The following is a 56,535-nucleotide window of genomic DNA, read 5'->3' on the forward strand; positions in this document are numbered from 1 at the left end:
TGAGCACCGGGACGGTCGGCGGCTGGCTGTCCAGCTTGGAGAACAGCACCTTCTCGTTGGTGATCGTCCGGGAGGTCAGCCGGGCGATCTTGTGCCGCGCGAGGTGGTCCCGGCGCCCGTTCTGGTCGAGCTGCGTGAGCAGGCACTTGCCGACCGCGCTGGCGTGCGCGGCGGAGCGGAAGTCCACCCACTCGTTGACCTTCGGGGTGCGCGGGCCGTCGGCGAACTGGGTGATCTTCACCTCGCCGTCGATGTACCGGCTGATGTAGACGGCCGCGCCGACGGAGTCGCGCAGCTCGGTCAGGGTCTCCTGGAGCTTGCGCTCCAGGGCCTCGCGGCGGGTCGAGCCGGAGCCCAGGAGGACCAGGGAATCGCCGATCACGTAGGCGCCGTCGGAGACCTGCTCCACGTAACCCTCGCGCCGGAGCATCAGGAGCATGGACGACAGATGGGCGACGGGCAGGCCGGTCTCCCGCGCGATCTGCGCGTCCGTCACCCCGCCGCCGTGCCGTGAGACCGTCTCAAGCACGCGCAGGGCGTATTGCACCGAGTGGAACGGTGCGGTGGGCTCGGGCTTCAGCGCCACGGTTTCCCCCTACCAGGTTGTGACCGCAAGCTTCCGTACCACGATAGCCGCCAAGGCCCCGCTGCGGGGCGGCTGTTGGCGAGAATGATGCGGTGCCCCACGGCCGTACGCTGGGCCGCGCCACTCTGGCATATGCCATGGTCACAGCCGTTCGGCAGACCGGGAGGTCAGGGGCGTGCGCCGGGGCGTACGGACAGGCGTTCGGAGCCGTTCCGGACGTGAAGATTTTTTCGGGGAATAAGCGGAGACACCCTCCTGTTACTGGTTTCCGTACCTACGGACGGCACTGCGCAGGAAGGCCATACGGTGAGCGACGCGATTCGAGGAGAGGCGCACGGGACCGCGCCCGTAGCCCTGTCCGTACTGGACCTGGTGACCGTCGGCAGCGGGCGCACCGCGAGCCAGGCGCTCGCCACCAGCGTGGAGATCAGCCGGCTCGCCGAGCGCCGCGGCTACCACCGCCACTGGGTGGCCGAGCACCACTCCATGCCGGGCGTGGCCTCCTCCTCGCCCGCCGTGATCCTCGCCCACCTCGCCGCCCACACCCGCCGCATCCGGCTCGGCTCCGGCGGGGTGATGCTGCCCAACCACGCGCCGCTGGTGATCGCCGAGCAGTTCGGCACCCTGGAGGCCCTCGCCCCGGGCCGGATCGACCTCGGCCTCGGCCGCGCGCCGGGCACCGACGGGGCGACGGCCGCCGCCCTGCGGCGCACGGACACGCTGAACGAGGGCGCCGACGACTTCCCCGAGCAGCTCGCCGAGCTGACCCGCTTCCTCGACGACGACTTCCCCGACGGCCATCGCTACGCCCGGATCCACGCCGTGCCCGGCCCGGTGCAGGGCCCCCCGGGGCGGCCGCCGGTCTGGCTGCTCGGCTCCTCCGGCTTCAGCGCCCGCCTGGCCGGCCTGCTCGGTCTGCCCTTCGCCTTCGCCCACCACTTCTCCGCGCGCAACACCATCCCCGCCCTGGACCTCTACCGGGACTCCTTCCGGCCCTCGGCGGTGCTCGACGCGCCGTACGCGCTGATCGGCGTCGGCGCGCTCGCCGCCGACGAGGCGGCGGAGGCTCACCGTCAGGTGCTGACCGGCGCCCTGTCGATGCTGCGGCTGCGCACCGGCCGCCCCGGACTGATCCCGACGCCCGAGGAGGCGGAGGCGTACGGATTCTCCGCGGCGGAGCGGGAGTTCGTCGACGGCTGGCTGGCGAACGTCGTGTACGGCACGGCGGACGAGGTGCGTGAGGGGCTCGACGCGCTCCAGAAGCGCACCGGCGCGGACGAGCTGATGATCACGGCCAATGTGCACGGCGGGGAGGCCCGGCTGCGCAGCTACGAGCTGATCGCCGACGCGTACGGACTGCCGGAGCTCTGAGAAACCCGGGGCCCTGGTTCCTCGCCGAGCGGGCCGTCCCCCGGTCCCCGGCCGATCCCTAAGTGAACCTTAAACCGCTCGTCACCTGTGGTGGCGGGCGGTTCTCTTGTGTGCCGCGACCGCTCCGGACGGCTCTGACAAGGGCTTTCTTGCGGGAATTGGTCTAGTCCTCAATCTGGTTCAGACCATTGACGTGCTGTTCATACGGCGGATATCACTGCTCCAACTTCCGTACCGCCACCCCCTCCCGGAGGCCGCACGTGCACCCCCGCAGACCACTGATCGCCGCACTCCTCAGCTCGGCCCTGGCCGCCGGCGCGCTCGCCGCGACCGCCGGCCTCGGCTCCGCGCAGGCCGCGGACACCACCACCGCGACCACCGCCGCCTCCGCCGGCGGCGTGCGGATCGCGTACTACGACCAGTGGAGCGTGTACGGCAACGCCTTCTACCCCAAGCACCTCGACACCCGGGGCATCGCGAGCAACCTGGACGTCATCAACTACTCGTTCGGGAACATCCACCCCACCAACCTCACCTGCTTCATGGCCAACAAGGCCGCGGGCGACGACAACAACCCGAACGCGGGTGACGGCGCCGGCGACTCCTACGCCGACTACCAGAAGTCCTTCAGCGCGGCCGACAGCGTGGACGGCGTGGCCGACAAGTGGGACCAGCCGATCGTGGGCGTCTTCAACCAGTTCAAGGAGCTGAAGGCGAAGTACCCGCACCTGAAGATCAACATCTCGCTCGGCGGCTGGACCTACTCCAAGTACTTCCACGACGCGGCCAAGACCGACGAGAGCCGCAGGAAGCTCGTCTCCTCCTGCATCGACCAGTACCTCAAGGGCAACCTGCCGGTCGAGGGCGGCTTCGGCGGCCCCGGCTCGGCGGCCGGCATCTTCGACGGCATCGACATCGACTGGGAGTACCCGGGCTCGTCCGGCGGTCACCTCGGCAACCACTACGGCCCCGAGGACAAGCAGAACTTCACCCTGCTCCTCGCCGAGTTCCGCAAGCAGCTCGACGCGTACGGCACGGCCAACGGCGGCAAGAAGTACCTGCTGACCGCGGCGCTCCCGGCCGGCCAGGACAAGATCAAGTACATCGAGACCGACAAGATCGGCCGGTACCTGGACTACGCCAACATCATGACGTACGACATGCACGGCGCCTGGGACGGCGACGGGCCGACGTACCACCAGTCCCCGCTGTACCCCTCCCCGGACGACCCGACCGACCCCATCGCGCCGGGCACCGAGAAGTACAGCATCGACAACGCCATCGACTCCTGGATCGACGGCAACCCCGCCTACGGCATCGCGGGCGGCTTCCCGGCGAACAAGCTGACGCTCGGCTACGAGTTCTACTACCGCGGCTGGAAGGGCGTGCCGGCCGGCACCACCCACGGCCTCGCGCAGACCGCGACCGGCGGCTCCAGCGCCCGCCCGCTCAGCCAGCAGGCCGGCATCGCCCACTACAAGGAGCTCGGCGGCATCGTCGACAACGCGGCGACCACCTTCTGGGACGACCGCTCCAAGTCCTCGTACTTCTACAAGGACGGCGAGTTCTTCACCGGTCTCGACCGGAAGTCCATCCAGGCGCGGGTGGACTACGGCAAGCAGCGCGGCCTGGCCGGCGCGATGATGTACTCGCTGCTCGGCCTGGACGACGACATCACGCTCCTGAAGCAGATCAACAGCGCCCTCGGCGGCACCACGGTCCCGCCGACCACCCCGCCGACCACGCCTCCCACCACCACGCCTCCGACGACCACGCCGCCCACCACCCCGCCGCCGACCGGCACCTGCACCGCCCCGGCGTACGTGGCCGGCAGCGTCTACACCGGCGGCTCGCTGGTCTCCCACAAGGGCCGCACCTGGAAGGCCCAGTGGTGGACCCAGAACGAGGAGCCGGGCACGACCGGCGAGTGGGGCGTGTGGAAGGACCAGGGCGCCTGCTGAGGCCCTGACCCGCCCCGACACCGCCCCCCGTACCACCCCGCATGACCGCTGCCCCCGGCCGGAATGTCCCTTCGGCCGGGGGCGGTTCCACGTTCCGGGCCCGATGAGGTCCCGAGGGGATCAGACGGTCAGCGGCTCCGTGCCGATCAGCTCGGCGATACGGTCCGGGGACACCGCCCGCGAATACAGCCAGCCCTGCCCGGTGTCGCAGCCGATGCGGCGCAGCCGGGTGGCCTGGCCTGCGGTCTCCACGCACTCGGCGGTGACCGTCAGCCCCAGCCGGTGGGCGAGCTGCACGAGCGCCTCGACGATCAGTTCGTCCGCCGGGTTGGCGTGCTCCTCGTCCTGGAAGCCGCGCACGAACGATCCGTCCAGCTTCAGCACGGACACCGGCAGCCGGCTCAGATAGGCGAGGTTCGAGTAGCCGGTGCCGAAGTCGTCGATCGCGATCCGCACCCCCATGTCGCTCAGCGCCTGGAGCGCCTGGAGCGGACGGCCCGCCGAGCCCATCACCGCGGACTCGGTCAGCTCCAGTTGGAGCAGATGCGGCGCGAGGCCCGTCTCGGCGAGGATGCCGGCCACGTCGGCCACCAGGTCGGAGTCCCAGACCTGACGCACCGCCACGTTGACGCTGACGAAGATCGGCCGGTCGCCCGGGTGGTCCTTCTGCCACTGCCGGGCCTGGCGGCAGGCGGTCCGCAGCACCCAGCGCCCGAGCTCGACGATCGAGCCGTCCTCCTCGGCGATTCCGACGAACCGATTCGGCGCCAGGGTGCCGAACTGCGGGTGGTTCCAGCGCACCAGCGCCTCCACCCCGCGCACCGCCCCGTCCGCGAGGTCCACCAGCGGCTGGTACTCGAGGGCGAACTCCCCCCGTTCCACGGCGGGTCGCAGGGTGGAGCTGAGCGCTTGCCTTGTCATCCGGTGGGCGTTGCGCTCGGGGTCGAAGAGCGTCCAGCGGGCCTTGCCGTCGGCCTTGGCCCAGTACAGCGTGGTGTCCGCCGCCTGCATCAGGCAGGTCGCGGAGGAGCCGTGCGCCCGCCGCTCGACGACACCGATGGAGGCGGAGACCGAGAGCCGCTGCCCGGACAGGTCGAAGGGCTCCTGGAGCGCGGTGAGGACGGACTGGGCCAGGTCGGCCAGTTGTTCGGTGCCGGTGGAGTCCTCGACCAGGATCGCGAACTCGTCCCCGCCGAGCCGGGCCACGAGGTGTCCGCCGTCGCGCGTGTAGCCGTAGCCGTCGGCGCAGGCGGTGAGCCGGCCGGCGACGGCGGCGAGCAGCCGGTCGCCGACCCGGTGGCCGAGCGTGTCGTTGACCGCCTTGAAGCCGTCGAGGTCGAGATAGCAGATGCCGATCCGCCCTGTTCTGCCATGCCCGTACGACTGGTACGACTCGTACGACCGGTCCCGGGGGTCCTCGTCGGGGCCCTCGGCGGCGGCGCTCTCCAGGGCGGCGGTGAGGCGCTCGAAGAACAGGGTGCGGTTGGGCAGCCGGGTGACCGGGTCGTGCATCTGGAGGTGGCGCAGCCGGGCCTGGAGCTCGCGCCGGTCGCTGATGTCGGCGACCGACAGCAGGACGCGGGGGCGGTCGGGCACGGGGGAGACGGTCACCTCGGCCCACAGGGTGCGGCCGTCGGGGTGCTTGAGCCGGCGGGTGCAGCGGAAGCGGGAGCGGCGGCCGCGCAGCACCTCGCGGTAGGCGTGCCAGGTGCGGCCGTCGGAGCCGAGGTCGACGAGGTCGGCGGCGGCCTGGTCGCGCAGGGCGGCGGGTTCGGTGCCGAGCAGGGCGGCGAGGGCCTCGTTGGCGGCGACGACGACGCCGTCCCGGTCGACCACGGCCATGGCGAGCCGCGCGGCCCGGAACGCGGCCCGGTAGTCGCGGAGTGCCGTGTCGGCCTCGGGATCAGGTGCGGATGAGTGACGCTCTGTGAGCACCGGCTCCGCCGACGGGTGCACCGGTACTTCGGGGGTTCCGCTCACCGCTCGCTCCCGTATGCGTTCGGGCCGTACAGATGTGGTCGGAATGGTCGGCCAGGGAAAGTGTGCCGATCATAGAGGCTGGCCCGGGGGCCGTTCCAGCTCCGAGGCCCGCCCGGCGGCCCCGGCGGAATGTGAGGCTCCCCACCCGTGCCACCGCCCGATCGTTTCTGCGCGGGTCTGACACGGGTCGGTGACGACCTGACCGAATGTGACTTTCCGTGAACTGAAGCGCGTCCGTGTCGCGTCGACCCGGCGCGTCCCGCTCACCCGACCGGGGCAGCGGAAAGGTGCGAAACCGGATAAACCACCACAAGGTGGGTGGGGTGTCACGCTTTCCGGAGCCGGAGGTCCACGTGAGGGGTCAGCAGCCACCCGGGGGAGTGCAACGCTCGCGCCTGCGTGCCGGTGCGGCCGCCTTCACCTCGCTCGCGGCGCTCGCCGCGACCGGCCTCGTCGCCGGTCCCGCCGTCGCCGCGCCCTCCGCGGGCCCCTGTGCCCTGCCCCGTACCACCGCCCATCACTCGCTCGGGCTCGACACCTGGAACGGGTCCTATCCGCAGCCGACCCGCGCGCTCGACGCGGTCATGATCTTCCTGTCCTTCCCGGACTCCGAGCCGCTGACCACCCCCGCCGAGCTGGCCGCCGACCACTTCCCGGGCACCTCCGACTTCTTCGCGCGCGCCTCCTACGGCCGGTTCAGCCTGCGCGCCCACCCGCAGGCCGACTGGACCCGGATGCCGCAGGACTCGGTCGCGTACGCGATACGGCGCGACTGGAGCCCCGAGCACCGGGCGGCCTACCTGCGCGACGCGATCCGGGCGGCCGACGACTCCGTCGACTTCTCCCGCTACGACATCGTCTATCTGGTGGCCGACCCCGACGCGCCGGGCGTGGACTCCGACGCGACCAAGGTGGTCAATCTGGAGCGCCCGCTGGAGGCGGACGGCAAGGAGATCAAGCGGGTGGTCACGGTCTTCGAGCGCCATCCGCCGGACCGCAACGTGCTCGCGCACGAGACTGGTCATGTCTTCGACCTGCCCGACCTCTACCACCGGCCGGCCGACGGCAAGGGCGACTGGGACACCCATGTGGGGGACTGGGACGTCATGGGCAGCCAGTTCGGGCTCGCCCCGGACCTCTTCGCCTGGCACAAGTGGAAGCTGGGCTGGCTCGACCGCTCCCAGGTCACCTGCGTCCGCGAGCCCGGTACGCACGTGATCGGCCTGGAGCCGGTCGCCGCGGCCCCCGTCGCCGGCGGCACCGTCGGCACCCGCCTGGCGGTGGTCCGCACCGGCGAGGGCAGCGCCCTGGCGATCGAGGCCCGCGCCGCCACCGGCAACGACCGGGACACCTGCACCGAGGGCGTGCTCCTCTACCGGGTCCGCAACGAGGCGGCGTCCGGCGAGGGCCCGGTGCAGGTCGTGGACACCCATCCGCGGACCGAGGCGTGCTGGGAGCGCTCGGTCTACCCGCCGCTCGCGGACGCGCCGCTGGAGGAGGGCGAGTCCTTCACCGTGCCGGGCGAGGGCGTCCGGGTGGAGGTCGCCGAGCGGAGCAAGGCGGGCGTGTGGACCGTTCGCGTCACGGGCCCGCGGGTGGAACCGGTGGAGTGAGGAGGCGGGGGACGGCGGGCCGGCGCGGCGGTGGGGCGGTGGTGCGCCGGACCGGCCCCGGACACGAAGAAGCCCCTCGCTCTCGCGAGGGGCTTCCTCCGTCTGTGCGCCGCCAGGGACTCGAACCCCGGACCCGCTGATTAAGAGTCAGCTGCTCTAACCAACTGAGCTAGCGGCGCCTGCTGACGTCGTAGACATTAGCATCCGGATCCTCCGAAGCAAAAATCGATACCCGCACCTCGGCGCCCGAAACCATCCGGGCGGCCCGGACACAGGCCCACAGCAGCACCTCCGGGCCGGGCAGCCAGGGCGAGCGGGTGTCGGGGGCGACCAGCCAGCGGGGGCCCGAGGCGTCGGACGGGGTGAGCGGGGGCACGGTCACGGCGTCCCCGATGCCGTGGCAGAGCGGCCGGGGCACGGCGTTCCCCCACTCCTCCCAGTCGAGGAGGGACGGTAACCGCTGGGCCGTGCCGGGCGCGGCGAAGAGCAGCATCCGGCCCCGGTGCACGGCCGCGGGCCCGGAGCCGGGGCCCTCCGCCCAGAGCCGGTCCAGCATCCGGCGCCCGAACGTCGGCTCCACGTTCACCACGTCGAAGACGCGGCCGCAGGGCAGCACGGCGGGGGAGGCGGGCCGCTCCTCCCAGCGGGTGAGCGCGGCGCCCGGGCGGGCGGCGGCGGAGGCGAGCCAGGCGGCGCCGTCCTCGGTGACGCGCGCGGCGTGGTGCCGCTGCTCCTCGTCCGGGTCCCGCAGGAAGCGGAAGATGTCGTACGGGGTCGTCTCGTCGCTCAGCCAGGTCGTCATGCGACAAGATCTACCGGCTGTGACCGTTCCGCTTCAGCGGGTTGCCGGAAACCCGGACAGGGCGGGGTCCGGGGGAGTATCGTGCGCCCCGGCATATGCCAGGGCGCTGGGCTGCCCGGGTAGTCCGGCGGCTCACTCCTCGGGGTCGCGGCCGCCCGTACGGATCAGATCCTGCCCGAACTCGATCATTTTCCGCGCGTAGTCCTCGGTCCACTCGGCCCGCTCGGCCACGTCGGCGGGCGTCAGCCGGTCGAAGCGGCGCGGATCCGCGAGCTGGGCCGCCGCGATCGCCTGGAACTCCACCGCCCGGTCCGTCGCCGCCCGGAACGCCGTCGTCAGCTCGGTCGCCCGGGCCAGCAGCTCCCGCGGGTCCTCGATCGACTCCAGGTCGAAGAAGTGCTCCGGGTCGGCGGTCGCCTCGGCGGGCTCGAAGACCAACGGCGCCGGCCTGACCCGCCGCTGCCCACTCCGCTCAGCCGGTTCCGCCATGGTCCTTCTCCTCCTCGCACACACGCGGCCCGGACACCCGGGCCACACCCCATTCTCGCGCCCCTGGCAACCCCACCCCAGGGCCACGGCTCCCGCCCCGCCAGGAGGGCCCGCCTCACCCACCGTTCGGCCAGGAGGGCCGCCCCCGCCCCCGGCCCCGTCACGGTGTCCAGCTCACCCGGTGTTCCGCCAGGTGGGACAGGACCGCGTGGTTGGCCTCCCAGCCGTCGGGGGCTGTATCCGATGGCCGCCTCCGGCGGCGTGCCGGACTCCGTCCGGCCGGGCGCCGGGCCGCCGCGTGCGCCTCCGGGCAGGCGGCGCGGCGTGAGCGGCCGGTACCCGCGGGCGGGTCGCCGTGCCGGTCGGCGCCGCGGACGGCCGGCGGCCGGCGGCGAAGGTGGTCCGCCCCCGTCCCCGCCCCCCGTCACGGCGTCCAGCTCACCCGGTGTTCCGCCAGGTGGGACAGGACCGCGTGGTTGGCCTCCCAGCCGTCCGGGAACTTCACCGTGACGCCCAGTTGGACCGGCTCCGTCGAGGGGTGTTCGTCGAGGAGGTCGGCGACGCCGGCGCGGCAGACGACGACGCAGGCGTGGCGGTGGCGGGAGGCCAGGACGCAGAGGCGGCCGGTCTCCAGGTGGAAGGCGGTGGCGTCGGGGCGGCCGGAGAGGGGGTGCAGGACGACGGTCACGTCGTACTCGCGGCCCTGGAGGCGGTTCGCCGTGTCCACGGTGACGCCCGAGACGCCCAGCTCGGTGAGCGCCGCCCGGATCGACGCCGCCTGGTCGCGGTGGGCCGTGCCGACCGCGATCCGGTCGGCGGTGAGCGGCGCCGGGTCCGGGGAGCGCTCGCTCACCGTCACCCCGCCGCGGTCCAGGAGACGGCGCACGACCAGGGCCACCGCCCGGACCGCCTCGGGGTCGGTGCGCGGGGTGTGCCGGGCGGGCAGTTCGAGCAGGCCCCAGCCCGACTCCGCCGCCTCGTCCAGGACCCGGTCCGGGCCCGAGCCGTCCGAGCGGACACCGAAGGACAGCCGCCGGTCACCGTGATCGGTGCCGCTGCGGAACGGCGTGTACGGGTAGAAGGCGTCGGACACCAGGGGCGCGGCCGACGCCGGGAGCCGCCAGGACACCGGCAGGCGGTGCTGGGGGAGCTCCGGGTTGTGGGCGAGCAGGGTGCTGACGGCGGAGGCGGACGGGTCGTACGAAAGGCCCGCCCACTGCTCCGCGCCCACCACCGAGAACGGATCGAGCTGCCCCGGGTCGCCGACGAACAACGCCCGCTCGAACAGTCCCGCCACCGCCAGCAGCGCGTCCGACCGCATCTGGTACGCCTCGTCCACGATCGCGTGCGCCCACGGCTCCACGTTCTTGACGTGCGCCCACTTCGCGGCCGTCGACACGACCACGGGCAGCCCGGTCAGCTCCGCCGCCTTCGCGGACTTCCGCACCTGCTCCAGGTCGTCGAGCGCCTTGTCGTACGGATCGGAGTCGTTCGAGTGGAGCCGCCCCACCTGAAGCCCGGGCCGCTTCTCCGCGATCCGCAGCACCAGGTCGTCCACCTGCGCGTTCGTCTGCGCGACGACCATCAGGGGGCGTCCGGCGTCCGCCAGTTCCAGCGCGGCCCGCACCACGAGCGTCGACTTGCCCGCACCGGGCGGGGAGTCGACGACCACCCCGCGGGCGTCCCCGTGCAGGGTGCTCTCCAGGATGGCGGCCGTCGCCCGCGCGGCCGCGGCGGACGGATCGAAGGCGGTCACGGCTTCGGGGCTCACAGCACGTCCTCGGGGGTCACGGCATCGGGCAGCTCGACGGCGTCAGGGCGCGGGGGACCGCCGTGCGTCCACGGCGTCTCCTCCGGGTCCGGCAGCTTCGCACCCACCCGTTGGTCGTGCTCGAACAGCGTCCACACGATCCGCTCGCCCTTCTCCGGCACGGAGCCCTCCGCCGGCTCCTTCGCACGGCCCATCTTGTCCGTCAGCCGCAGCACCAGCGCCCCGTCCGGCTCCTCCGCCACGAACTCGGCCGTCTGCGGCCTGCCGTCCAGCGAGCGGTACACCTTCACACCGCCGCCCAGATGCGGCCGGTCGTCCGTGCGGACCGTGAGCAGCGGACGGGGCCGGCCCTTCTCCGTGTACGCCATGGTGACGTCGAGGACCTCCGCCACGAACGCCTCGCCCGCCAGCCGCCGCCCCGCCATCACCAGCGGGTCGTCAAGCGCCTCCTGCGCCTCGAGCTGGGCCTGCGCCTGCTCGCGCGCCGCCAGCTTCTGCGCGGCGGTCACCGCGTCGTCCCGGCGCGGCTGCGGCGGCTCGCCCGCCGCGATCCGGTCCCGATGCCCGGTGAACGACCAGCGGTCACGCGTCCAGCGGTCCGCGACCCGCGCGCCCTCCGGCAGCTCCCGCAGCAGGCCGAGCGCCCGCCACACCGCGTCCCAGGTCGGCTCCAGTTGGGAGAGGACCAGCCGGCGGATCTCCCGCTCGGCCCGGTGCAGCGCGGCGAGCCCCTCCTCGGCCGTCCCGCCGTCCTCGGCCGCGCCGAGCGCCTGCCGGGCCCGGTCGTAGGTCTCGATGGCGGGCGCGAGCAGCTTGTTGTCGAATGCCGGGTCGGTCGTGGGGCCGGCCGGCGGGCACAGCAACTGCCCCCGGGCGTCCCGCCCGAGCTCGGCGCGCAGCGCCGCCTCGGCACCGGACTCCCCGTCCGGCGGGTCGATCCACGCGAGCAGCGCGCCCAGGTGCTGGTCCTCCAGGGACGACTGGCCGGTGGCCCAGTGCCGGTTCAGCAGGTCCGTCGCCGCCACGAGCAGCGAGGAGCCCGGCACCCGGGCCCGCTCGCCGAAGTGCGTCAGCCAGCGGCCGAGCAGCGGCACCCGCGGCGGCGCCGGAAAGGGCGTCTCCGGGTCCTGCTCCGCCGTCCGCCGGAACCGGGTCGACCGCCCGAGCAGCCGTACGTACGCGATGCCGGCCCGGCTCGGCACGACCACCTGCGGCGCGTCCGCGCACAGCTCGACCTCGACCTTGACCTTCTTCCCGGTCTCCGGGTCGGTCTCCGAGCGCTCCGCCGCCTCCACGGCCCGGGCGAAGGAGTCCACGTACGGCAGGATCTCGTCGGCCAGCTCGGCGAGGAACGCGAACCGCAGATCGCGGTCGCGCGGCTGTGGTACGACGAGCAGCCGGGGCTCCGCCGGGTCCGTGCCCACCAGGGCCCCGAGCGGCGCGCCCGCCTCGCCCGCCGTCGTGAGCGGCACGAGGACCAGGGGCCGGCCGGACAGGTGCCGGTGGCGCACGGTCGCCAGCGGCTGGGCCCGGCCCGCTTCGACGGCCTCCATCCGGGCCAGGGTGGAGATCAGCGACATGCGAGGCCCTCCTCGGCGGTGGCGCGCGGCAGACCGGTCCGCGGACCGGTGGGACGGCGGGTCAGGAGGCGCACGCGACGACCTCCCCCGGCACCCGGGCCGCCGCCGCGTCCAGCGCCTCGGCCCGCAGCGCCCGCGCCCGGCGCAGCGCCCCCACCGCCGGGTCGTCGGGGTCGCCCCACTCGCCCCGGGCCGCCGCCAGGACCGCGCCGATCGTCGTCAGGCCGCCCAGCTCGCCCCGGACCGACCGGCCGAGCGCCGCCACCACGTCCGCGGCCCGCGCCCGCTCCCGGCAGTGGAAGGCCAGCTCGCAGGCGGACAGGCACTCCGGCGCGTACGCGTGCGGCACGCACTCCACGGCCGCCGCCAACTGCTCCGCCGAGCACTCCGCCACGTCGAACGTCACGCCCTCCGGCAGCGCGTCCGCGATCTCCTCGATCCGGGTGAGCCGGGTGAGCTGGCGCCGGGTCACCGCCAGTTGCTTGCGGACGTCCACCGGCGAGCCCGTCGGCAGGTTGGAGAAGTCCTTGGGGCAGACGAGCAGCACCGTGTGCGCCACCCGCGCGCCCTCCGTGACGGCCGCGACCCGCTCCAGGGCGAGGACGTACACCGCGGCCTGCCGGGCCGCCGCGCCGACCTTCGACGCGTCGGCGGAACCGTCGATCATCGGGAAGGACTTGATCTCCACGACCGTCCACCGCCCGTCGGGGTGGACCACGACCGCGTCGGGCTCCAGATAGACGGGGGAGCCGGCGACCTCCAGGGCCAGCATCGGATGGTCCAGGAGGGCCCAGCGGCCGGCCGCCGTCGCCTCTCGCAGCGCGAGCGCCGTCCGGGCCGCGCGGCCCTCGGGCCCGGCCGCCGCGAGCTCCGGCAGGTCCACCGCCGACGGCTCCTCGATCCCGAGCAGCCGCAGCAGCTCGCGGCCCCCGTCCGCCTTCACCTTCGCCTCGAACGCGTTGCCCCGGGCGATCGCGAACTGCGACTGGCCGAAGCCGGAGGGGGCGCCCAGCTTCGCGGCCAGCGCGGTCTTGTCGACGCCCGCGCCGTCGAGGATGGCCCGTCGCCGGCAGCCCGGGTTCGCGGCCAGCGCGGCCAGGGCCCGCGCGTCCAGCGGACGCGGCACGGCGGCCGGTCCGCGCAGCTCGGCGAGCCGGTGCCGGAGTGTCGTCTGCGGCGGCCGGTGCGGGCCGCCGCCCAGGGATGCGCTCACCCGCGGAAGTCTCCCATCCGCCACTGACAAGCGGGGCGATTCGCCGGGATCCGCCCGCCGTCACCCGGTCCGCGCGGCGCCTCGCGCCCGGGCGGCGGCAGGCCGGGTCACCCGGGGGTCACCGCGCATTCAGGTGGGCGATGATGGAGGTGCACCTTGTTCCGTGGACCCCTGGAGAGCCTTCATGGCACCGCGCATCCTGCTCGCCCGGCACGGCCAGACCGAGTGGTCGCTGCTCGGCCGTCACACCGGCAGGACCGACATCCCTCTGCTCGACGAGGGCCGGCGCGGCGCCAAGCTGCTCGGCGAGCGCCTCGGGCGCCGGCCGTGGGCCGGGCTGGAGGGTGTCGAGGTGCGCACGAGTCCGCTGGTGCGGGCCCGGGAGACCTGCGAGCTGGCCGGTTTCGGTGAGCGGGCGGAGAACTGGGACGCGCTGATGGAGTGGGACTACGGCGCCTACGAGGGGCTGACCCCGGCGCAGATCCAGGAGCTCCGCCCGGGCTGGCTCATCTGGCGCGACGGCGTGCCGGAGGGGGAGACGCGCGCCGAGGTCGCGGCCCGCGCCGACGAGGTGGTGGAGTGGGCCCGCTCGGCCGACCGGGACGTCCTGGTCTTCGCCCACGGCCACATCCTGCGCACCATAGGCGCCCGCTGGCTCGGCGAGGACATCTCCTTCGGCGCCCGCATCCGGCTCGACCCGACCAGCCTGTCGGTCCTGGGCTGGGCGTACGGCGCCCCGGCCGTCGAGCGCTGGAACGACACCGGGCACCTGGAGTAGCCGACGCCTCCCGGTCACCGGACCGGTGCGCGGAACTCCCGTACGCGGCGAGGGCGCGGCGGTCCGTACGAGGACGCGGCGGTCCCGTACGCGGCGAGGACGCGGCGGTCAGTAGGCGGCGAGGACCCGGCGGGTCTCGGCCAGCATCCGCCGGATGCGGGTCGACTCGACGCCGTCGAGGGAGTCCTCCACGCGCTGGATCTCCGCCGCGGCCTCCTCGGGCCGGCCCGCGTGGGCCAGGTCGCCGGCGAGCTGGGCCCGGTAGAGGGCGAGGTTGCGGGCGAAGTGGGGGTTCTGCAGCACCGTGGCGCGGTGGGCGTGGCGGGCCGCGCGGGACCAGTCGCCGAGTAGCGACCAGCACTGGGCCTCCAGGGCCTCCAGCTCCGGCTCGCCGAAGAAGGTCATCCACTCGGGGTCGCGGTCGCCGGGGCCCCGCTCGAAGAAGGCGTGGGCGCGGCCGAGGGCCTGCGCGCAGGCCGAGCGGTCGCCGAGACCGGCCCATGCCCCGGCCTCCCGCAGGGTGAGCAGGGCGAGCAGCCGCGCCGAGCCGAGCGGCTCGGCGGCCCGCAGGCCCGCCTGCGCGGCCCGTACCGCTTCCCGGTACCGCCCCGAGTCCCTGGCCAGGAACGACGTGTTGCAGAAGGCGTGCGCCTCGAGGGCCGCGTCCCCGGCCACCCGGGCGGTGGCCAGCGCCTCGGCGTAGTGGGAGCGGGCGTCGTCGAGGCGGCCCGAGTCATGGGCGAGCCAGCCGACGGAGATGGCCAGCTCGCCCGCGCCGTGGTGCAGCCGGTCGGCGGTGGAGCGGCGGGCGGTGACGCCCGCGTCGAGCAGGGCGTAGGCGGTACGCAGCGGCTGGGTGGCCCGCCGGTACAGGCCGTCGGCGCCGTGCCGGTCGTCGAGCAGCCGGATCTGCCGGACCGCGTCCTCGACGGCGCGGACCTCGGCGGCGCCGACACGGTGGACGCCCCGGGGGGCGGGGACGGCGGCGGCGGGGCCGCCGAGTCCCAGCGAGGCGGCCGCCACGGTGACGGTGCCGCCGGTCATGAACGCGCGACGCAGCACGTCGCTCTCCTCATCGTTCCGGGTGGTGATGGCGAGGGGCGGTGACCCGCCGGCCGCCACGGCGGCCGGCCGCCGGCCGCGCACGGCCTCCCGCGCCGAGAACCCCAGGTCCGCAAGGCCGAGCCCGGGGAACATGTGCAGGAAGACCCGCTCGTACGCGTAGTTCGGGCAGCGGATCTCGCCCGCCTCCACGCGCCCGATGTAGCGGGCGTCGCATGCGACCTGCTCGCCGATCTCCCGCGCCGCCCGGCGGACGAGCGCGGCGAACTCCGCCGGTGAGCGCTGTCCGCGGAGCCTGCGGAAGGCGAGATTGGGAACTGTCCGTGACAACGCCATGGCCGAGCCCTCTCCTGGTGCCGCCGGTGTTCCGGCGGGGCAAGAACGTACCTGCTGTGACCGGCCGACCACACAGGGTTTGCCAACAAAACGGATATCTCGCCCGCGATCTGCCATGAACTGCCATCCTTTGCGGCGGCGCGCCGCCGTAGCCGTTGACGCGTACGGGCGTTGAACCATGCGGAGAGACGGAACGTGTCTCCTCAGGAGCGAGGAGGGGTCCCATGGTGGAGACCGGAGCGATCGGGGTGACCGGATCGCAGTCGACCGAGCGGCACGCGCCCACGCAGGACGCCAGCGCGTCCCCCGCGACCACCGCGTCCCGTGCCGTCGTCGGCGAGCCCTGCGACCTGGTGACCGTGCCGGCCCGGCAGGGCCTGGAGGCCGTGGACATCCTGCGCCGCTGCGGCGCCCCTGCGGTCGGCCCGGTGCTGCACGACGGCGACTGCGACACCCTCGGCTTCCTGGTGCCGCCCGGCACGGCGGCGGCCTGGGACATGCCGGGCAGCGCCTGTACGAGGACGGACGGCCGGGGCCTGCGGCTGCCCGAACTCCCCGAGCTCCCCGGCCCGGACGGTGCCACCCCCCGCCCGGCCGACTGGCTGCTGCCGCCCGGGGACGCCGGCCAGGTCACCGACCCGACGATGCTCCGCGAGGCCCTGGGCCAGGCGGCCCGGCTGATCGAGGCGGCGGACGGTTGCCGCTAGCCGCGCCCCCGCCTGGTCCGGCCGCGGTCCGGTCCGGCCGCGGGTCCGGTGCGGGCCTCGCCGGGCGGGTGATTTCCCGATGCGCCGATAATGGGCTCGTGGCCAGGAACAAGCAGCGGGAACGGGCGGCGGGAGCCGTCGCGGTCGTCGAGACCGTCGACGGGGGGCTCGCCGAACTCATACCCGACCGGGAACGTCCCCGCGGGTGGACGCTGCTGATCGACGGCGCCCCGCAGTCGCACGTCGACCTCGACGACCCCGCCCACCTCTCCTTCGAGTACCAGCGGCGCCTCGGCCACATCGCCGATCTCGCCGCCCCGCCGAACAAGCCGATCCAGGTCGTGCACCTCGGCGGCGGCGCCTTCACCCTCGCCCGCTACGTCGCGGCCACCCGCCCGCGCTCCACCCAGCAGATCGTCGAACTCGACGAGCCCTTGGTGCGGCTGGTCCGCCGCGAGCTGCCGCTCGACTCCGCCGCCCGCATCCGCGTCCGCTCCACCGACGCCCGCGCCGGGCTCGGCAAGGTGCAGGACGGCTGGGCGGACCTGATCATCGCCGACGTCTTCAGCGGGGCCCGCACGCCCGCGCATCTGACCAGTACGGAGTTCCTGGCCGAGGTACGGCGGGTGCTGCGGCCCGGCGGCTTCTACGCGGCCAACCTCGCCGACGGCCCGCCGCTGGCCCATCTGCGCGGCCAGATCGCCACCGCCGCCACCGTCTTCCCCGAACTGGCGCTCGCCGCCGACCCGACCGTGCTCCGCGGGCGCCGCTTCGGCAACGCCGTCCTGCTCGCCTCGGACCGGGAGCTGCCGGTGGCCGAGCTGACCCGGCGGGTGGCGACCGACCCCCACCCGGGGCGGGTCGAGCACGGGCGGGCGCTCGCCGACTTCACGGGCGGCGCGACGCCGGTCACCGACGCGAGCGCCAAGCCCTCTCCCGTACCGCCCGCCGCCGTCTTCCGCTGAGCCCCGCCCGGCCCGGCGGCCGGTCCGTCAGCGCTCCTCGATCTCCACGCGGGGCGCCGTGTCGTGCCACACGCAGAAGACGGAGATCTCCCGGCCGTCCTTGGTGAAGGTCACCCGGATCCACGTCGGCTGCTTCCACACCTGCATCTGCCAGCCCGAGCCGGGCGTGGCCGAGACCAGCTCGGCGGACGAGGGCCCGAGGTCGAACACGACCCGGCCGCCGTCCGTGCCGTAACTCTTGACGTTCCCGTTTCCGCCGGTGTCCGGGCTGCTGGTCGCCGGCTTCGGGCTGGTGGCGCGCGGGGACGGGCCGGCGGGCGGCGGCGTCGACGGCCGGGCGGTGCTCGGCGAGGCCGACGGGGAGGCGGAGGAGGGCCGGGCGCCCGGCGTCGAGGAGGCCGGCGGGGCGGTGACCGTGCCGCCGGACCCCGCGGCGGCGGTGGTCCCGGACGGGATGGGCAGGGCCCGCGGCGGGTCGTAGACCGTGCCGGCCAGCACCGTGTGCACGCCCCACCAGGAGAGCGTGACCGCCGCGCCCGTGGCGAGCGACCACGCCAGCGCGTGAACCAGTCCTCTTCGCATCCGGCTCATCCTGCCATCCCCCGCATGGCGTACGGTGCCGCCCATGGCAAGTGTGCTCGTGGTCGAGGACGACCAGTTCGTGCGCTCCGCCCTCATCCGGCACCTGACCGATGCCTCGCACACCGTGAGGAGCGTCGGCACGGCCCTGGAGGCGCTGCGCGAGGTCGCCCATCTCCGTTTCGACGTGGTCATCCTGGACCTCGGACTGCCCGATCTGGACGGTGCCGAGGCCCTGAAGATGCTGCGCGGCGTCACCGACGTCCCCGTGATCATCGCGACCGCGCGGGACGACGAGGCGGAGATCGTCCGGCTGCTCAACGACGGCGCGGACGACTACCTGACCAAGCCGTTCTCGGTGGAGCACCTGTCCGCCCGGATGGCGGCCGTGCTGCGCCGCGCGCGGTCGGGCGCCGGGGAGGCGCCGCCCTCCCGGGAGATCCGGGTCGGGGGCCTCGCCATCGACCCGCTGCGGCGTCAGGCGGCGCTCGACGGCAACGCGCTGGACCTGACCCGCCGGGAGTTCGACCTGCTGGCCTTCCTCGCCGGCCGGCCGGGAGTGGTCGTCTCGCGCAGGGAACTGCTCGCCGAGGTGTGGCAGCAGTCGTACGGCGACGACCAGACCATCGACGTCCATCTGTCGTGGCTGCGGAGGAAGCTGGGCGAGACGGCCGCCCGGCCGCGCTATCTGCACACCCTGCGCGGCGTGGGCGTGAAGCTGGAGCCGCCCCGGGAGCAGCACCTGGAGGCCCGGCCGTGAGATGGGCGCTCGTCAAGGTGTCGCTCGCGGTGACCGTCATGGTCGTGGTCGCCTTCGCCGTGCCGCTCGGCCTGGTGGTCAAGGAGATGGCCCGTGACCGGGCCTTCTCCAACGCCGAACGGCGCGCCGCCGGTCTCGCGCCGGTCCTCGCCATCACCACCGACCGCGCCCAGCTCGAGCGGGCCGTCGCCACCACCGACGACGGCGCCGAAGGCCGGCTCGCCGTCCACCTCCCGCCCCCCGGCGAACCGGGCGGCCGGAGCGTGCGGATCGGCACCCGGCGGGTCAGCGACGAGGACCTGGCCACCACCCGGGCGCTGGGCCGGGCGACCATCGCCGAGGTGCCGGGCGGCTCCGCGCTGCTCCAGCCCACGGCCGTCAGCTCGGGGCAGGTCGCCGTCGTCGAACTCTTCGTGCCCGAGGGCGAGGTCAGCAACGGCGTCGCCACCGCCTGGCTGGTCCTCGCCGCCGTCGGCATCGCCCTGATCGTCGGCTCCGTGGCCGTCGCCGACCGGCTCGGCCTGCGGATGGTCCAGCCCGCCCAGCGGCTCGCCCGCGCCGCCCACGAGCTGGGCGAGGGCAGACTGGGCGCCCGGGTCCGCGAGGAGGGGCCGCCGGAGCTCAAGTCGGCCGCCGTCGCCTTCAACTCGATGGCCGACCAGGTCGTCCAGCTCCTCGCCAACGAGCGCGAGCTGGCCGCCGACCTCTCCCACCGGCTGCGCACCCCGCTGACCGTGCTGCGGCTCAACGCGGCCTCGCTGGGCTCGGGCCCCGCGGCCGACCAGACCCGCGCCGCGGTGGAGCAGTTGGAGCGCGAGGTCGACACCATCATCCGCACCGCCCGGGAGGCGAAGCCCCAGACCCAGCCCACGGTCGCCGTCGCCGGCTGCGACGCCTCCGAGGTGGTGCGCGAGCGGATGGACTTCTGGTCGGCCCTCGCCGAGGACGAGGGTCGGAAGGTACGGGTCGCGGGGCTGGAACGTCCGGTGCGCATCCCGGTCGCCCGGGCCGAACTCGTGGCGGCCCTCGACGCCTTGCTCGGCAACGTCTTCCGGCACACCCCGGAGGGCACCGCCTTCTCGGTCGACCTCCACAACGGCGAGGACGCCGTGATCATCCTGGTCTCGGACGCGGGACCCGGCATCGCCGACCCCGCCGCCGCCCTGGCCCGCGGCGCGGGCAGCGGCCGGGACGGCTCGACCGGGCTCGGCCTGGACATCGTGCGGCGCATGGCGGAGTCGACCGGCGGCGACGTGCGGATCGGGCACTCGGTGCTCGGCGGCACCGAGGTCCGCATCTGGATCGGCCTGGACGGCCGCCGTACGGGCGAGGGCGGCAGCCGTCGCGGACGCCGCGCGGAATCCGGCCCGGCGCGCCGCGCCCGCCGCCAGAAGGTCTGACCGCCCCGAGCCACCCCCGCGGACCCGGCACCGTCCCCGCCCCCGGTCCGGCCCGTCCCCGTGCCCGTCCCCGCACACGACTCCATCGGGCCCGGCGGGCGGGCCAACCTTTAATCGTCCCGATGCCTTCCTTAAGCGGAGCCTAAGAATCCTCAACCTCGGCCTCCTCATGGCCATTTGTCCGTTTCCCGGTCGCTAACGTGCTGCCGCACCCCCTCCACACCCCACCCCCACACCCCGGCATCCAGAGGCAGGCACGCGATGGGCAGCAACGCGCAGCGGACTTCGCACCGGCGCAGGACGAGCGGCAGGACCAAGGCCGTCGGCGCGGTCGTCGCCGCCGCGGTGATCGGCGGCGCGGCCTTCGCGTTCTCGGGCACCGCCCAGGCCGCGGCCGTGGGCGCCGCCTACACCAGGACCAGCTCCTGGACCGGCGGCTACACCGGCCAGTACGTGATCACCAACGAGACCTCCAGCGTCCAGTCGGGGGGCTGGACGCTGGAATTCGACCTGCCCGAGGGCACCACGATCAGCTCCCTCTGGAACGGTGAGCACACCGTCTCCGGCCGCCACGTCACCGTGAAGCCCGCCGACTGGAACCGGCACCTCGCTCCCGGCCAGTCCGTCACCGTCGGCTTCGTGACCTCCGCCGCCGGCGCGGCCGGCGACCCGGTCGACTGCCTCATCAACAAGGCCGCCTGCTCCGCCGGCGGAGCCACCCCGACCCCTAGCGGCCGCCCCACCGGGCAGCCCACCAGGACCCCCGTGCCCACGCCCACCGCCACCAGGACGGCGACCGCGAGCCCCACGCCCACGAGGACGGTCACGCCCACGCCGACCGCGACGGCCACCACGCCCCCGGCACCCGGCACGGCCGCCCGCTTCGCCCCGTACGTCGACACCTCCCTCCACCCCGCCTACGACCTGCTCTCCACCGCCGACCGGACCGGCGTGAAGGAGTTCAACCTCGCCTTCATCACCTCCGGCGGCGGCTGCACCCCGCTGTGGGGCGGTGTCACCGACCTCGCCTCCGACAAGGTGGCCGCCCAGATCGGCGCCCTGCGGGCCGAGGGCGGCGACGTCCGGGTCTCCTTCGGCGGCGCCGCCGGCCATGAACTCGCCCTGAACTGCTCCTCGTCCACCGCCCTCGCCGCCGCGTACGGCAAGGTGATCGACCACTACAAGCTGACCAAGGTCGACTTCGACGTCGAGGGCGCCGCCCTGCCGGACACCGCCGCCAACACGCGCCGGGCCCAGGCCATCGCCCAGCTCCAGAAGTCGCACCCGGGCTTGAACGTCTCCTTCACCCTGCCGGTCATGCCCGAGGGCCTGACCCAGCCCGGTGTCGACCTGCTCGCCGACGCCAAGAGGAACGGGGTCCGCGTCGACGCCGTGAACATCATGGCGATGGACTACGGGCCCGCCTACAGCGGAGACATGGGCCAGTACGCGATCTCGGCGGCGACCGCCACCCACGCCCAGATCAAGGGCGTCCTCGGCCTGTCCGACACGGCCGCGTGGAAGGCCGTGGCCGTCACCCCCATGATCGGCGTCAACGACGTCACCTCGGAGGTCTTCCGGGTCGACGACGCCACCCAGCTCGTCGACTTCGCGACGTCCAAGGGCATCGGCTGGCTGTCGATGTGGTCCTCGACCCGCGACAGGCAGTGCGCGGCCGGAGCGGTGAACTACGCGGACGCCACCTGCTCCTCCATCCTCCAGGAGCCCCTGGCCTTCACCAAGGCATTCGCCGCCTACCGGTGAGCCGGACCGGCCGCCAGGTCCACGACCGGCTGGCCCCCCACACCGCGCGCTCCGGCCGGAGCCGACCCCACCGCCGGCCGGGGCGCGCTCCCCTGTCCCCGCAGGTCATCCAGGAATTCGGCCATCAGCTTCCCCCACGCCTCCGGGTTCTCCGCGAACGGAACGTGCCCCGTGTCCAGTTCGGTCAGGCGGGCGCCCGGTATGGCGGCGGCGAACGCGCGGTGGAGGGCGGGGGAGACGAGGCGGTCGCCGGTGGTGGAGATGACGAGGGCCGGCACCGTCAGGCGCGGGAGGTCCGCGCGGACGTCCGCCCGGGTCACCAGGTCGGCGTGCTCGGGAGTGCCCGGCGGGACCGACGCGGCGGTGAAGCGGACGGCGGCCTCGACGTCCTCGGGGGTCATCGGCTCCAGCGTGCCGGCGCCGAAGGCGAGCGGGACGAGGAGGCGGGCCACCAGGTCGGGGCGGCCGCCGGCGGCGAGCTCCCGCCACAGGTGGGCGGTCTGCCGCAGGGCGTGGTCGGCGAAGGCGAAGGGCGCGGTGAGGACGAGCGCGGTGACCCGCCCGGGGTGGCGGGTCGCGGCCCGTACGGCGACGGCCGTCCCCAGCGAATACCCGGCGACGGCGAACCGCTCCACCCCGGCGGCGTCGGCCGTGGCGACGAGGTCGTCGGCGAGCGCGTCCAGGTCGAGCGGCCGGGCCGCGCGCGGGGCGGCGCCCGTGCCGGGCAGGTCGAAGCCGACGACCCGGCGTCCGCCGGCGGCCAGGGTCTCGCGGACCGGGCCGAAGTTGGCCTCGACGCCGCCGCCCGCTCCGTGCGCCAGCACGACCGGGTAGGGCTCGGCCGGCGGCAGGTACGTGCTCATGGTGGGTCCCCCCGTGTCCGGCGCCCGCATTCCGTAGCGGGCGCTACAAAATTAACGTACCCACCGTACCACCTTTCGTAACGTCCGCTACAGAAAAAGGATGCGCGGGTGTGCGCGCTACCGCGCGGCCCGCCACTCCTCCGCGTACCCGTCGAAGATCGCCCGCAACTGGTGGCCGATCTTCAGGTAGTCCAGGTCGTCGAGATTCGCCAGCGACACCCGCACCGACCACTGGGGCCCGTCGAAACCGCCGCCGTTGAGCAGCACCACCCGCGTCTGCTCGGCCAGCCGGAACAGCGGGTCCACCGGCTCGTAGTTCTTCTCCAGGAAGTCCGCGAAGTCCTTCCCGTGCACCCGCTCGGCCTCCGCCAGCAGGTCCAGCTCGATGTAGTAGGCCGCCCGCTTCCCGTCCTCGGCGATCTTCATCTGGGCGCCTTCGAGCAGCAGGTCGAGCCTCTGCCGCACGATCCCGCGGATGCGCTCCTTGTACGCCCGGCCCTCCTCCAGCAGGGCGAAGAGCGAGAAGAGGGTCATCATCACCTGCTGCGGCAGCGACAGTCCGGCCGTGTGGTTCAGCGCCACCTGCCGTGAGTCCGCGACCAGCCGGTCGATGAAACGGATCTTCTCCGGCTCGAGCGACAGCGTGCCGTACCGCCGGGCCAGCCGTTCCTTCTCCGCCGCCGGCAGCTCCGCGATCATCCGGTCGATGACGTTGTCGTCGTGGAGCCCGATCACCCCCAGCCGCCAGCCCGTGGCCCCGTAGTGCTTGGAGTAGGAGTAGACGAACAGCGTGTTCCGCGGCAGGTCGGCGGCGAGCGAGCGAAAGCCCGGCACGAAGGTGCCGTACACGTCGTCCGTCACGATCACCAGGTTCGGGTTGGCGGTCGCCACGATCTCCTCGATCTGCCGCGCGACCCGCTCGCTGAGCGCGAGCGACGGCGGGTTGGACGGATTCACCAGGCACAGCAGCCTGATCGACGGGTCCGCCAGCTTGGCGACCTCCTCCTCCGGATAGCGCCACTCGCGCACACCCGTCTCCGCGAAGAGCGATGCCTCGATCCGGACGACCTCGAACTCGTACGTGTCGAGCTCGGGGATCTCGATGTACGGCGTGAACACCGGCACCATCAGGGCGATCCGGTCGCCCTTCCTCAGGATCCCGTTCTTCGTCAGGGAGTCGAAGACGTAGCACATGGCGGCCGTGCCGCCCTCGGTCGCGACGTACGACATCGTTCCGGCCGGTGGCCGCCCGTCGAACAGCTCGTCCTCCACATAGCCGCGGACGATCCGCTCGGTGTGGGGGAGGATGCGGTCCGGCACCGGGTAGTTGTCGCCGATCGAGCCGTCGGTGAGCTCGTGCACGAAGGCGTCCTTGTCGAAGCCGAAGCGCTCGACCGCGTACGCGACGCACCGCTGGAGCAGTTCGATCCCCGGCAGGTCCGGGTGCCGCCGTACGAAGGCGTCGAAGCGCGCGCCCGAGCCGGCCCGCTCGGGCATCCCGCCCAGGTCGTCGGCGGTCCAGACGCGGCGCGACTCGGAGAGCGCGAAGTAGCCGAGCGCGTGGAACGCCTCGCGCGGGCCGGTCGCCGTCCAGTTCGGGTTGCCGCGGCCCGCGTTGAGCATCTGGACCTGCGTCTTGCCCTTCTGGCCGGGCTCGTCGGCCTGCGCCGACGTGGCGATCTCGATGAACTTGTCCTTCAGCTCGAAGGGCGACAACCGCGCGAAGGACTTGATCTCGTCACGGGTGAAGGTGGTCTTGGGCACGGCGGAACTCCCTCGGAGGGATGGAGGGGCGGGACGGGAGGCGCAGGAGGCGGCGGGGCTCAGGCGCCGAGGACGCCGACGACGAGCGGACCGGTCAGCGGGAGCAGGAAGTTGGACAGGGCGTAGGTGATCGTGTAGCCGAGCATCGGCACCGAGCTCTGGGCCACCTGGGTGACCGAGGTGATGGCGGGCGTGGAGCACTGCTGGCCCGCGATGGCGCCGATGAGCAGTGGTGGCTCGATCCGCAGGAACCTGCGCCCGACGACCAGCGAGAGGGTCGCGGGGACGAGGACCATGGCGACGCCCGCGATGGGCAGCAGCGCCCCGTACTCCTTGAGCAGCGGCCATGCCTGCGGGCCGGAGACGAGACCGGTGCAGGCGATGAAGACCGCCAGGCCCATGTCCTTCAGGGTGGTCGCGGCCTGCGGCGGGAAGGCGCCGAAGGTCTGGCTGCGGGAGCGGAACCAGCCGAAGAGCAGGCCGGAGATCAGACAGCCGCCGCCGGTGCCGAGCGACAGCGGCACGTCGCCGAACGTGACCACGATCTGGCCGATCAGCGAGCCGGCCGCGATGCCGGCGCCGAGGTAGATGAAGTCGGTGGCGTCGTTCTTCACCACCGAGCCGATCTTCGCCACCAGCCGGCCGAGGCCGGAACGGGCGCCGACCAAAGTGAGCACGTCACCGCGCTGGACCACCGTGTCGGGGTTGGCGGGCAGCATCTGGTCGCCGCGGAGCACCTCGGTGACGTAGACGCCGCTGGCGCCGAACTCCGGGTGCTCCTTCTGCAGCCCGTCGAGGGACTTGCCGGAGACGGAGGTGTCCGTGAGGGAGACCTGGGTGGTGGCGAGCGGGGTGTCCAGGCCCGGGACCGCCGGGGTCTCGGGGCCGATGATCCGCCCGGCCTCGATGATGTTGGCCCGCCGGCCGACGGTCAGGACCAGGTCGGAGAGGGTGAGCTCGAAATCGGGCGGCGGGGGAGTGAGCACCTGGCTGCCCCGCTTGACCGCCTCGATCGTGATCCGGTCGCCGAGCGAGGACTCCAGATCGCGGACCGTGCGGCCGTCGGCCTGGGTGACGAGGAAGGTGCGGCCGACCATGCCCGGCAGGGCCTCGCGCTCGTCGGCCTCCAGGCCGCCGCTGCCGCCGCGCATCCGCTCCCACAGCTCGCGCGAGGCGTCGCGGAGGTTGATCCGCAGCATCATCGGCATGAGCTGGCTGGTGTAGATCACGATGGTGACCAGGCCGAAGAGATAGCAGACGGTGTACGCGGTGGCCACATGCCCCTGGTAGGTGCTGATCTGCTCGGCCGTCAGGCCGTCCAGCTTGCCGATGGCCTCGGTGGCGGTGCCGACCACCGCCGACTCGGTGGCGGCGCCGGCGAGGATGCCGGAGGCGGTGCCGACATCGAGGTCGAATGCCTTGGCGAGCCCGTACGCGATGCCGACCACGCACACGAGCTCGATGCCGCAGAGCGCGAAGAAGCGCAGGCTCCCGCGGTTGAGGTTGGCGAAGAACTGGGGGCCGGCCATGTAGCCGAGGGCGAAGATGAAGATCGCGAAGAAGACGGTCTTGACGTCGCCGTCGACCTGGACCCTGGTCCAGGCACCGAGCAGGAGCGAGACGATCAGCGTGCCGCAGATGCCGCCGAGGGTGATGGGGCCGACCCGCAGCTTGCCGACGAGATAACCGGCACCGAGGCAGAGGAACACGGCCAGTTCGGGATGGTCCTTGATCACTCCCACGCGGCCTCACCGCGCCTGCGGAGGGAAAATATGAAGATACGGGACATAAGCGGACGCTAACAGGGGTGTACGGGGCGGGCTGCCCGCCTCGGCCGAACGAGTGACGGAGCCTCAGCCCTTCACCGCGCCCCGCATCACACCGCCCACGATCTGCCGGCCGAGGACCGCGAACACCAGCAGCAGCGGCACCGTGCCGAGCACCGCCCCCGCCATCACCACCGACTGGTCCGGGATGTAGCCACGGCCCAGCCCCGTCAGCGCCACCTGCACCGTCGGACTGCCCGTCTGCGTCAGCACCAGCACCGGCCAGAAGAAGTCGTTCCAGGCCGCCACGAACGTCAGCGTCCCCAGCACCGCCATCGCCGGCCGCGCCGCCGGGAACACCACGTGCCACACCACCCGCAGCGCCCCCGCCCCGTCCACCCGCGCCGCCTCCACCAGCTCGGCCGGCAGCGCCCGCAGCAGGTGCTGGCGCATGAAGAACACCCCGAACGCCGACACCAGCCCCGGCAGGATCACCGCCTGCAGCTCGTCCGTCCAGCGCAGCCGCGCGACCAGCAGATACAGCGGCACCACGCCGAGCTGCGGCGGGATCAGCATCGTCCCCACCACCAGCGCGAGCAGCGCGCCCCGGAAACGGAACCGCAGCCGGGCGAGGGCGAACCCGGCCAGCGTCGACACCAGGACCGTGCCCAGCGCGACCGAGCCCGCCACCACCAGCGTGTTCGCCAGCGCCGCGCCCAGATGCGCGTCGGTCCAGGCGATCTCCAGGTTGCGCGGCAGGTTCCGGCCGAAGCGCAACGGGGGCGGGGTGTGCGCGAGCCGGGTCGTCGTCCGGGAGGCCGCGACCGCCGCCCACAACAGCGGGAAGAGCGAGGCCGCGGCGAAGACGGCGAGGAGGACGTACGTGCCCCAGCCGGCCCGTACCGTACGCATCAGGCGGCCCTCCTCGACCGGGCGAGCCGCGCCGCCCCGAACACCAGCAGCAGGATCAGCAGCATCACCCAGGCGATCGCCGAGGCCCGCCCCAGGTGCAGGTTCACCCACCCCTGCTCGTACAGATAGAGCCCGAGCGTCTGGAACTGGTGGTCCGCGCCGCCCGACGCCCCCGCACCGGCCCCGAACAGCAGCGGCTCCCCGAAGAGCTGGGTCGCCCCGATCGTGGACACGACGACGGTGAACAGGATCGTGGGGCGCAGCCCCGGCAGGGTCACATGGACGAACTGCCGCCACCGCGAGGCCCCGTCGAGCGCCGCCGCCTCGTAGAGCTCGCGCGGCACGGTCTGCATGGCGGCCAGATAGATCAGCGCGTTGTAGCCGGTCCACCGCCACACCACGATGGCCGAGACGGCGGCCTTGGAGGCCCACGGCCCGTTCTGCCAGTCGACGGGCGTGAGCCCGACGGTCGACAGCGACCAGTTGACCAGGCCGTGGTCCCGCCCGAAGAGCAGCGCGAAGACGAGCGTCGCCGCGGCCACCGAGGTGGCGTACGGCGCGAGCGCCACCACCCGGAAGAACGCCCGCCCCCGCAGCCGTACGTCGAGCAGATGCGCCACCGCGAGCGCGAGCAGCAGTTGCGGCACCGTCGACAGGACGCCGATCACGAAGGTGTTGCCGAGCGCGTTCCAGAAGAAGGGATCGTCGAGCAGACGCGTGTAGTTCCGCAGGCCCACCCACTGGGGGTGCTCCAGGTCGGTCAGCTCCACCCGGTGGAGCGAGGCCCAGCCGGTGTAGAGCAGCGGGAACAGGCCGAAGGCGCCGAAGAGGACGAAGAAGGGCGCGACATGCGCGTACGGCACCCATGCGCGCCGCGTCCGTGCCCGCCGCACCGCCGCCCGGCGGCCTTCCGGCGCGGGCCCAGGGGCGGGCCGGGTCGCGTGGGGCGGCGGGGACACGGCCGCCGCCGCGCCGCTCAGAGACCTGGAGGGACCCGTTTCGGTGTCCGTGTCGGTCAGGTCGGTCATCGTCCTCACCGGTCCAGCGCGTTGTCGATCGACCTCAGGGCCGCCGCCCACGCCTCCGCCGGGTCGCGGCCCGTCTGGTCGACCTGGAGCATGCCGACGTCGGACAGGTGCTGGGCGACGAGGCCCTCCTTCGGGCCGACCGGGGCCGTCGGCACGCCCCGCGCCGCCGCCGTGAAGATCGCCCCGACCGGCGCGTCACCGAAGTACGGGTGGCGGGCGGACGCCACGGTCGGCAGGGCGTGCGCGGCGGAGGCGCTGGGGAAGCTGCCGCGGAGCGCGAAGACCCGTGCCTGCTGCTCCGGGGCGGTCAGCCAGGCGGCCAGGCGGGCGGCCTCCGCCCGGTGCGGGCCGGCCTTCGGGACGACGAGGAAGGAACCGCCCCAGTTGCCCGGCCGGGGCGCCGCGGCCACGTCCCAGCGGCCCCGGCCCGCCGGACCGGCCTTGTCCTGGATGTAGCCCAGCATCCAGGCGGGGCACGCCACGGTCGCGAAGGCGCCGTTCGCGAAACCCTGGTCCCAGCCGGGCGTGAACTGCTGGAGCCGGGCGGTCAGCCCGTCGCGGGCGAAGGAGGCGGCGATGTCCCATGCCTCCCGCACGGCCGGGTTGCCGCCGACGACGAGGGCGCCCCGCTCGTCGTAGAAACGCAGGCGCCCGCTGCTGACCACCGCGGACAGCACCCCGGACGCCGAGTCGGTGAACGCCGCGCCGTCCGGGGTGCGTGCCGCGAACCGCCGCCCCACGGCCAGGAACCGCCGCCAGTCCCCGGCCCACAGCCGCCCCACCGCCTCCCGCCCGGTCGGCAGCCCGGCCCGTGCGAACAGGTCCTTGCGGTAGCAGACGGCCTGCGGCCCGATGTCGGTGCCGAGCGCGACCGTGCGGCCGTCGCGGCCGGTGCCCTGCGCCCACTTCCACGGCAGGAACGCCCGCCGGTCGACCCCCGGCGCCCTGCCGAGGTCCACCAGCCGGTGCCCCTGGGTGGCGACCACCTCGGCGATGTTGCCGACCTCGACGGCCTGGACGTCGGCCAGGCCGGAGCCGGTGACGAGATGGGTGAGGAGCTGGGGGTAGTAGTTCTCGTTGCGCTCGATGGAGGTCTGGCGGACGGCGACGTCCGGGTGCAGGCGCATGTACGCGTCGTAGAGCCCGGCCTCCTTGAGGCCGAAGGAGCCGAAGACCCCGACGGTGAGCGTGACCGGCCGGTCGCCCGCGTCCGCGTCCCGCGCGTAGGACGGGCCGGGCGGATCGGTGGCGCAGCCCGCGGCGAGGAGCGCGCCCAGGAGCAGGGCGAGTGCGAGGGTGGGAGTGCGCCGCCACATGGGCCCCGACCGTAGCGGCGCCGCCCTCGTCGCTGCCGCGGACACGCGGACCACGGACACACGGAAACGACCGAGGCCCCGGTTCTTTCGAACCGGGGCCTCGGCCTTCAGGGTGAGTAACGGGACTCGAACCCGCGACATCCTGGACCACAACCAGGTGCTCTACCAGCTGAGCTATACCCACCACGACCGGCGGTTTTCCCGAAGGTTTCCCCGACCGGCCGAGAAGAAGTCTACAGGGTCCGGGAGGGTGCTCGCGCACACGTTTCCCCCGAAGGGGTCCGGCGGGCGCGAGCCGGTTCCCTACGCGGGATGGGTGAGCCCCGGGATGACGTGACGGGCCGCGATCTCCTTCGCGGTCTCCGAGTCGGGCCCGGGCCGCGGGACGAAGATCGCCTCGCGGTAGTAGCGGAGCTCGGCGATGGACTCGCGGATGTCGGCCAGCGCCCGGTGGTTGCCGTTCTTCTCCGGACTGTTGAAGTACGCCCTCGGGTACCAGCGGCGGGCCAGCTCCTTGACCGAGGAGACATCGACGATCCGGTAGTGGAGGTGGCTCTCCAGGGCCGGCATGTCACGGGCGAGGAAGCCGCGGTCGGTGGAGACCGAGTTCCCGCACAGCGGAGCCTTCCCCGGCTCCTTGACGTGTTCGCGGATGTACGCGAGGACCTGGGCCTCGGCGTCGGCGAGGGTGGTGCCCTCGGCGAGCGCGTCCAGCAGGCCCGAGGCCGTGTGCATCTGGCGCACGATCTCCGGCATGGTCTCCAGGGCCGCGTCCGGCGGGCGGATCACGATGTCCACCCCTTCGCCGAGCACGTTCAGTTCCGAGTCGGTGACCAGCGCGGCCACCTCGATGAGTGCGTCGTCCGTCAGCGAGAGCCCGGTCATCTCGCAGTCGATCCACACCATGCGATCGTTCATGCGTCCTACCTTATGGCCGACGGACGCCCGAAGGCCCCCCTGGGAGGTGTCCCGGGAGGGCCTTCGGTCTTCCGCGTGCGCGGCTTGTGGCTCGCGCGGTCGGGGGGCGGCTACGGCGCGCTGCGCTGGCCCGGCAGGGCCGCGCGGCCCTGCGCGTAGACGTCCGAGGCCGGTTTGCCGTGGTCCAGCGGGTGCGCCGGGCGGCGGGGGCCCGCCGGGGCCTGGGCCGGGACGACCGCGTCGAGGACCGCCGTGCCGACCTCGCCCTGCGGACGCCTGGCCCGGTACGCGGCCCGGTAGGCGGCCGGCGAGGAGCCGAGCTGGCGCCGGAAGTGGCCGCGCAGCGCCACCGGGGACCGGAAGCCGCAGCGGCCGGCGACCTCGTCGACGGAGTAGTCGGAGGTCTCCAGGAGCCGCTGTGCCTGGAGCACCCGCTGGGTGATCAGCCACTGCAGCGGCGCGGAGCCGGTCAGCGAGCGGAAGCGGCGGTCGAAGGTCCGCCGTGACATGTACGCACGGGCCGCCAGGGTCTCCACGTCGAACTGCTCGTGGAGGTGCTCCAGGGCCCAGGCGACGACCTCCGCCAGCGGGTCGGCGCCGATCTCCTCGGGTAAAGACCTGTCGAGGTAGCGCTCCTGACCGCCGCTGCGCCGCGGCGGGACGACCAGCCGGCGCGCCAGGGCGCCCGCGGCCTCCGTGCCGTGGTCGGTCCGCACGATGTGCAGGCACAGGTCGATCCCGGCCGCGGTGCCGGCCGAGGTCAGCACGTCGCCGTCGTCGACGAAGAGCTCCCGCGGGTCCACGTGGACCGACGGATAGCGCTTGGCGAGCGTCGGCGCGTACATCCAGTGCGTGGTGGCCGGCCGGCCGTCGAGCAGCCCGGCGGCGGCGAGCACGAACGCGCCGGTGCACAGACCGACGATGCGCGCGCCCTCCTCGTGCGCCCGGCGGAGCGCTTCGAGCGCCTCCGGGGGTGGCGGCGAGGTGATCGAGCGCCAGGCGGGCACGACGACGGTGCCGGCCCGGCTGATGGCCTCGAGGCCGTACGGTGCGGTGAGTTCGAGCCCGCCTGTGGTCCGCAGGGGGCCGTCCTCGCCGGCGCAGACGAGCAGCCGGTAGCGGGGCACGCCCGCGTCCTGCCGGTCGATGCCGAAAACGGAGAGCGGGATGGAGCTCTCGAAGATGGGGCCACCGCTGAACAGCAGTACCGCGACGACTTCGCGACGGCGGCGCCCGGACAGCTTCCGTGCCGCCTCCGGTGCGGCAGAGTGGTCCTGGCTCATGACGCTAAGCCCCCCTCGGTGTTGGCGTCTCCCTGGTCGTGTCGCTGTGCCACGTTTCCCCTCGGTTTTGCACGAGACCCCAGTCTTCGGTACCCATGATCGAATCTACTGCGTCCCGCGGCACCGGCGTGACACGTTCTCCCCCCGGCACATTGTCGACAAGGCCACTTGGCGCGAAGCTTTCGATCGCCGAGCAGGGGTCAAGGCGGCGATGCCTGGCGCTACGCGGGTCGAACGGGCTCCGGTCAAGGACGCGCCGAGGGATGGAACTTGGCCGAAAACATACGGGATCGGCTGTGCGACCCTGTCAACTCCGCGAGTGGTTCCCGGCCGCGCGGGAGCGCCCGCGCCCCCCGTGCGGCCCGGTCCGGGGCCCGGCCCCGAGTCCTGCGTGCGCCTCGGCGCGCAGCCCGCGCTCGGACCGGCGCAGCAGCACCCGGCAGACGGCCGTGACGGCGGCGAGCCCGAGGGCCGCGCCGGTCGCGCCGCCGACGGACGTCCCGTAGACGAGGAGGACGACCGGGACGAGGACGCAGGCGAAGACCGCCCAGCGCACGACGTCGCTCGCCGCGTCCTGCCCCGGACCGCCCGCGCCGCCCGGAGCCCCCCGCCCGCCCGGTCCCGCCGGCTCCGGTGCCCGGCGGCGCCCGCGCGACCCCGCGGCCCGGCCCGCCGGGGCGGTGCCGGGCGCCACGAAGACGGCGGTGACGGTCTCGGCGGAGGCGAGCTCCGCGGCCCGGGCGGCGGACCGCCCGGAGGCGGGGACGGCGGCGGGGACGGCGGCGGGGTCGGTGGCGGTGTCGATGGGCGACGGTGCGGGCACGGGCGAACTCCCTGCGACGGTGGCGTGACGTGTGGAAACGAGGAGCGGAACGTTCCGGTCACTGCGCGGAGCGTCCGTTTGGCCCCCGTACGGACACCTGTAGGGCACATCCGGCATTGCGCTACGGCGCGGGGCTCGTGCATGCTCCCTGGAACGCCGTACGGACCCTGCTGCGGCGCCGCGAGGGGCAGCCACCGAGGCCCTGGGCACGAGAGGAGTGTCGCCGTACCCTTGGGGGTATGGGGTTGGGAAGATGATTCCCGGACACTGCTCCGGCGCCACCCGTTGTTCCGCTCCCCGTCCTTTCCGTCCCTCTCCAGAGGACCCTCTTCGCCGAGACACCGATGGCCGGTCACGAATTCCCCGAACCCGCGGACCGCAAGCGCGTCGCCGACTCCACGGTCGACCCCCTCGCGGTGGAACAGCCCCGTCACGCCTGCGACCCGGCCTTCCGGCACGGAGTGGTGGTCGGATTCGACGGTTCCACGTCCAGTGAGCGCGCCCTCGCGTACGCCATCGGCATGGCCCGCCGCTCCGGCTCGGGCCTGATCATCGTGCACGTCGCCAACCGGCTGCCCACGACCGTGTGGGCCGGCTGCGAGCCGCCGGTCTTCGTCGACGTGCCGGACCACCGCACCGAGGTCCTCGGCCTGGAGCTCGCCTGCGCCGAGCACCTCTCCGAGGTCCCCTGGATCCTCGTCGAGCGCGGCGGCGACATCTGCCACGAGCTGGAGGAGGTTGGCCGGGAGTACGCGGCCGACGCGATCGTGGTCGGCTCCACGCACGGCATCGTCGGGCGGATCTTCGGCTCGGTGGCCGGCCGCCTCGCGCGACGCGCCCAGCGGCCGGTCGTCGTCATCCCGTAGCGGCGGCGACGCGGCGCGGCGTTCCGTAACGGCTGTCCCAGAGGTGTCGTCCACCTCGGGCGTATCCCCCAACTCCCTTGATTCGGCCATAATTTCGGCCTTCCTCAGGTGAATTGTGCGCTTGTGAAGGGTACATAAAGTCCACCGGAACACAGCAGCCCAAGCGGCACGACCGCACGTTGAAGGGAGCCCGCCGTGGACAACGAAGTCGCCGCGGGAAACGCCACCGCCACGCTCGGACACCTCGCACTCGGACTGACCCTGCTCGCCTTCGGCCTCGGCTCCACCGGCGTGATCGACCACGTCGGCGCGGGGGACGCGGCCGGGCTCGCGACCTGGGTCGGCGGTGTGTCCCTGTTTCTCGTCGGCCTGCTCGCCCTGCGTGCGGGCAACACCGCCGAGGGCACGGCCTCGACGGCGCTCGGCGCCTTCTGGTTCACCTGGGGCACGGGCGTCGGTGACAGCGGCTCGGCCGAGGCCGCCGGTCTGTTCCTGCTGCTGTGGGCGCTGCTGGCGCTCACCCTGACGGCGGCCGCGAAGGGCGGCGGGCTCTTCCGCCAGGGCGTCTACGGGCTGCTGTGCGTCTCCTTGCTGCTGCTCGGCATAGGCACGCTCGCCGGCAGCGCGGGCCTCGGCAAGGCGGGCGGCTGGGTCGCCGCGGTGGCGGGCCTCGCGGCCTGGTACGGCGCGACGGCGGCGGTGGCCGGCTGGCCGACCTCCCTCGCCCGCCGCTCCCGCGGCCCGGCGACGGCGAGCTGAGCCGTAGAGCCGTAGCGGCAAGAGAGAGGCGGTCCTCGTCCACCTGGGATGGACGAGGACCGCCTTCGTGTCCGGTCGACCGCCGGGGGACAGGCCCGGCGGGCGGGGTCCGGGGGACAGGCCCGGGGGGTTCCGCTACTCGACCGTGACGGACTTGGCCAGGTTGCGCGGCTTGTCGATGTCGCGGCCCATGGCGAGCGCCGTGTGGTAGGCGAGGAGCTGGAGCGGGATGCCCATCAGGATGGGGTCGAGCTCGTCCTCGTTCTTCGGCACGACGATGGTGTGGTCGGCCTTCTCCTGCGGCTGGTGGGCGACCGCGAGGATGCGGCCGCTGCGGGCCTTGATCTCCTCCAGGGCGGCGCGGTTCTTCTCCAGCAGGTCGTCGTCGGGGACGATGGCGACCGTCGGCAGGGCCGGCTCGATCAGGGCGAGCGGGCCGTGCTTCAGCTCGGAGGCCGGGTATGCCTCGGCGTGGATGTAGGAGATCTCCTTCAGCTTGAGGGATGCCTCCAGGGCGACGGGGTAGCCACGGACGCGGCCGATGAACATCATCGACTGGGCGCCGGCGTACTCCTGGGCCAGCTTCTTGATCTCGTCCTCGGTCTTGAGGATCTCCTCGATCTGGCCGGGCAGCTTGCGCAGGCCCTCGATGATCCGCTTGCCGTCGGTGACGGACAGGTCGCGGATGCGGCCGAGGTGGAGGGCGAGCAGCGCGAAGGCGACCACCGTGTTGGTGAAGCACTTGGTGGAGACGACGCAGACCTCGGGGCCGGCGTGCACGTAGACGCCGCCGTCGGCCTCGCGGGCGATGGCCGAGCCGACCACGTTGACGACGCCGAGGACGCGGGCGCCCTTGCGCTTGAGCTCCTGGACGGCGGCGAGCACGTCGTAGGTCTCGCCGGACTGGGAGACGGCGATGTAGAGGGTGTCGGGGTCCACGACCGGGTTGCGGTAGCGGAACTCGGAGGCCGGCTCGGCGTCGGCCGGGATGCGGGCCATGCCCTCGATGAGGGAGGCGCCGATGAGACCGGCGTGGTACGAGGTGCCGCAGCCGAGGATCTTGATCCGGCGGATGGAGCGGGCCTCGCGGGCGTCCAGGTTGAGGCCGCCGAGGTGCACGGTGGAGAAGCGGTCGTCGATCCGGCCGCGCAGCACGCGGTCGACCGCGTCGGGCTGCTCGGAGATCTCCTTGTGCATGTACGTGTCGTGGCCGCCCATGTCGTAGGAGGCGGCCTCCCACTCGACGGTCTCCGGGGTGGCGTTGGTGGACGCGCCGGTCGTCGTGTAGGTGCGGAAGTCGTCGGCCTTGAGGGTGGCCATCTCGCCGTCGTCGAGGGTGACGACCTGGCGGGTGTGGGTGACGAGGGCGGCGACGTCGGAGGCGACGAACATCTCCTTCTCGCCGATGCCGAGGACGACCGGGGAGCCGTTGCGGGCCACCACGATGCGGTCGTTGAAGTCGGCGTGCATGACGGCGATGCCGTAGGTGCCCTCGATGTGCTTGAGCGCCTCGCGGACCTTCTCCTCCAGGGAGTCGGCCTGGGAGCGGGCGATGAGGTGGGTGATGACCTCGGTGTCGGTCTCGGAGGCGAAGACGACGCCGTCGGCCTCGAGCTTGGCGCGCAGTTCGGCGGCGTTGTCGACGATGCCGTTGTGGACGACGGCGACCTTGTTCTCGGGGTCGAGGTGCGGGTGGGCGTTGACGTCGCTCGGGGCGCCGTGGGTGGCCCAGCGGGTGTGCGCGATGCCGGTGGTGCCGGCGAAGCGCTTGGGGACGCGCGCCTCCAGGTCGCGGACCCGGCCCTTGGCCTTCACCATCTTCAGGCCGGCGGCCTTGGGGCTGGTGACGACGATGCCCGCGGAGTCGTAACCCCGGTACTCCAGGCGCTGCAGTCCTTCGAGGAGCAGGGGAGCCACGTCGCGCTTGCCGATGTAACCGACGATTCCGCACATAAAGGTGTCAGTCCTCCAGAGTCAGTGGGTGTGCCCGTCCGTCCGCCCGGTGCGGCGGATCAGCCGTAGACGATGCGGCGCAGTTGCCGGAGGGAGAGCTCCGGTGGCGCCACGGCGCGGTGCGGCAGTTCGGCCGCGATCCGCTCGAAGATCTCGGCGTTCACCGAGCCGCCGGACTGGAGCTCGCGGTGGCGGCGCCGTACGAACTCCTCGGTCGACTCGTCGAAGTACGCCAGCACGTCCAGGACCACCCGGGCGGCCTCACCGCGCTGGAGCGCGGTGCTGCGGACCAGATGGTCGATGAGGTCGTCGTGCGACGGTCGGCGTTCGAGCACCCGTGCATACTGCGGGGTATCGGGGCTCCCTTGCAAGAATTCTGCCCGAAATCGGGCAGGAGGGGTCATGATCGCGCCGCCGGATGGGCTAATTGGTCTACACCTTGACCGTGGATCGGGGCGCGCGGTACGGATGGTGACCGTTCGGACACGACCTGCTCGCCACCGCACTCCCCATCGAAGGGACCTGCCCCGTGAGACAGCGCAGCACGTTTCCGCGCCTCTTCGCCCCGCGCCTCTTCGCCCCGCGCCTCCTGGCCCCGCGCGTCCTCGCCCCGCTCCTCCTGATCGCCGCCGGCCTCGCGACCCTCGGCGCGACGACCGCCCCCGGCTCCGCGCCGGAACCCGCGGCCGCCGACGTACGGCCGCTCGGCGCCGTCATCCCGGCCCCCGCCTCCGTGACCCCCGGCGGAGCGCCGTACACCCTCACCCGCGCCACCGCCGTCCGCGTCGGCTCCGACGACCGGCGGGTCCGGGAGATCGGCCGCTATCTCGCGGGCCTGCTTCGCCCCTCCACCGGCTATCCGCTGCCCGTCGTCGACGACGGCGCGGCCCGCGGCGGGATCCTGCTGCGGCTCGACCCCCGGGCCACCGCCCTCGGGGACGAGGGCTACGAACTGCGCTCCGGCCGCACCGGCGTCACCCTCACCGCCCGGGTGCCCGCCGGCCTGTTCCGCGGCGTCCAGACCCTGCGCCAGCAACTGCCCGCCGCCGTGGAGAGGCGGACCGTACAGCCCGGGCCCTGGCGGATCGCCGGCGGCACCGTCACCGACGTCCCGCGCTACGCCTACCGGGGCGCGATGCTCGACGTCTCCCGGCACTTCTTCACCGTCGACCAGGTCAAGCGGTACATCGACCACCTCGCCCTCTACAAGATCAACAAACTGCATCTGCACCTGAGCGACGACCAGGGCTGGCGCCTCGCCATCGACTCCTGGCCCCGGCTCGCCACCCACGGCGGCTCCACCCAGGTCGGCGGCGGCCCCGGCGGCTTCTACACCAAGGACGACTACCGGGAGATCGTCCGCCACGCCGCCTCCCGCTACCAGGAGGTCGTCCCCGAGATCGACATGCCGGGCCACACCAACGCGGCCCTCGCCTCCTACGCCGAGCTCAACTGCGACGGCGTCGCCCCTCCCCTCTACACGGGGACGGAGGTCGGCTTCAGCTCGCTGTGCGTGCCGAAGGAGATCACGTACGACTTCGTCGACGACGTGATCCGCGAGCTGGCCGCGCTCACCCCGGGCCGTTACCTTCACATCGGCGGCGACGAGGCGCACTCCACCAGCCACGCGGACTACGTGGCCTTCATGGACCGCGTGCAGCCGGTCGTCGCGAAGTACGGCAAGACCGTCATCGGCTGGCACCAGCTCACCGGGGCGCGGCCCGCGCCGGGCGCGCTCGCCCAGTACTGGGGCCTCGACCGCACCTCCGCGGCCGAGAAGGAGCGGGTCGCGGCGGCGGCGCGGGCCGGGACCGGGCTGATCCTGTCCCCGGCCGACCGGGCCTACCTCGACATGAAGTACGACAAGGACACCCCGCTCGGCCTCTCCTGGGCCGGCTACGTGGACGTGCGCCGCTCCTACGACTGGAACCCCGGCGCCTACCTGGCCGGAGCCCCGGAGTCGGCGATCGCGGGCGTCGAGGCGCCGCTGTGGACCGAGACGATCTCCACGAGCGCCCACATCGACACGATGGCCTTCCCGCGCCTGCCGGGCGTGGCCGAACTCGGCTGGTCCCCGGCGGCCACCCACGACTGGGAGACGTACCGACTGCGACTCGCGGCGCAGGGGCCGCGCTTCGAGGCACTGGGGATCGACTTCCACCGGTCGGCGCAGGTGCCGTGGGAGTAGGCCGGTCGGCCTGACCCTGCGTACGGAAACGGGCGGGCGCCCACCCGAGGGACCGTCCTCGGGAGTGCGCCCGCCCTGGGGGCTGCCGGCCGGCGAGGGCCTGGGGACGCCGGCCGGCGGTCTCAGTGGCGGGCGAAGCGGGCGATCGGGTTGACCAGGTCGCCGACGAGCTGGAGCGCCGCCGACGGGTCCGCCAGGTCCACCATCTGCTTGTTGTTGCGGAGCTGGAGCCGGTTGAGCGCGGACAGCGCGAAGGTCTCCGCGAACATGTCGTACTGCGCGAACCGGTCCGCGAGCTCCGGCTTGGAGTCCTGGTAGTCCCTGACGCACTCGGCGACCGTCCGCCAGAACTCGTCCTCGCCGACGACGCCCTCGGCCGCCAGCGTGGCCCCGAGGAAGCGGAAGAAGCAGTCGAAGACGTCCGTGAAGACGGACAGCAGCTTCATGTCCTCGGGGACCTCGGCGCGGATCCGCTCCACCGCGGGCGGAAGGACCGCGTCCGGGTCCATGACGCAGATCTCTTCGGCGATGTCCTTGAAGATCGCCCGGGAGACCGCGCCCCGCTCGTCGAGGACGAGGATCACGTTCTCGCCGTGCGGCATGTAGACCAGGTCGTACGCGTAGAAGCAGTGCAGGATCGGCAGGAGGTAGGCGTCCAGGTAGGCCCGCAGCCACTCGGCCGGGGCGAGCCCCGACTCCTTGATCAGGGCGCCCGCGAAGGACGCGCCCGCGTGGTCGACGTGCAGCAGCGAGGCCATGGTCGCCAGCCGCTCGCCCTCGGCGAGGGACGGCACCGGGGACTCGCGCCACAGCGCGGCCAGCATCTTGCGGTAGGGCGAGTAGCGGTCGGTGGCGGCCTCGTACTCCAGGTGCCGGTAGCCGATCGCCGCCCGCTCGCGGATGATCGAGAAGCGGGCCGCCTTGAGGACCGAGTCGGCCTCGATCAGGCCGGCCAGCCAGTCGTTGATGGCCGGCGTGGCCTCCATGTAGGCGGCCGACAGGCCCCGCATGAAGCCCATGTTGAGGACGGACATCGCCGTCTTCACGTAGTGCTTGGCGGGGTCGGAGGTGTTGAAGAAGGTACGGATGGACTGCTGCGCCAGGTAGGCGTCGTCGCCCTCGCCCAGGTACACCAGGCGCTGCTGGGCGACCTCGGCGGCGAAGGTGACGGACAGCTTGTTCCACCACTGCCAGGGGTGCGCCGGCATCAGCAGGTAGTCGGCGAGGTCCAGGCCCCGCTCGGCCAGGACGGCGGCGAAGCCGTCCACCGCCCGGTCGCCGAGCTCGGCGCGGATGAAGGAGTCGTACTCCAGGTCCGCGCCGGCGGTGAAGGTGGCGCGGTCGCGGTGCGCGGCCAGCCACACCAGGCGGATCGGCGCGGCGGCCTCGGGCGCGTAGGCGTGGTACTCGTCGACGCCGAAGCCGAGCCGGCCGTTGTTGGCGACGAAGCAGGGGTGACCCTCGGTCATCCCGGTCTCGATCGCCTGGAAGCCGGCCCGGGCCAGCTCGGCGGAGGTCACGCGCGGCTTGGTGGCCTTGTACGCCGTACCGGACAGGGTGGAGGAGATCTCCTCCAGGTAGACCGGCAGGATCTCGTCGCTCAGGCCGAGCGAGCCGCGCAGCTCGGTGATGAACTGCAGGGCGTCGAGCGGGAGCTGCTCGCTGCCCCGGTGGCGGCTGATCGACTCCGGGTAGACCTGCCAGTGGTCGAGGGCGAACCGGTCCGCGGTGAAGCGGTATTCGGTGGCGCCGTCGTCGCTGAGGACCCGGTAGCGGCTGTCACCGAGCTCCTGCGGGTCGAGCAGGCGCTCGTGGGTGAACTCGGCGAGGCCCTTGCGGATCAGGGCGCGGTTGGCGTCGGCCCAGCGCTCGGGGGTGAGGTGGGCGACGGCGGCCGCGGTCTTGGCGGTCTCGGCGGTCATACGGCGGCTCCCGTGGCGGCCTCGAACGCCTCGCGGGTGCAGAAGCTCAGCAGCGCGGTCTTCTCCGGCTTCCGGAGCTCGCGCTCGGGGACGAAGCCGACGGCCTCGTTGAGGGCGTGGACGGCGGTGTTGCGGATGTCCGGCTCGACGACCACGCGGGCGGTGGCCGGGTCGGCGAACAGCTCGGCCATCACGGCGGTGATCACCCGGCGGGTGAAGCCGTGCACCGGGGTGTCGGTGGGGGCGACGAGGAAGTGCATGCCGACGTCGCCTGGCTGCGCCTCGTAGAGGCCGGCCAGTTCGACCTTCGCGGGGTCGTAGCGCTCCATGAGGAAGGCGGGCTCGCCGTCCACGCTGCCGATGAAGGCGTCGTGGTGCGGGTTGGCGGCGATCGCCATGTACTCGCGCTCGACGTCCTGGAGCGCGTAGCCCTGCATCATCCAGAAGGCGGCCTTGGGGTCGGTGACCCAGGGGTGGATCAGCTCCGCGTCCTTGAGGGGGTCGAGCGGGCGGATGCTGATGTCGTGCGCGGTCATACGGCGAACTCCTGGAACGCGATGGTCTTCTCGACGGGGTAGTACTCGCGACCCAGCATCTGTCCGATGATGTAGGCGTTCCGGTACGGGCCCATGCCCAGGTCGGGCGAGGTGATCGAGTGGGTGTGGACGCCGGCGTTCTGCAGGAAGACCCCGCGGCCGGTGGTGTCCACCGAGTAGTTGCGGGCCACGTCGAAGCGGCCCTGGGAGTCCCAGCGCAGGCGGTCCCGGACGGGCTCCAGGAAGGCGGGGACGGCGTACTTGTAGCCGGTGGCGAGGATCAGGCCCTCGGTCTCCAGCTCGAAGTCCTTCTCCTGCTCCTCCTGGCGGAAGCCCAGCGTGTACGTGCCGGTGGCCTCCTCGTACGCGGCGGTGTGCAGCGCGGAGTTGGTGAGCAGGCGGGTGGGGACGGGGCCGGCCAGGTTCTTCTGGTAGAGCAGGTCGAAGATGGCGTCGATGAGCTCACCGTCGATGCCCTTGAACAGGCCCTTCTGCTCCGTCTCCAGGCGGTAGCGGGTCCGCTCGGGGAGCGCGTGGAAGTAGTCCACGTACTCGGGGGAGGTCATCTCCAGGGTGAGCTTGGTGTACTCCAGCGGGAAGAAGCGCGGGGAGCGGGTCACCCAGTTGAGCCGGTAGCCGTGGACGTCGATCTCGCTGAGGAGGTCGTAGTAGATCTCGGCGGCGCTCTGGCCGCTGCCGACCAGGGTGATGGACTTCTTCTTCTGGAGCGCCTCCTTGTTGGGGAGGTAGCGCGAGTTGTGGATGAGGTCGCCGCCCAGGTCCCGGCAGGACTCGGGGATGTACGGCGGGGTGCCGGTGCCGAGGACGAGCCTGCGGCAGCGGAACGTTTCGCCGGACGTGGTGGTGACCACGTACTCCTCGGCGGACTCGTCGAACGCGACGGCCGAGACGGTGGTGGAGAAGCGGATGGAGGACAGCTTCCCGGCGGCCCAGCGGCAGTAGTCGTTGTACTCGGTCCGCAGCGGGTAGAAGTTCTCGCGGATGTAGAACGAGTACAGCCGGCCCTTCTCCTTCAAGTACTGCAGGAAGGAGTAGGGGGAGGTCGGGTCGGCGAGGGTGACGAGGTCCGACATGAAGGGCGTCTGGAGGTGCGCGCCCTCCAGGAACATGCCGGAGTGCCACTCGAAGTCCGGCTTGGACTCGATGAAGAGGCCGTTCAGCTCGTCGATGGGCTCGGTGAGGCAGGCGAGGCCGAGGTTGAAGGGACCGAGCCCGATGCCGATGAAGTCGTACGTGTCGGTCGTCGTATCAGGCGTGGACAAGGTTCTCTCCCAGGTACTGCTCGGCGTGGCCGGCGATCAGATCGAGGACGGCGGCGATGTCCGCCACGGTCGTCTCGGGGTTGAGCAAGGTGAACTTGAGGTACTGCTTGCCGTCGACCTTGGTGCCGGCGACGGCGGCCTCGCCGGAGGCGAACAGGGCCTTGCGGGCGTAGAGGTTGGCGCGGTCGATGTCGGCGGGCGAGGTGACGGCCTGGGGGATGTAGCGGTAGACGAGGGTGGAGAGCTGCGGCTCGACGACCACGTCGTAGCGCGGGTCGGCGGCGAGCAGCTCGAATCCGGCCCGGGCGAGGTCGCAGACCTCGTCGAAGAGCTCGCCGATGCCGTCGGCGCCCATGACCCGCAGGGTCATCCACAGTTTGAGGGCGTCGAAGCGGCGGGTGGTCTGGAGCGACTTGTCGACCTGGTTGGGTATCTGCTCGGCCACCGTGCGGCGCGGGTTGAGGTAGTCCGCGTGGTACGTGGCGTGGCGCAGGGTGGCTCCGTCGCGGACCAGCACGGCCGAGGAGCTCACGGGCTGGAAGAAGGACTTGTGGTAGTCGACGGTGACCGAGTCGGCCCGCTCGATGCCGTCCAGGAGGTGGCGGCGGGTGGGCGAGGCGAGCAGTCCGCAGCCGTAGGCCGCGTCCACGTGCATCCAGGCGCCGTACTCGGCGGCCAGGGCGGCGATCTCGTTCAGCGGGTCGATGGAGCCGAAGTCGGTGGTGCCGGCGGTGGCGACGATCGCCATCGGGACCAGGCCCTCGGCGCGGCATGCCTCCAGCTCGGCGGCGAGGACGACGGACTGCATGCGGCGGTGGCGGTCGACCGGGATGGAGACGACGGCGTCGGCGCCGAGGCCGAGCAGGGTGGCCGACTTCTGGACGCTGAAGTGGCTGCACTCGGAGGAGAAGATCCGCAGCTTCGAGAGGTCCTTCGTCCCGGTCTCCTCGCGGGCCAGCAGCAGCGCCTGGAGGTTGGACTGGGTACCACCGCTGGTGAAGACGCCGTCGGCGAGCGGGCCGAGGCCGATGCGGCCGGTGGTCCAGTCGATGAGCTTGCGCTCGATGAGCGTGCCGCCGGCGCTCTGGTCCCAGGTGTCCAGGGAGGAGTTGACGGCCGACAGCACGGCCTCGCCGAGGACGGCGGGGATCACGACCGGGCAGTTGAGGTGGGCCAGGTAGCGCGGGTGGTGGAAGTAGACCGCGTCGCGGAGGTAGACGTCCTCCAGCTCGTCGAGGGCGGCGGAGGCGTCGCCGAGCGGCCGGTCGAGGTCGACGGCGTCGATGACGAGGGCGAGCTCGGCGGGCGTGACACCGGTGAACGGGCCGCGCGTGGTGGCGAGTTTCCTGGCCACCCGCTCCACACCTTCGGTGACGGTGCGTCGGTATGCCTCCGCCGTCGTGTCGTTGAGCAGGTGGGAGCGCATGTGGGGGCCCTTCCGGGGATGAGGGGTACGCAGCGGGGGACCGAACCCCGCGAGGTCGAAAGTAAGGTTAGCCTAACCTAATTTCAATGCACAACGGCCCCCCGGTCCTTGAAGGACCGAGGGGCCGTGCGCCCTGTGGGGGGCCCGGTGCCCTGCGGAGGGCGGATGTCCTGGGGCGGGTGCCCTGCGGAGGGCGGATGCCTTGGGGCCGGGTGCCCTCCAGGGCCGCGTACGCCCTGGAGGGGTGCCTGGCGGGAAGCCTGGAGGGACGCCCTGAGGGATGCCCTGAGGGTTGCCCTGAGGGATGCTCTGGCGGGAGCAGGAGCCGGGGGGTTACGCCTCCGTGGGCGCGTCCGTCCCCTCGTCCTCCTGGGTCTCGTCCGGGACCTCGCGCAGGGCGTCCTCGGACAGCCCCTTGCGCCAGTAGCCCACGAACGTCACCCGGCGCCGGTCGAGGCCGCGCTCGCGCACGAAGTGACGGCGCAGCGCCTTCACGGCACCGGACTCGCCCGCGATCCAGACGTACGGATCCGCGCCGGGCAGCTCGGCGGCCGCGATCGCCTCCACGGCGGACGGCGCGCCCTCCTCCCGCACCAGCCAGGTGATCGTCGCGTCGGCCTCGGTCGCCAGCTCCATGCGGTCGCCGGAGTAGGGGACTTCGAGGTAGACGTGGGCGCGGGTCTCGGCGGGCAGCCACTCCAGGATCGCGGAGGCGGCCGGCAGGGCCGTCTCGTCACCCCAGATGAGGACCGAGTCGGCGTCCTCCGGCAGCCGGAAGCGCACCCCCGTGTTGTCGGCCACGGCCGGTCCGAGCACGACCACCCGGTCACCCGGCCGGGCGTGCTGGGCCCAGCGGCAGGCGGGGCCGCCGTCCTCGTGCACCGCGAAGTCGATGTCGACCTCGGCGACCGGCTCGGTGCGCTGCTCGCGGACCGTGTACGAGCGCATCACGGCCCGCTCCTCGTGCGGCATCGCCCGGTACGCGCCGAGGATCGCGTACATGTCCGGGTTGTCGAGCGGCGGCAGCACCGGCGCGTCCTGCCCCGGGTGCGGCAGGAAGAGGGACAGCGACTGGTCCCGGCCGCCGGCGGCGAAGCGCTTCAGGTCCTCACCGGTGAACGTGACGCGGACCAGCGACGGGCCGAGCCGCCGCGTCCGGTCGACCTGGAGCGAGAAGAACTGGAACGGGGCGGTCTCGGCGTTCGTCATGGGTCAGGACACCTTCTTGGCGTTCTCGAGGGCCTTCGCCAGGTCCTCCAGGAGCGGGGCGCACTTGGCGTACGAGTAGATCGGCTCGGTCACGCGCGGGATCACCTGGCCGGCCTTGACGGCGGGCAGCGCGGCCCAGGTCGGCTTGGCCTTCAGGGCCTCGGGCTGCAGAGCCGAGGTGCGGTTGTCCAGCATGATGATGTCGGCCTGGTACTTGTCGACGTTCTCCCAGCTCAGGCCCTCGAACCAGCCGCCCTGGTCGAGCTTGGTGGGCGTGACGATGTTGATGCCCAGCTCCTTGAAGTAGAGCGTGTCGGTCGGGCGGACCGGGGTGGAGACGTAGAAGAGGTCCGGGGAGCCGGAGCCGATGAGGACCTTGATGTCCTTCTTGCCCTGGGCGGCCTTGCGCAGACGCTCGGCGGCGGCCTCGAAGCGGGCCTTGTCCGCCTTGATCCGGGCGGTCTGCACGTCGGCGCCGAGCGAGGCGGCCAGGTCGGCGTGGCGCTGGAGGACGGCCGGCATCGACTTGTCGGCGGCCCACAGGGCGACGCTCGGGGCGATCTTGAGGATCTTGTCCTTCTGCTCCGCCGGGACGTACCAGAGGTCGTTCTTCTCCCACATGTCCGTGATGAGGAGCTCGGGCTGGAGCTTGAGGTACTCCTCGATCTTGAACTCGCCCCAGACGTTGCCGATGACCTTGACCTTGGCGATGTCGAGGTCGCCCGCCTGGACGTCCGGCTTCTTCGCCTTGGTCTTCGGGTCCTCGACGTAGGTCGGGCCGAACACGCCCTTGACCTCGATGCCGAAGTCCTTCAGGGCGGCGGCCGTGCCGGTGAAGGCGACGATGTTCTTCGGGGTGGTCTTGGCCGTCACCTTCTGGCCGCGGTCGTCGGTGAACTCCCAGGGACCGGTCTTCTCGCCGGCCTTGGTGGAGCCGCCGTCCTTGTCACCGCCCTTGTCGCCGCACGCGGCGAGCGCGGCGCCGAGCCCGAGGGCGCCGCCCGCGGCAAGCAGGCCGCGGCGGGTGAGGGAAGTGGCTCGGGCGTTGCTGGGCATGGCGAAGTCGCTTTCGGTACGTGCCGGGGTCGGCCTGGTCAAGTCGAGGGTAGGTTAGCCTAACCTCATCCCGATCAACAGGGTGGGGATGGCCGAAAACGAGTGAGGCCCGCCACCCCGGACCCGTCGCCCGGGACACCGCCGCCGGCCCGCCGCCCCCGCGACGGACCCTCAACCCCACCGCCCCGCACAGGGGTCTGACGGAGTGACGCCCCCGCCCTCCACGGTAAGTCGCCTGGCCGTCGGCCACCGGCCGCCAGCAGCGTGGGCCGGATGAAACCCCTCACCGCTCCCGTACCGAGACCCCCGGCCCCCGACACCGACCGACCGCGCACCATCGGTTTTCGGCCGCCGCGCGCCGCGCTCTGGCCCGCCGCCCTCGCCGCGCTCTTCACCCTCGCCCAACTCGCCCTCGTCGTCCCCGGAACCGGCCTCGGCTGGGACGAGGCGGTCTACGTCAGCCAGGTCGGCGGCAACGCCCCGCCCGCCTTCTTCAGCGCACCCCGCGCCCGCGGCATCACCTACCTCGTCGCCCCGGTCGCCGCCCTCACCGCCTCCACCACCGCCATCCGGGTCTATCTGGCCCTGTTGTCCGGAACCGCCCTGTTCGGCGCGCTGTGGATCTGGCGCCGTGTCGTGCCCGTCCCCGTGCTCACCACCGCGGGCGCCCTCTTCGCCAGTCTGTGGATCACCCTGTTCTACGGCCCGCGCGTGATGCCCAACCTCTGGTGCGCCTTCGGCGCCCTCGCCGCCGTCGGCTGCTTCCTCCGCGCCGTCACCACCACCCGGCCCCGGACCGCACTCCTCGGCCTCGGCGCCGCGGGCTGCGCCGTCGCCCTGCTGCGACCCGCCGAGGGCCTCTGGCTCACCGCCCCCCTCCTCGCGGCCGCACTGCTCGTGCCCGCCTGGCGCCGCCGCCCCGCGGTGTTCCCCGCCCTCCTCGCCGGACCGCTGCTCGGCGCCCTGCCCTGGATCGCCGAGGCGTACGCGCACTACGGCGGCCTCGCCGCCCGGCTGCGGCGCGCCGGCGAGATCCAGGGCTCCCTCGGCTGGTACCTCTCCGTCGACGACCACGTCCGCGCCCTGTCCGGACGCACCCTGTGCCGCCCCTGCGACGTGCCCTGGGAGCACCCGGTCACCGCCCTGTGGTGGTTCGTGCTGCCGCTCGCCGTCGCGGCCGGCATCGCCGCCGCCTTCCGCGCCGGGCGGGGCGCCCCCGCCGTGCTCGCCACCGTGACCGCGCTCTCGCTGGCCGCCCCGTACCTCTTCACGATCGGCTACGCGGCCCCCCGCTTCCTGCTGCCCGCCTACGCCCTGCTGGCCCTGCCCGCCGCCGAGGCGCTCGTCGCCCTGGTCCGCAGGGTGCGCCCGGCCCGGCGGCCCGCGGTCCTGGGGCTGCTCACCGGACTCCTCCTCGGCCATCTCGCCGTCCAGTACGCGGTGCTCTCCGGCGCCACCGCCAACAGCCGCTCCGCCCGCACCCACTTCACGGCGATCGCGACCGCCCTGCACGCGCAGGGCGTCCGGCCGCCCTGCCTGGTCAGCGGCAAGGAGTACGTGCCGGTCGGCTACCACGCCGGCTGCACCTCCCGCGCGGTCGGCGGCCACGACGCCGCCATCACCCCGGCGGGCGTCACCGCCGCCGCCCGCCGCATGCCGGTCGCCGTCCTGGTCCCGGCCGGCGCCACCCCGCCGGCGTACGCGCGTGACTGGCGGCCGGTACGGCTGCCGGCGGAACCGGGGTGGGACCGCTTCGACGCGTATGTGTCGACGGGGGCGGGGGCGGGGGCGGGGGCGTGAAACGGGGCGTGCCCGCCGCACTCGGGGGAGTGCGGCGGGCACGGTCGGTGGGGGCAGGGGTGCCGGGATGGCTCAGGCGAGTTCGCTGGAGTACCAGTTCCAGCTTCCGAAGCCGGCGGCGCTGTCCCAGGACATGACCGGGTTGGTGAAGTCGGTGCCGGTGCTGGTGAACTTCCACAGGCCGGTGCGGTTGGTGCCGTCGCTCTGCTGGCCGTAGCCGTAGAGGACGCCGATGTCGGTCCGGCCGTCGCCGTTGAAGTCGCCGGCGGTCACCTTGCTCATCTCGGCGTTCCAGCTTCCGGTGCCGGAGTCCCACTTCTTCGACGGGTTGGTGAAGTCGGTGCCGGTGCTGGCCAGGGTCCACAGGGCGGCCTGATTGCGGCCGTCGGACGCCTTGCCGTTGTCGTACAGGACGCCGATGTCGGACCTGCCGTCACCCGTGTAGTCACCGGCGACGACCTTCGACCGGGTCCAGCTCCAGGAGCCGAAGTTGGTGGAGGCGTTGTCCCACTTCTTCGACGGGTTGCCGAAGTCGGCGCCGGTGCTGGTCATCGTCCACAGGGCGGTGACGTGGGTGCCGTCGGTCTGCTGGCCGTTGTTGTAGAGGAGGCCGACGTCGTCCTTGCCGTCGTTGTTGAAGTCACCCGAGGTGATCTTCGTGCGGTCGGCGTTCCAGGAGCCGAAGCCGGTGGAGACGTTGTCCCACTTCTTCACCGGGTTGGCGAGGTCGGAGCCGGAGCCGGTGCTGGTGAAGGTCCACAGCGCGCTGACGTTCTCGCCGGCCGCGTTCTTGCCGTTGTCGTAGAGCAGACCGACGTCGTCCCTGCCGTCACCGTTGTAGTCACCGGCGGTGATCGCGGAGTTCTTCCAGGTCCAGGAGTCGGCCGAGATGGTGCTGTCCCACGTCTTCACCGGGGCGGCGAAGCCGCTGCCGGTGCTGGTCATCGTCCACATCGCGGTCCAGTTGCCGCCGGTCTGGGAGATGCGCTGGTCGTAGAGGAGGGCGAGGTCGTCCTTGCCGTCGCCGCTGAAGTCGCCGGCGGCGACCTTGATGCGGTCCCAGTTGAAGGATCCGGAGTCGGTGGAGACGTTGTCCCACTTCTTCACCGGGCCGCCGAAGCCCGTACCGGTCGAGGTGAACGTCCACAGGGCGGTGCGGTAGCCCGATCCGTCGGTGGCCTGCCCGTTGTCGTACAGGACGGCGATGTCGTCCTTGCCGTCGCCGTTGAAGTCACCCGTGGTCTGGGTGGTGGTGGCGCGGTTCGCGGTGAGGAAGGAGACGCCGCTCGACAGCGGGCCGGTCTGCCCCGCGTCGTTGGCCGCCCGCACGGTCACCGTGTGCGCCCCGTCGGTGAGGGTCGTCGTGTCGAGGGACACGGAGTACGAGGGGCCCGAGCCGGTGTCCGTGCCGACGGCCACACCGTCCACGTAGAAGGTCGCCTTCGTCGGGGTGCCGACGGCGTCCGTGACCGAGGCCGAGAGGGTGATCGTGCCGGTGGCCACCGTGCCGGCGGACGGGCCGACGACCTTGGAGACCGGCGGTACGGGGTCGGGGTACGGGTCGGCGTCGTCCGCGCCCAGACCGGCGGCCGGCCCGCAGTGCGGCCAGGCGCCCTCGCCCTGGCCGGCCAGGACCTTCTCGGCGGTGAGGATCTGCTCCTGCTTGGTGGCGAGGTCGGCGCGGGCCGCGTAGGCCGTGCCGCCGAATGCCTGCCAGGTCGACTGGGAGAACTGCAGGCCGCCGTAGTAGCCGTTGCCGGTGTTGATGGACCAGTTTCCGCCCGACTCGCACTGGGCGACCTTGTCCCAGGTGGCGACGGAGGCGGCGGTGGCCGTGGTGGCGGAGAGGAGGGTGCCGGCGATGCCGGCGGAGGCGACGAGGGCGGTGGCGGTGGTGAGCAACCGGGGGCGGCGGGACATGGTGGTGACTCCAGGGGCGAGGAGGAGGGTGAAGAGGGAGGGGCCTCGGAGGGGCACGGGGCCCTGGGGCGGCCCGGCCGGTCGGAGGGGTCCGGCCGGCCGGGCCGTCGGGGCGTCGTCGTTCGTGCGTCGTCGTCCGTGTGTCAGCCGAGCTTGCTGACCTGCCAGTTCCAGCTTCCGAAGCTCGCGGCGCTGTCCCAGGACATGACCGGGTTGGTGAAGTCGGTGCCGGTGCTGGTGAACTTCCAGATGCCGGTCCGGTTGGTGCCGTCGTCCTGGCGGCCGTAGCCGTAGAGGACACCGATGTCGGTCTTGCCGTCGCCGTTGAAGTCGCCGGCGGTCAGCTTGCTCGCGTCGGCGTTCCAGCTTCCGGTGCCGGAGTCCCACTTCTTGGACGGGTTGGTGAAGTCCGTGCCGGTGCTGGTGAAGGTCCACAGCGCCGACTTGTTGCGGTTGTCCTCGGTCTGGCCGTTGTCGTAGAGGACACCGACGTCGGCCTTGCCGTCTCCGTTGAAGTCACCGGTCGTCACCTTCGACCGGTCCCAGTTCCACGAGCCGAAGCTGGTGGAGACGTTGTCCCACTTCTTCGACGGGTTGGTGAAGTCGCTTCCGGTGCTGTTGAGCGTCCACAGCGCCGTCACGTAGGTGCCGTCGGTCTGGCGGCCGTTGTCGTACAGCAGGCCCACGTCGCTCTTGCCGTCACCGCTGAAGTCGCCGGCGACGAGCTTGGAGCGGTCCCAGCTCCAGGAGCCGGAGTTGGTGGAGGCGTTGTCCCACTTCTTCGACGGGTTCGTGAAGTCGCTTCCGGTGCTGGTCATCGTCCACAGCGCGGTCACGTTGACGTCGTCGGCGTTCTTGCCGTTGTTGTAGAGCAGGCCGACGTCGTCCTTGCCGTCGTTGTTGAAGTCGCCGGTGGTGACCTTGGAGCGGTTCCAGTTCCAGGAGCCGAAGTTGGTGGTGATGTTGTCCCACTTCTTCGACGGGCCGGAGAAGCCGGTGCCGGTGCTGGTGAAGGTCCACATCGCCGTGACGTTGACGTTGTCGGCGTTCTGGCCGTTGTTGTAGAGGACGCCGACGTCGTCCTTGCCGTCGCCGTTGAAGTCACCGGTCGTCACCTTGGAGCGGTCCCAGTTCCAGGAGCCGAAGCCGGAGGAGACGCTGTCCCAGACCCGGACCGGCTGGTTGAAGCCGGAGCCGTTGCTCAGATACGTCCACAGGGCGGTGTGGTAGTCGCCGTTCGCCTCCTGCCCGTAGTCGTACAGGACGCCGATGTCGGCCTTGCCGTCGCCGTTGAAGTCCGCGTGGAAGGTGGAGGTGGCCTCGCCGTTGGAGGTGATGATCTGGGAGCGGGAGGCGCTGGTGTTGCCGTTGACGTCCGTGACCTCGGCGGTGACGGTGTGCTTGCCGTCCGGGAAGCGGCTGGTGTCGAGGGCGTAGCCGTACGGGGCCTTGGTGAGCTTGCCGCTGACCGCGTCGCCGTCGACGTAGTACTGCACGGAGGCGACGCCGTAGGTGCCGGCCGTGACGGACGCCGACAGGTTGGCTATGCCGGAGACGGTGCCGGAGGCGCCGGAGAAGGTGACCTTGGGCGGCGTGGCCTGCTGGAGCACGGGGGAGATGTAGCCGCTGATCACCTGGCCCCAGGGGGCCTGGCCGACGCGGTAGGACGTGGTGGAGGCGGTGGAGACCATGCCCTCCGGGTTGGAGGAGTGGCTCTGGTTGCCGCCGGTGATCGTGACGACGCCGTTGCTGACACCGGTCACGATGGCCACGTGCTGGGCCCAGCCGTTGCTGTAGCCGTAGACGACCGCGTCGCCGACGTGCGGGGTGCTGGAGAGGGTGCCGTAGGTCTGGCCGTACTTGTAGAAGCTGGACGCGGCGTCGGTCAGGATGCTCTGGCCCTTGACGTTGTACTTCGACCAGACCCAGCCGACGAAGTCGGCGCACCAGGCGTGCGATTGGCCGCCGTAGCCGTCGCAACTGTTGTTCTGGTTGAGGCCGTTGTCGTAACCGCCCCCGGCACAGGGGCCGTTGCCGTTCTGGCTCAGGGCGGTGTTCGCCATGTCCGTGAACTCGTCGGCGAAGGCCGGAACGGTGGCGAGGCCCGACAGCGCGGCGGCGACGACGAGGGAGGCGAGGCCGGTCTTGACGGTGCGGGGCAGAACGGTGCGCGACATGGAAGTCCTCCTGGCGAAGGGCATGGCGGTGCCCTGGGAAGGGGTGGATGAGGGAGGTACGAGGGCGCGCCGGACGGAGGCGGGCGCCGTGGGGCGTCGAGGCGACGGTGGGAGAAGAACGAGAAGAACGAGAAGAACGAGAAGAACGAGGAGAACGAGGAGACGGTGGGAGAAGTGGAGACCGCGGGAGAAGTGGAGACGGAATGCGAAGACGGGGCGGGCCGGGGGCCGAGTGCTCCCTGCGGCTCCGCAGGGCTCCGTAAGCGCTCCGGACGCTCAGTGCACTCCGGACGCTCAGTGCGCTCCGTACGTCAGTGGGCTCCGTACGTCCGTGGACTCCGTGCGATCCGTACGCCGGTCAGGGGGCGGGGACCAGGTATCCCTGTGCGGCGATCGAGCGCCGGGCGCGGTCGAGGAGCGGGCGCATCTGCGCGACGGCCGGATCGTCACCGTCGGCGCGGACGAAGAGATAGAGGTCGATACCGCAGTCGGTCGAGCGTGGCTTCACGTGCTCCAGGCCGTCCTCGGGCAGCGCGTGCGCCCAGAGGAGATCGGTGACGACGGCGAGGGTCTCGGCACGGTGGGGACTCCCGGACGCCCTTGTCAGCGAGGCCAGAACCACGCGCATCGCGGTCAGTCCCAGCCGATGACGTCGTCGCCGGTCTGGACGGAGTCCCAGCCGATGACCTCGCCGCCGTACGGGGACGCGGCCTGGACCGAGTCCCAGCCGATCACCTCGGGGCCGGTGCCCGCGGTGCCGGCCGCGTGGGCGGTGGCGGCGGCGCCCACGGAGACCAGAACGGCGAGTCCGGTGGCGGCGATGAGGCGGGAGATGCGCGACATGACGGTTCCTTCCAAGCGGTGGGTGATCGGTGGGGCGTCGGGGGCTTTTCTCCCGCCGCCGTCCTCGTGACCACTACCTTGCCGCCCTGGTCAGCACCCCCGGAAGGACTTCCGGGTGGCCCGAAGCTGCCTGGCAGCTTGAGGACGGATCGCTCTTGCGTCCGGGCGCCCTTCAAGATCAGATATCTCCTGCGCAATCAGGCTGGAAACAACCCATGGGGGGGTTGAAGTGCTGGAAGTACTGGGGCTCGACGTCGAAGAGGAGTCCGTCTACCGGGCGATGCTGTCCGTGCCGGCCGGCGGGGTCGAGGACCTGGCGGCCCGGCTCGGAATGACCGAGTCCCGGGTGCGGGACGCCCTCGACCGGCTCGTCGACCTGGACCTTCTGACGCCGTCGCGGGACTCCGCGGGCGGCCTGCGGGCGGTCTCCCCGGACGTCGGCCTCGACACCATGATCCGGCGGCAGGAGGCGGAGCTCGCCCGCCGCCAGGAGCAACTGGCCCGCAGCAAGGCGGCGGTGGCCCGCGCGGTGGCCGAATACGCGCACCTGCGGCCGAACACGGAGACCGAGGAGGCGGAGCGGCTGGTCGGCCTCGACGCCATCCAGGACCGGCTGGAGATCCTGACCCGCGGCCTCGCCCAGGAGTGCCTGTCGATCATCCCGGGCGGGGCGCAGTCGCAGCGCAGCCTGGACGCCTCGCGCCCGCTCGACGAGGAGGCCATGGCCCGCGGGGTCCACCTCAGGGCGGTCTACCAGGACAGCGCCCGCAACGACGGGCCGACCCTGGCCTACGCCCAGTGGACGACCGAGCGCGGCGGCCTGGTGCGGACGAGCCCGGTGCTGCCGCCCCGCATGCTGATCTTCGACCGGCGGGTCGCCCTCGTCCCCATCGACCCGGAGAACTCCCGCCTCGGCGCCCTGTGCACCTCCTCCTCCGGGATCGTCGCCTCGCTCGTCTCCCTCTTCGAGCAGACCTGGGAGACGGCCGTCCCCCTCGGCGCCGACCACCGGCAGCGCCCCGACGACGGCATCACGGCCGGCGACCGCGAACTCCTGCGCCTCCTGGCATCCGGCCTCACGGACGAGGGCGCCGGCAAACGCCTGGGCATCTCCGTCCGCACCGTCCGCCGCCAGATGGCCGCCCTGATGGAACGCCTCAACGCCACCAGCCGCTTCGAAGCGGGCCTGAAGGCGGCCCAACGCGGCTGGCTGTGACCGCGACGGCGCCCGCCGCGCACGGAAGGGGTGCGCGGCGGGCCCGAGCTGCGGCCTTCGGCCACCGACGGCCGCACGACATTTGGCCAAGGGTGTCGTCTGCTATGCAAGACCGTGCAAGTTTGATGCGCTCAACGTGTCCGCCCGTGCAAGCTCTCGAGGAGATCGTCAGCGACGAGTGAGGAGTACGCCATGGCTCTGTACAAGCTCGGCAAGGACCCCGAGAGCAAGGACGGTGGCTCACCCACCATCTACTTGGACGACGAGCGGGATACGTACCTGGTGCAGGGGTTCAAGGTGACGGATTGCGAGCGTCGGGATCAGATGGACATCCCCAGCCACGAGGACGTCATCGAGCTGCCGCGACGTATGGTCCGATTCTTCCTGGAGGTGAACGGTGACGGCGGTCCCGTCGTTTGAGGAACTGCTCGCTTCGACCCGGCACAGCGCCATCCATCTGGAGATGCGCGACGGGTACATGGAATCCGACCCCAGTTTCATCGCGTGGAAACAGGGGCTGCGGGACCTGCCCGAGGACAACGACCCCGAGATTCGTCACTGGCTGCGCTGGGTGCGTCAGGCCACCGACCGTGGGGTGAAGATCCGCCGGGCCCGCGTGTTCTCCGTACCGGAGTCCGACTACATCCGGTTCGAGCACCACGTTTCCGACGCCAACGTGACGGCCGGTGAGGAGATCCGCTGGCTGCCGCGCCGCAAGGCCACGGACATCGCCTTCCCCGGAAACGACTTCTGGGTCTTCGACAACAAGACCGTGTTGGTTCTCCATTTCGACGGAAACGGCGAGACCGCCCCCGGAGACTGGTGTGAGTTGACCGAGGACCCCACTGTCCTCAAGTTGTGCGTCAGCGCCTTCGAGGCCGTCTGGGGCCGCGCCACACCGCACGCGGAGTACCGGCCTTCCTGAAGGCGCACCGCCCGTGACCACGTCGCCCTCATCGGCCGTCCAAGACACTCGCGTCGGTCTCTTTCCTGTCCTGGAAAGCCGTCTGCCTTGACCTTGATCGCTGGAGGGCGGAAGCATCGAGCAGGGCACTTGTGACGACATGAGGGGAAGCCATGACCGCTGAACCGCTGCGTAAGCTGACCGGTGACACGGAGTGCAAGAACGGCACCTGCCCGACCCTGTGGACCAGGACGGCCACGGGCGACTACATCGTCCAGGGTTACGTGATCAGCGATCCCGCCGAGCTGGCTCAGCTCGACCTGCCCGCCGGTGAGACGGCCGTCCGCGTCCCCGCTGCCATGCTCGAGGAGTACTTCCGTGGCCGCTCCTGACCTTGTGACCGGCGAGGACTTCGGCCGGCTCTTCGACACCTTCGAGCGGACCGCTTTCCGCCTGGAAACCCTGGCCGCGTACGACGTGGAAGAGGAGCGGGAGGAGATGGCCCGCTTCTTCGCGGGAGAGGACATGGGCCCCGAGTGGCACGACAATCCCTGGGTGCGCTCCATGACGGACAAGGGCAAGCAGGTGTCCCGTGTCCACGTCCTGACATCGCCGCTCTCCGACTACCTGCGCTACGAGCTCGCGGCGTATCCGGGCAACATCAGGGCGGGTGAGACCATCGGCATCATCGATCGCGCCGAGCAGACCGTAGAAGGTCTGCCGGATCACGACTTCTGGTTGTTCGACGATCGGCACGTGTATCGGATGCACTACACCGAAGAGGGTGCGTTCGTCGGCGGCGAATTGTTGGCCACCGACCGGCTGGCCGAATACCACGCATACCGAGACAGAGCTCTGTCTGCCGCTGTGCCCTTTGCGACCTACTGGGAGCGGCACCACTGAGCACGCGGTCTCTTGGAAAAGCCCTGCGGGCGTTGCGGGAAGTGTCGGGACTGACCGGCGTCACCGTGGCTCGCAAGGCTTCCATGTCTGCGGGCAAGCTGTCGAAGATCGAGAACGAGAAGGTTCGCCCCTCCGTCCAGGACGTCGACCTGATCCTCACCGCCCTCGGCGTGTCCGAGGAGGCGAAAGACGAATTCATAGCGACGGCGCGCGCGGAGGCCACGGAAGCGACAGCCTGGCGCCTTCTGCGCCGCATGGGCCCGTGGAAGCACCAGAACACCATCAAGGCCATCGAGGCCAGTACCCGCGTGCTCAGACTCTTTCAGGGACAGCTCATCCCGGGCCTGCTCCAGACGCCGGAGTACATGACGGCCGTGTTCGGCCTTCCCCCGGCGCTTCCAGAGGAGACAAAGGCTCGCACGGTGGCTGCTCGCGTCGAGCGACAAGCCGTCCTGTACGACGCCGGCCGGTCCTTCCGGTTCCTGATCTGTGAACACGTCCTGCGGTGGCTGGTCAGCGAGCCGACCGTCATGGCGCTACAACTGGACCGGCTTGTGTCGGTGTCCAGACTTCCGCACGTTTCCCTGGGGGTCGTGCCGGTCGGCCCACGCATGCCGGACTTTCCCATGACCTGCTTCAGCCTCCACGACGACCGACTCGTCATCGTGGAGACATTCCACTCGGAGATCACCACGACCGACCCGAAGGACGTGCAGCTCTATGCCGATACCTTCGACCGCTTCTCCGACGTAGCGCTCTACGGCGACCCTATGCGCGCCCTGGTCGAGCATGTCCGCGACGAACTCTTGCGGCAACAGGAAAGCCCCTAGATCACAGCCGGCGCCAAGGCCACGCTCTCAACGGAGGCAACAGAGAGGTGGGCACCATGGCAATCGCGGCGAGCCCGATCATCGACGAATACGGCACGTACGCGCCCGCGGGACATATCTGTCCTGCCTGTCGGCAGGTCTTCGAGCCGGCTGATCCTGTCCGGCGCGGATATCGGCGTCAGGAGGACGCCATGAGTCTGGTCCCCGCCTATTGGCACGCGAACCGGTGCCCTCAGCAGGTGCCGGTCATTCCCACGGACGAAAGGACTTCCTCGTGACGGTCGCACCCGAAAGGCCCGTCGCGCTCCGGCGCGGCAGGGACCTCGTGTCCCCTGAACTGTTCGACAGGCTGAC

50 protein-coding genes and 2 tRNA genes (1 of these 52 cut by a window edge) are annotated in these 56,535 nt (G+C 72.2%); 20 read left to right on the forward strand and 32 right to left on the reverse strand.

Going from position 1 to position 56,535, the window contains the following annotated elements; translation table 11 throughout:
- Positions 1 to 586, reverse strand: a 586-nt coding sequence (locus tag ABZ135_RS07720; RefSeq protein WP_356692864.1) for a helix-turn-helix domain-containing protein, incomplete at its 3' end; no start/stop codon positions are given.
- A gap of 306 nt (positions 587 to 892) precedes the next feature.
- On the opposite strand from ABZ135_RS07720, the gene ABZ135_RS07725 reads away from it, so the two are divergent.
- Positions 893 to 1,957 carry an LLM class flavin-dependent oxidoreductase gene (locus ABZ135_RS07725; RefSeq protein WP_356692866.1) on the forward strand — a complete coding sequence of 355 codons (1,065 nt, stop codon included), beginning with the start codon at positions 893 to 895 and terminating at the stop codon, positions 1,955 to 1,957.
- 260 nt (positions 1,958 to 2,217) lie between these two features.
- Positions 2,218 to 3,918: a glycosyl hydrolase family 18 protein gene (locus tag ABZ135_RS07730; RefSeq protein ID WP_356692868.1), complete on the forward strand. Its 1,701-nt coding sequence runs from the start codon at positions 2,218 to 2,220 to the stop codon at positions 3,916 to 3,918.
- A gap of 120 nt (positions 3,919 to 4,038) precedes the next feature.
- Here ABZ135_RS07730 and ABZ135_RS07735 read toward each other — a convergent pair whose 3' ends face one another.
- Positions 4,039 to 5,898, reverse strand: a complete 1,860-nt coding sequence (locus ABZ135_RS07735) for an EAL domain-containing protein (RefSeq protein WP_356692870.1) — start codon at positions 5,896 to 5,898, stop codon at positions 4,039 to 4,041.
- 353 nt (positions 5,899 to 6,251) lie between these two features.
- Here ABZ135_RS07735 and ABZ135_RS07740 point away from each other — a divergent pair, with 353 nt between their 5' ends.
- A complete protein-coding gene (locus ABZ135_RS07740; protein WP_356693086.1) occupies positions 6,252 to 7,511 on the forward strand; it encodes a M6 family metalloprotease domain-containing protein in 1,260 nt (419 codons plus the stop codon).
- A gap of 105 nt (positions 7,512 to 7,616) precedes the next feature.
- Here ABZ135_RS07740 and ABZ135_RS07745 read toward each other — a convergent pair.
- The 6 genes from ABZ135_RS07745 to ABZ135_RS07770 all read right to left on the reverse strand — a co-directional run bounded on the left by ABZ135_RS07745 (position 7,617) and on the right by ABZ135_RS07770 (position 13,366).
- Positions 7,617 to 7,690, reverse strand: a tRNA-Lys gene (locus ABZ135_RS07745).
- On the reverse strand, positions 7,681 to 8,313 hold the full coding sequence (locus ABZ135_RS07750; protein WP_356692872.1) for a hypothetical protein: 633 nt from the start codon (positions 8,311 to 8,313) through the stop codon (positions 7,681 to 7,683). Before ABZ135_RS07750 ends, ABZ135_RS07745 begins: the two co-directional genes overlap by 10 nt.
- Before the next feature lie 132 nt (positions 8,314 to 8,445).
- Positions 8,446 to 8,802, reverse strand: coding sequence for a hypothetical protein (locus tag ABZ135_RS07755; protein ID WP_356692874.1), 357 nt, complete (start codon positions 8,800 to 8,802; stop codon positions 8,446 to 8,448).
- Between the two features lie 424 nt (positions 8,803 to 9,226).
- A complete protein-coding gene (locus ABZ135_RS07760; RefSeq protein WP_356693088.1) occupies positions 9,227 to 10,558 on the reverse strand; it encodes an AAA domain-containing protein in 1,332 nt (443 codons plus the stop codon).
- Between the two features lie 11 nt (positions 10,559 to 10,569).
- A complete protein-coding gene (locus ABZ135_RS07765) occupies positions 10,570 to 12,153 on the reverse strand; it encodes a hypothetical protein (protein WP_356692876.1) in 1,584 nt (527 codons plus the stop codon).
- A 61-nt stretch (positions 12,154 to 12,214) separates the two neighbouring features.
- Complete coding sequence (locus tag ABZ135_RS07770) at positions 12,215 to 13,366, reverse strand: hypothetical protein (RefSeq protein WP_356692878.1); 1,152 nt, start codon at positions 13,364 to 13,366, stop codon at positions 12,215 to 12,217.
- Positions 13,367 to 13,550: 184 nt separating this feature from the next.
- Between ABZ135_RS07770 and ABZ135_RS07775 the strand changes: the two genes are divergently transcribed.
- A complete protein-coding gene (locus tag ABZ135_RS07775) occupies positions 13,551 to 14,144 on the forward strand; it encodes a histidine phosphatase family protein (protein ID WP_356692880.1) in 594 nt (197 codons plus the stop codon).
- Between the two features lie 108 nt (positions 14,145 to 14,252).
- On the opposite strand, the gene ABZ135_RS07780 is transcribed toward ABZ135_RS07775, so the two are convergent.
- Positions 14,253 to 15,542, reverse strand: a complete 1,290-nt coding sequence (locus ABZ135_RS07780) for a tetratricopeptide repeat protein (protein ID WP_356692882.1) — start codon at positions 15,540 to 15,542, stop codon at positions 14,253 to 14,255.
- A gap of 224 nt (positions 15,543 to 15,766) precedes the next feature.
- Between ABZ135_RS07780 and ABZ135_RS07785 the strand changes: the two genes are divergently transcribed.
- A complete protein-coding gene (locus tag ABZ135_RS07785; protein ID WP_356692884.1) occupies positions 15,767 to 16,249 on the forward strand; it encodes a hypothetical protein in 483 nt (160 codons plus the stop codon).
- Positions 16,250 to 16,347: 98 nt separating this feature from the next.
- Positions 16,348 to 17,214 carry a fused MFS/spermidine synthase gene (locus tag ABZ135_RS07790; RefSeq protein ID WP_356692886.1) on the forward strand — a complete coding sequence of 289 codons (867 nt, stop codon included), beginning with the start codon at positions 16,348 to 16,350 and terminating at the stop codon, positions 17,212 to 17,214.
- A 27-nt stretch (positions 17,215 to 17,241) separates the two neighbouring features.
- On the opposite strand, the gene ABZ135_RS07795 is transcribed toward ABZ135_RS07790, so the two are convergent.
- Entirely contained in the window at positions 17,242 to 17,805 is a 564-nt protein-coding gene (locus tag ABZ135_RS07795) for a hypothetical protein (protein WP_356692888.1), read from the reverse strand.
- A gap of 34 nt (positions 17,806 to 17,839) precedes the next feature.
- On the opposite strand from ABZ135_RS07795, the gene ABZ135_RS07800 reads away from it, so the two are divergent.
- From ABZ135_RS07800 to ABZ135_RS07810, 3 genes are all read left to right on the forward strand, one after another.
- Positions 17,840 to 18,553 (forward strand): response regulator transcription factor, encoded by a 714-nt coding sequence (locus ABZ135_RS07800; protein ID WP_356692890.1) that lies wholly within the window; start codon positions 17,840 to 17,842, stop codon positions 18,551 to 18,553.
- Positions 18,550 to 19,953, forward strand: coding sequence for a HAMP domain-containing sensor histidine kinase (locus ABZ135_RS07805; RefSeq protein ID WP_356692892.1), 1,404 nt, complete (start codon positions 18,550 to 18,552; stop codon positions 19,951 to 19,953). Before ABZ135_RS07800 ends, ABZ135_RS07805 begins: the two co-directional genes overlap by 4 nt.
- Positions 19,954 to 20,214: 261 nt before the next feature.
- Entirely contained in the window at positions 20,215 to 21,717 is a 1,503-nt protein-coding gene (locus ABZ135_RS07810; RefSeq protein ID WP_356692894.1) for a cellulose binding domain-containing protein, read from the forward strand.
- Here the strand turns inward: ABZ135_RS07810 and ABZ135_RS07815 are convergent.
- The 10 genes from ABZ135_RS07815 to ABZ135_RS07860 form a co-directional block, all read right to left on the reverse strand.
- The gene (locus tag ABZ135_RS07815) at positions 21,708 to 22,580 is read right to left on the reverse strand and encodes an alpha/beta fold hydrolase (RefSeq protein ID WP_356692896.1); all 873 of its coding nucleotides are present in this window, start codon (positions 22,578 to 22,580) and stop codon (positions 21,708 to 21,710) included. The genes ABZ135_RS07810 and ABZ135_RS07815 overlap by 10 nt on opposite strands.
- Positions 22,581 to 22,697: 117 nt before the next feature.
- Entirely contained in the window at positions 22,698 to 24,344 is a 1,647-nt protein-coding gene (locus ABZ135_RS07820) for a bifunctional aspartate transaminase/aspartate 4-decarboxylase (protein WP_356692898.1), read from the reverse strand.
- Positions 24,345 to 24,403: 59 nt separating this feature from the next.
- Positions 24,404 to 26,086 carry an aspartate-alanine antiporter gene (gene aspT, locus ABZ135_RS07825; protein ID WP_356692900.1) on the reverse strand — a complete coding sequence of 561 codons (1,683 nt, stop codon included), beginning with the start codon at positions 26,084 to 26,086 and terminating at the stop codon, positions 24,404 to 24,406.
- Between the two features lie 111 nt (positions 26,087 to 26,197).
- Entirely contained in the window at positions 26,198 to 27,022 is an 825-nt protein-coding gene (locus ABZ135_RS07830; RefSeq protein ID WP_356692902.1) for a carbohydrate ABC transporter permease, read from the reverse strand.
- Complete coding sequence (locus tag ABZ135_RS07835; RefSeq protein WP_356693090.1) at positions 27,022 to 27,915, reverse strand: sugar ABC transporter permease; 894 nt, start codon at positions 27,913 to 27,915, stop codon at positions 27,022 to 27,024. Before ABZ135_RS07835 ends, ABZ135_RS07830 begins: the two co-directional genes overlap by 1 nt.
- Before the next feature lie 140 nt (positions 27,916 to 28,055).
- On the reverse strand, positions 28,056 to 29,366 hold the full coding sequence (locus tag ABZ135_RS07840; RefSeq protein WP_356692904.1) for an extracellular solute-binding protein: 1,311 nt from the start codon (positions 29,364 to 29,366) through the stop codon (positions 28,056 to 28,058).
- Between the two features lie 111 nt (positions 29,367 to 29,477).
- Positions 29,478 to 29,550 (reverse strand) — tRNA-His (locus tag ABZ135_RS07845).
- 119 nt (positions 29,551 to 29,669) lie between these two features.
- A complete protein-coding gene (gene orn, locus ABZ135_RS07850) occupies positions 29,670 to 30,284 on the reverse strand; it encodes an oligoribonuclease (RefSeq protein WP_356692906.1) in 615 nt (204 codons plus the stop codon).
- Between the two features lie 110 nt (positions 30,285 to 30,394).
- Positions 30,395 to 31,567, reverse strand: a complete 1,173-nt coding sequence (locus tag ABZ135_RS07855; protein ID WP_356692908.1) for a helix-turn-helix domain-containing protein — start codon at positions 31,565 to 31,567, stop codon at positions 30,395 to 30,397.
- Positions 31,568 to 31,874: 307 nt separating this feature from the next.
- The gene (locus ABZ135_RS07860; protein WP_356693092.1) at positions 31,875 to 32,123 is read right to left on the reverse strand and encodes a hypothetical protein; all 249 of its coding nucleotides are present in this window, start codon (positions 32,121 to 32,123) and stop codon (positions 31,875 to 31,877) included.
- A 611-nt stretch (positions 32,124 to 32,734) separates the two neighbouring features.
- Here ABZ135_RS07860 and ABZ135_RS07865 point away from each other — a divergent pair.
- Positions 32,735 to 33,256: a universal stress protein gene (locus ABZ135_RS07865; RefSeq protein ID WP_352076054.1), complete on the forward strand. Its 522-nt coding sequence runs from the start codon at positions 32,735 to 32,737 to the stop codon at positions 33,254 to 33,256.
- Between the two features lie 195 nt (positions 33,257 to 33,451).
- Positions 33,452 to 34,015: a GPR1/FUN34/YaaH family transporter gene (locus tag ABZ135_RS07870; RefSeq protein ID WP_356692910.1), complete on the forward strand. Its 564-nt coding sequence runs from the start codon at positions 33,452 to 33,454 to the stop codon at positions 34,013 to 34,015.
- Between the two features lie 135 nt (positions 34,016 to 34,150).
- Here the strand turns inward: ABZ135_RS07870 and glmS are convergent, their stop codons facing one another.
- Both glmS and ABZ135_RS07880 read right to left on the reverse strand, forming a co-directional pair.
- Positions 34,151 to 35,968: a glutamine--fructose-6-phosphate transaminase (isomerizing) gene (gene glmS, locus ABZ135_RS07875; RefSeq protein WP_356692912.1), complete on the reverse strand. Its 1,818-nt coding sequence runs from the start codon at positions 35,966 to 35,968 to the stop codon at positions 34,151 to 34,153.
- Between the two features lie 59 nt (positions 35,969 to 36,027).
- The gene (locus tag ABZ135_RS07880; RefSeq protein ID WP_345488104.1) at positions 36,028 to 36,303 is read right to left on the reverse strand and encodes a hypothetical protein; all 276 of its coding nucleotides are present in this window, start codon (positions 36,301 to 36,303) and stop codon (positions 36,028 to 36,030) included.
- A gap of 254 nt (positions 36,304 to 36,557) precedes the next feature.
- Between ABZ135_RS07880 and ABZ135_RS07885 the strand changes: the two genes are divergently transcribed.
- The gene (locus ABZ135_RS07885) at positions 36,558 to 38,156 is read left to right on the forward strand and encodes a beta-N-acetylhexosaminidase (RefSeq protein WP_356693094.1); all 1,599 of its coding nucleotides are present in this window, start codon (positions 36,558 to 36,560) and stop codon (positions 38,154 to 38,156) included.
- Between the two features lie 122 nt (positions 38,157 to 38,278).
- On the opposite strand, the gene ABZ135_RS07890 is transcribed toward ABZ135_RS07885, so the two are convergent.
- From ABZ135_RS07890 to ABZ135_RS07915, 6 genes are all read right to left on the reverse strand, one after another.
- Complete coding sequence (locus ABZ135_RS07890; RefSeq protein ID WP_356692914.1) at positions 38,279 to 40,078, reverse strand: IucA/IucC family siderophore biosynthesis protein; 1,800 nt, start codon at positions 40,076 to 40,078, stop codon at positions 38,279 to 38,281.
- Positions 40,075 to 40,614, reverse strand: a complete 540-nt coding sequence (locus ABZ135_RS07895) for a GNAT family N-acetyltransferase (RefSeq protein WP_356692916.1) — start codon at positions 40,612 to 40,614, stop codon at positions 40,075 to 40,077. The genes ABZ135_RS07890 and ABZ135_RS07895 overlap by 4 nt, the downstream gene beginning before the upstream one ends.
- Positions 40,611 to 41,897, reverse strand: coding sequence for a lysine N(6)-hydroxylase/L-ornithine N(5)-oxygenase family protein (locus tag ABZ135_RS07900; RefSeq protein WP_356692918.1), 1,287 nt, complete (start codon positions 41,895 to 41,897; stop codon positions 40,611 to 40,613). Before ABZ135_RS07900 ends, ABZ135_RS07895 begins: the two co-directional genes overlap by 4 nt.
- Positions 41,884 to 43,323 carry an aspartate aminotransferase family protein gene (locus ABZ135_RS07905; RefSeq protein ID WP_356692920.1) on the reverse strand — a complete coding sequence of 480 codons (1,440 nt, stop codon included), beginning with the start codon at positions 43,321 to 43,323 and terminating at the stop codon, positions 41,884 to 41,886. Before ABZ135_RS07905 ends, ABZ135_RS07900 begins: the two co-directional genes overlap by 14 nt.
- A gap of 333 nt (positions 43,324 to 43,656) precedes the next feature.
- The gene (locus tag ABZ135_RS07910) at positions 43,657 to 44,532 is read right to left on the reverse strand and encodes a siderophore-interacting protein (RefSeq protein ID WP_356692922.1); all 876 of its coding nucleotides are present in this window, start codon (positions 44,530 to 44,532) and stop codon (positions 43,657 to 43,659) included.
- A 3-nt stretch (positions 44,533 to 44,535) separates the two neighbouring features.
- Positions 44,536 to 45,588 carry an ABC transporter substrate-binding protein gene (locus tag ABZ135_RS07915; RefSeq protein WP_356692924.1) on the reverse strand — a complete coding sequence of 351 codons (1,053 nt, stop codon included), beginning with the start codon at positions 45,586 to 45,588 and terminating at the stop codon, positions 44,536 to 44,538.
- 273 nt (positions 45,589 to 45,861) lie between these two features.
- On the opposite strand from ABZ135_RS07915, the gene ABZ135_RS07920 reads away from it, so the two are divergent.
- On the forward strand, positions 45,862 to 47,388 hold the full coding sequence (locus ABZ135_RS07920; RefSeq protein ID WP_356692926.1) for a hypothetical protein: 1,527 nt from the start codon (positions 45,862 to 45,864) through the stop codon (positions 47,386 to 47,388).
- Between the two features lie 72 nt (positions 47,389 to 47,460).
- Here ABZ135_RS07920 and ABZ135_RS07925 read toward each other — a convergent pair whose 3' ends face one another.
- The 4 genes from ABZ135_RS07925 to ABZ135_RS07940 form a co-directional block, all read right to left on the reverse strand.
- A complete protein-coding gene (locus tag ABZ135_RS07925) occupies positions 47,461 to 49,308 on the reverse strand; it encodes a transglycosylase family protein (protein ID WP_356692928.1) in 1,848 nt (615 codons plus the stop codon).
- A 143-nt stretch (positions 49,309 to 49,451) separates the two neighbouring features.
- The gene (locus tag ABZ135_RS07930) at positions 49,452 to 51,485 is read right to left on the reverse strand and encodes an FG-GAP-like repeat-containing protein (protein ID WP_356692930.1); all 2,034 of its coding nucleotides are present in this window, start codon (positions 51,483 to 51,485) and stop codon (positions 49,452 to 49,454) included.
- Between the two features lie 358 nt (positions 51,486 to 51,843).
- A complete protein-coding gene (locus tag ABZ135_RS07935; RefSeq protein ID WP_356692932.1) occupies positions 51,844 to 52,113 on the reverse strand; it encodes a hypothetical protein in 270 nt (89 codons plus the stop codon).
- 5 nt (positions 52,114 to 52,118) lie between these two features.
- Entirely contained in the window at positions 52,119 to 52,328 is a 210-nt protein-coding gene (locus ABZ135_RS07940; RefSeq protein WP_356692934.1) for a hypothetical protein, read from the reverse strand.
- 229 nt (positions 52,329 to 52,557) lie between these two features.
- On the opposite strand from ABZ135_RS07940, the gene ABZ135_RS07945 reads away from it, so the two are divergent.
- The 7 genes from ABZ135_RS07945 to ABZ135_RS07975 form a co-directional block, all read left to right on the forward strand.
- The gene (locus ABZ135_RS07945) at positions 52,558 to 53,544 is read left to right on the forward strand and encodes a helix-turn-helix transcriptional regulator (protein ID WP_356692936.1); all 987 of its coding nucleotides are present in this window, start codon (positions 52,558 to 52,560) and stop codon (positions 53,542 to 53,544) included.
- 192 nt (positions 53,545 to 53,736) lie between these two features.
- Positions 53,737 to 53,964 (forward strand): hypothetical protein, encoded by a 228-nt coding sequence (locus ABZ135_RS07950; RefSeq protein WP_356692938.1) that lies wholly within the window; start codon positions 53,737 to 53,739, stop codon positions 53,962 to 53,964.
- Positions 53,942 to 54,469, forward strand: a complete 528-nt coding sequence (locus ABZ135_RS07955) for a DUF6879 family protein (protein ID WP_356692940.1) — start codon at positions 53,942 to 53,944, stop codon at positions 54,467 to 54,469. The genes ABZ135_RS07950 and ABZ135_RS07955 overlap by 23 nt, the downstream gene beginning before the upstream one ends.
- 152 nt (positions 54,470 to 54,621) lie before the next feature.
- The gene (locus ABZ135_RS07960; RefSeq protein ID WP_356692942.1) at positions 54,622 to 54,840 is read left to right on the forward strand and encodes a hypothetical protein; all 219 of its coding nucleotides are present in this window, start codon (positions 54,622 to 54,624) and stop codon (positions 54,838 to 54,840) included.
- Positions 54,827 to 55,351: a DUF6879 family protein gene (locus tag ABZ135_RS07965; RefSeq protein ID WP_356692944.1), complete on the forward strand. Its 525-nt coding sequence runs from the start codon at positions 54,827 to 54,829 to the stop codon at positions 55,349 to 55,351. The genes ABZ135_RS07960 and ABZ135_RS07965 overlap by 14 nt, the downstream gene beginning before the upstream one ends.
- A gap of 23 nt (positions 55,352 to 55,374) precedes the next feature.
- Positions 55,375 to 56,181, forward strand: a complete 807-nt coding sequence (locus ABZ135_RS07970; RefSeq protein ID WP_356693095.1) for a helix-turn-helix transcriptional regulator — start codon at positions 55,375 to 55,377, stop codon at positions 56,179 to 56,181.
- A 274-nt stretch (positions 56,182 to 56,455) separates the two neighbouring features.
- Positions 56,456 to 56,535: the start of a hypothetical protein gene (locus ABZ135_RS07975; protein ID WP_356692946.1), read on the forward strand. It continues 364 nt past the right edge of the window; only the first 80 of its 444 coding nucleotides appear in the window; the start codon lies at positions 56,456 to 56,458; its stop codon lies off the right edge, out of view.

The organism is Streptomyces sp. NPDC006339, from assembly GCF_040612775.1.
Lineage (GTDB): Bacteria > Actinomycetota > Actinomycetes > Streptomycetales > Streptomycetaceae > Streptomyces.

Coding starts and splice junctions, on each gene's coding strand:
- ABZ135_RS07750 (WP_356692872.1), bottom strand. CDS start 8,313: ATGACGACCTGGCTGAGCGACGAGACGACCCCGTACGACATCTTCCGC.
- ABZ135_RS07755 (WP_356692874.1), bottom strand. CDS start 8,802: ATGGCGGAACCGGCTGAGCGGAGTGGGCAGCGGCGGGTCAGGCCGGCG.
- ABZ135_RS07765 (WP_356692876.1), bottom strand. CDS start 12,153: ATGTCGCTGATCTCCACCCTGGCCCGGATGGAGGCCGTCGAAGCGGGC.
- ABZ135_RS07775 (WP_356692880.1), top strand. CDS start 13,551: ATGGCACCGCGCATCCTGCTCGCCCGGCACGGCCAGACCGAGTGGTCG.
- ABZ135_RS07780 (WP_356692882.1), bottom strand. CDS start 15,542: ATGGCGTTGTCACGGACAGTTCCCAATCTCGCCTTCCGCAGGCTCCGC.
- ABZ135_RS07785 (WP_356692884.1), top strand. CDS start 15,767: ATGGTGGAGACCGGAGCGATCGGGGTGACCGGATCGCAGTCGACCGAG.
- ABZ135_RS07795 (WP_356692888.1), bottom strand. CDS start 17,805: ATGAGCCGGATGCGAAGAGGACTGGTTCACGCGCTGGCGTGGTCGCTC.
- ABZ135_RS07800 (WP_356692890.1), top strand. CDS start 17,840: ATGGCAAGTGTGCTCGTGGTCGAGGACGACCAGTTCGTGCGCTCCGCC.
- ABZ135_RS07810 (WP_356692894.1), top strand. CDS start 20,215: ATGGGCAGCAACGCGCAGCGGACTTCGCACCGGCGCAGGACGAGCGGC.
- ABZ135_RS07815 (WP_356692896.1), bottom strand. CDS start 22,580: ATGAGCACGTACCTGCCGCCGGCCGAGCCCTACCCGGTCGTGCTGGCG.
- ABZ135_RS07830 (WP_356692902.1), bottom strand. CDS start 27,022: ATGCGTACGGTACGGGCCGGCTGGGGCACGTACGTCCTCCTCGCCGTC.
- ABZ135_RS07840 (WP_356692904.1), bottom strand. CDS start 29,366: ATGTGGCGGCGCACTCCCACCCTCGCACTCGCCCTGCTCCTGGGCGCG.
- orn (WP_356692906.1), bottom strand. CDS start 30,284: ATGAACGATCGCATGGTGTGGATCGACTGCGAGATGACCGGGCTCTCG.
- ABZ135_RS07855 (WP_356692908.1), bottom strand. CDS start 31,567: ATGAGCCAGGACCACTCTGCCGCACCGGAGGCGGCACGGAAGCTGTCC.
- ABZ135_RS07865 (WP_352076054.1), top strand. CDS start 32,735: ATGGCCGGTCACGAATTCCCCGAACCCGCGGACCGCAAGCGCGTCGCC.
- glmS (WP_356692912.1), bottom strand. CDS start 35,968: ATGTGCGGAATCGTCGGTTACATCGGCAAGCGCGACGTGGCTCCCCTG.
- ABZ135_RS07890 (WP_356692914.1), bottom strand. CDS start 40,078: ATGACCGCCGAGACCGCCAAGACCGCGGCCGCCGTCGCCCACCTCACC.
- ABZ135_RS07895 (WP_356692916.1), bottom strand. CDS start 40,614: ATGACCGCGCACGACATCAGCATCCGCCCGCTCGACCCCCTCAAGGAC.
- ABZ135_RS07905 (WP_356692920.1), bottom strand. CDS start 43,323: ATGCGCTCCCACCTGCTCAACGACACGACGGCGGAGGCATACCGACGC.
- ABZ135_RS07910 (WP_356692922.1), bottom strand. CDS start 44,532: ATGACGAACGCCGAGACCGCCCCGTTCCAGTTCTTCTCGCTCCAGGTC.
- ABZ135_RS07915 (WP_356692924.1), bottom strand. CDS start 45,588: ATGCCCAGCAACGCCCGAGCCACTTCCCTCACCCGCCGCGGCCTGCTT.
- ABZ135_RS07920 (WP_356692926.1), top strand. CDS start 45,862: ATGAAACCCCTCACCGCTCCCGTACCGAGACCCCCGGCCCCCGACACC.
- ABZ135_RS07925 (WP_356692928.1), bottom strand. CDS start 49,308: ATGTCCCGCCGCCCCCGGTTGCTCACCACCGCCACCGCCCTCGTCGCC.
- ABZ135_RS07930 (WP_356692930.1), bottom strand. CDS start 51,485: ATGTCGCGCACCGTTCTGCCCCGCACCGTCAAGACCGGCCTCGCCTCC.
- ABZ135_RS07935 (WP_356692932.1), bottom strand. CDS start 52,113: ATGCGCGTGGTTCTGGCCTCGCTGACAAGGGCGTCCGGGAGTCCCCAC.
- ABZ135_RS07940 (WP_356692934.1), bottom strand. CDS start 52,328: ATGTCGCGCATCTCCCGCCTCATCGCCGCCACCGGACTCGCCGTTCTG.
- ABZ135_RS07950 (WP_356692938.1), top strand. CDS start 53,737: ATGGCTCTGTACAAGCTCGGCAAGGACCCCGAGAGCAAGGACGGTGGC.
- ABZ135_RS07960 (WP_356692942.1), top strand. CDS start 54,622: ATGACCGCTGAACCGCTGCGTAAGCTGACCGGTGACACGGAGTGCAAG.